The organism is Chitinophaga sp. Ak27, assembly GCF_012726295.1.
Lineage (GTDB): Bacteria > Bacteroidota > Bacteroidia > Chitinophagales > Chitinophagaceae > Chitinophaga.
The window spans coordinates 230,687-288,357 of record NZ_JABAOB010000011.1 but is presented as its reverse complement, the minus strand read 5'-3'; the positions used below and the strand labels follow the sequence as shown (position 1 = coordinate 288,357).

The 57,671-nt window shown below is 46.5% G+C and carries 46 protein-coding genes (2 of these 46 running past the window's edge); 23 read left to right on the top strand and 23 right to left on the bottom strand.

Annotated features, from left to right (window positions below; translation table 11 throughout):
• The 3 genes from HGH90_RS29055 to HGH90_RS29045 all read right to left on the bottom strand — a co-directional run.
• On the bottom strand, positions 1 to 432 hold the 5' portion of the coding sequence (locus HGH90_RS29055) for a helix-turn-helix domain-containing protein (RefSeq protein ID WP_169192539.1). Its footprint begins 402 nt before the window's first position; 432 of the gene's 834 nt are visible here — the first part of the coding sequence; it begins with the start codon at positions 430 to 432; its stop codon lies beyond the left edge, outside the window.
• A gap of 13 nt (positions 433 to 445) precedes the next feature.
• Positions 446 to 1,357 (bottom strand): hypothetical protein, encoded by a 912-nt coding sequence (locus HGH90_RS29050; protein WP_169192538.1) that lies wholly within the window; start codon positions 1,355 to 1,357, stop codon positions 446 to 448.
• A gap of 136 nt (positions 1,358 to 1,493) precedes the next feature.
• Positions 1,494 to 1,964 (bottom strand): LEA type 2 family protein, encoded by a 471-nt coding sequence (locus tag HGH90_RS29045; RefSeq protein ID WP_169192537.1) that lies wholly within the window; start codon positions 1,962 to 1,964, stop codon positions 1,494 to 1,496.
• Positions 1,965 to 2,258: 294 nt separating this feature from the next.
• Between HGH90_RS29045 and HGH90_RS29040 the strand changes: the two genes are divergently transcribed.
• Positions 2,259 to 5,330, top strand: coding sequence for a glycoside hydrolase domain-containing protein (locus tag HGH90_RS29040; protein ID WP_169192536.1), 3,072 nt, complete (start codon positions 2,259 to 2,261; stop codon positions 5,328 to 5,330).
• 91 nt (positions 5,331 to 5,421) lie between these two features.
• Here the strand turns inward: HGH90_RS29040 and HGH90_RS29035 are convergent, their stop codons facing one another.
• The 3 genes from HGH90_RS29035 to galB all read right to left on the bottom strand — a co-directional run bounded on the left by HGH90_RS29035 (position 5,422) and on the right by galB (position 9,769).
• Positions 5,422 to 6,651 carry a glycoside hydrolase family 27 protein gene (locus HGH90_RS29035; protein ID WP_248277087.1) on the bottom strand — a complete coding sequence of 410 codons (1,230 nt, stop codon included), beginning with the start codon at positions 6,649 to 6,651 and terminating at the stop codon, positions 5,422 to 5,424.
• Between the two features lie 44 nt (positions 6,652 to 6,695).
• The gene (locus HGH90_RS29030) at positions 6,696 to 7,082 is read right to left on the bottom strand and encodes a VOC family protein (protein ID WP_168765449.1); all 387 of its coding nucleotides are present in this window, start codon (positions 7,080 to 7,082) and stop codon (positions 6,696 to 6,698) included.
• Between the two features lie 146 nt (positions 7,083 to 7,228).
• Positions 7,229 to 9,769: a beta-galactosidase GalB gene (gene galB, locus HGH90_RS29025; protein ID WP_169192535.1), complete on the bottom strand. Its 2,541-nt coding sequence runs from the start codon at positions 9,767 to 9,769 to the stop codon at positions 7,229 to 7,231.
• A 263-nt stretch (positions 9,770 to 10,032) separates the two neighbouring features.
• On the opposite strand from galB, the gene folE reads away from it, so the two are divergent.
• A complete protein-coding gene (gene folE / locus HGH90_RS29020) occupies positions 10,033 to 10,653 on the top strand; it encodes a GTP cyclohydrolase I FolE (protein WP_169192534.1) in 621 nt (206 codons plus the stop codon).
• Between the two features lie 72 nt (positions 10,654 to 10,725).
• Here folE and HGH90_RS29015 read toward each other — a convergent pair whose 3' ends face one another.
• The 8 genes from HGH90_RS29015 to HGH90_RS28980 all read right to left on the bottom strand — a co-directional run bounded on the left by HGH90_RS29015 (position 10,726) and on the right by HGH90_RS28980 (position 23,010).
• A complete protein-coding gene (locus HGH90_RS29015; RefSeq protein ID WP_169192533.1) occupies positions 10,726 to 11,844 on the bottom strand; it encodes an efflux RND transporter periplasmic adaptor subunit in 1,119 nt (372 codons plus the stop codon).
• Positions 11,828 to 14,974 (bottom strand): efflux RND transporter permease subunit, encoded by a 3,147-nt coding sequence (locus HGH90_RS29010; protein WP_169192532.1) that lies wholly within the window; start codon positions 14,972 to 14,974, stop codon positions 11,828 to 11,830. The genes HGH90_RS29015 and HGH90_RS29010 overlap by 17 nt, the downstream gene beginning before the upstream one ends.
• A 16-nt stretch (positions 14,975 to 14,990) precedes the next feature.
• Positions 14,991 to 16,370 carry a TolC family protein gene (locus HGH90_RS29005; RefSeq protein WP_169192531.1) on the bottom strand — a complete coding sequence of 460 codons (1,380 nt, stop codon included), beginning with the start codon at positions 16,368 to 16,370 and terminating at the stop codon, positions 14,991 to 14,993.
• A gap of 81 nt (positions 16,371 to 16,451) precedes the next feature.
• Positions 16,452 to 16,922: a chromate resistance protein ChrB domain-containing protein gene (locus tag HGH90_RS29000; RefSeq protein WP_248277086.1), complete on the bottom strand. Its 471-nt coding sequence runs from the start codon at positions 16,920 to 16,922 to the stop codon at positions 16,452 to 16,454.
• Positions 16,923 to 17,012: 90 nt separating this feature from the next.
• The gene (locus HGH90_RS28995) at positions 17,013 to 17,975 is read right to left on the bottom strand and encodes a DUF1259 domain-containing protein (RefSeq protein ID WP_168765443.1); all 963 of its coding nucleotides are present in this window, start codon (positions 17,973 to 17,975) and stop codon (positions 17,013 to 17,015) included.
• 107 nt (positions 17,976 to 18,082) lie between these two features.
• Positions 18,083 to 18,925: a chromate resistance protein ChrB domain-containing protein gene (locus tag HGH90_RS28990; protein WP_168765442.1), complete on the bottom strand. Its 843-nt coding sequence runs from the start codon at positions 18,923 to 18,925 to the stop codon at positions 18,083 to 18,085.
• A gap of 140 nt (positions 18,926 to 19,065) precedes the next feature.
• On the bottom strand, positions 19,066 to 21,651 hold the full coding sequence (locus HGH90_RS31695) for a c-type cytochrome (RefSeq protein WP_211172701.1): 2,586 nt from the start codon (positions 21,649 to 21,651) through the stop codon (positions 19,066 to 19,068).
• Between the two features lie 279 nt (positions 21,652 to 21,930).
• A complete protein-coding gene (locus HGH90_RS28980; protein WP_168765441.1) occupies positions 21,931 to 23,010 on the bottom strand; it encodes a hypothetical protein in 1,080 nt (359 codons plus the stop codon).
• A 210-nt stretch (positions 23,011 to 23,220) separates the two neighbouring features.
• On the opposite strand from HGH90_RS28980, the gene HGH90_RS28975 reads away from it, so the two are divergent.
• Positions 23,221 to 24,090, top strand: coding sequence for an ATP cone domain-containing protein (locus HGH90_RS28975; protein WP_169192530.1), 870 nt, complete (start codon positions 23,221 to 23,223; stop codon positions 24,088 to 24,090).
• Between the two features lie 26 nt (positions 24,091 to 24,116).
• The gene (locus tag HGH90_RS28970; RefSeq protein WP_169192529.1) at positions 24,117 to 25,625 is read left to right on the top strand and encodes a DNA polymerase/3'-5' exonuclease PolX; all 1,509 of its coding nucleotides are present in this window, start codon (positions 24,117 to 24,119) and stop codon (positions 25,623 to 25,625) included.
• Between the two features lie 79 nt (positions 25,626 to 25,704).
• Here HGH90_RS28970 and HGH90_RS28965 read toward each other — a convergent pair whose 3' ends face one another.
• Genes HGH90_RS28965 through HGH90_RS28955 form a run of 3 tightly spaced genes read right to left on the bottom strand, consistent with a single transcriptional unit; the run spans position 25,705 to position 27,901 of the window.
• A complete protein-coding gene (locus HGH90_RS28965; protein WP_169192528.1) occupies positions 25,705 to 26,544 on the bottom strand; it encodes a universal stress protein in 840 nt (279 codons plus the stop codon).
• Positions 26,545 to 26,556: 12 nt separating this feature from the next.
• Entirely contained in the window at positions 26,557 to 27,390 is an 834-nt protein-coding gene (locus tag HGH90_RS28960; RefSeq protein ID WP_168765437.1) for a universal stress protein, read from the bottom strand.
• A gap of 58 nt (positions 27,391 to 27,448) precedes the next feature.
• Complete coding sequence (locus HGH90_RS28955; RefSeq protein ID WP_168765436.1) at positions 27,449 to 27,901, bottom strand: Hsp20/alpha crystallin family protein; 453 nt, start codon at positions 27,899 to 27,901, stop codon at positions 27,449 to 27,451.
• A gap of 189 nt (positions 27,902 to 28,090) precedes the next feature.
• Between HGH90_RS28955 and HGH90_RS28950 the strand changes: the two genes are divergently transcribed.
• From HGH90_RS28950 to HGH90_RS28940, 3 genes are read left to right on the top strand one after another with little or no spacing between them, the layout of a single operon-like run.
• Entirely contained in the window at positions 28,091 to 28,900 is an 810-nt protein-coding gene (locus HGH90_RS28950) for a universal stress protein (RefSeq protein WP_168765435.1), read from the top strand.
• Positions 28,901 to 28,923: 23 nt separating this feature from the next.
• On the top strand, positions 28,924 to 29,097 hold the full coding sequence (locus HGH90_RS28945) for a hypothetical protein (protein ID WP_168765434.1): 174 nt from the start codon (positions 28,924 to 28,926) through the stop codon (positions 29,095 to 29,097).
• Between the two features lie 16 nt (positions 29,098 to 29,113).
• Entirely contained in the window at positions 29,114 to 29,572 is a 459-nt protein-coding gene (locus tag HGH90_RS28940) for a pyridoxamine 5'-phosphate oxidase family protein (protein ID WP_168765433.1), read from the top strand.
• 152 nt (positions 29,573 to 29,724) lie between these two features.
• On the opposite strand, the gene HGH90_RS28935 is transcribed toward HGH90_RS28940, so the two are convergent.
• Positions 29,725 to 30,123 carry a hypothetical protein gene (locus HGH90_RS28935; RefSeq protein WP_168765432.1) on the bottom strand — a complete coding sequence of 133 codons (399 nt, stop codon included), beginning with the start codon at positions 30,121 to 30,123 and terminating at the stop codon, positions 29,725 to 29,727.
• Between the two features lie 134 nt (positions 30,124 to 30,257).
• On the opposite strand from HGH90_RS28935, the gene HGH90_RS28930 reads away from it, so the two are divergent.
• From HGH90_RS28930 to HGH90_RS28920, 3 genes are read left to right on the top strand one after another with little or no spacing between them, the layout of a single operon-like run.
• Positions 30,258 to 31,022 (top strand): TIGR00730 family Rossman fold protein, encoded by a 765-nt coding sequence (locus HGH90_RS28930; RefSeq protein WP_168765431.1) that lies wholly within the window; start codon positions 30,258 to 30,260, stop codon positions 31,020 to 31,022.
• 45 nt (positions 31,023 to 31,067) lie between these two features.
• Complete coding sequence (locus HGH90_RS28925) at positions 31,068 to 32,651, top strand: PAS domain-containing sensor histidine kinase (protein WP_247679945.1); 1,584 nt, start codon at positions 31,068 to 31,070, stop codon at positions 32,649 to 32,651.
• A 4-nt stretch (positions 32,652 to 32,655) separates the two neighbouring features.
• On the top strand, positions 32,656 to 33,714 hold the full coding sequence (locus HGH90_RS28920) for a response regulator (protein WP_168765430.1): 1,059 nt from the start codon (positions 32,656 to 32,658) through the stop codon (positions 33,712 to 33,714).
• 2 nt (positions 33,715 to 33,716) lie between these two features.
• Here HGH90_RS28920 and HGH90_RS28915 read toward each other — a convergent pair whose 3' ends face one another.
• On the bottom strand, positions 33,717 to 34,091 hold the full coding sequence (locus HGH90_RS28915) for a hypothetical protein (protein ID WP_168765429.1): 375 nt from the start codon (positions 34,089 to 34,091) through the stop codon (positions 33,717 to 33,719).
• Positions 34,092 to 34,454: 363 nt separating this feature from the next.
• Between HGH90_RS28915 and HGH90_RS28910 the strand changes: the two genes are divergently transcribed.
• Both HGH90_RS28910 and HGH90_RS28905 read left to right on the top strand, forming a co-directional pair.
• Complete coding sequence (locus tag HGH90_RS28910) at positions 34,455 to 34,985, top strand: hypothetical protein (protein WP_169192527.1); 531 nt, start codon at positions 34,455 to 34,457, stop codon at positions 34,983 to 34,985.
• Positions 34,960 to 35,766 (top strand): universal stress protein, encoded by an 807-nt coding sequence (locus HGH90_RS28905; RefSeq protein ID WP_168765427.1) that lies wholly within the window; start codon positions 34,960 to 34,962, stop codon positions 35,764 to 35,766. The genes HGH90_RS28910 and HGH90_RS28905 overlap by 26 nt, the downstream gene beginning before the upstream one ends.
• A gap of 102 nt (positions 35,767 to 35,868) precedes the next feature.
• Here the strand turns inward: HGH90_RS28905 and HGH90_RS28900 are convergent, their stop codons facing one another.
• Positions 35,869 to 36,819, bottom strand: a complete 951-nt coding sequence (locus HGH90_RS28900; protein WP_169192526.1) for a 1-phosphofructokinase family hexose kinase — start codon at positions 36,817 to 36,819, stop codon at positions 35,869 to 35,871.
• Between the two features lie 195 nt (positions 36,820 to 37,014).
• Between HGH90_RS28900 and HGH90_RS28895 the strand changes: the two genes are divergently transcribed.
• Entirely contained in the window at positions 37,015 to 37,737 is a 723-nt protein-coding gene (locus tag HGH90_RS28895; protein ID WP_169192525.1) for a hemerythrin domain-containing protein, read from the top strand.
• Positions 37,738 to 37,779: 42 nt separating this feature from the next.
• Entirely contained in the window at positions 37,780 to 38,265 is a 486-nt protein-coding gene (locus HGH90_RS28890; RefSeq protein WP_248277085.1) for a VOC family protein, read from the top strand.
• Between the two features lie 47 nt (positions 38,266 to 38,312).
• Here the strand turns inward: HGH90_RS28890 and HGH90_RS28885 are convergent, their stop codons facing one another.
• Entirely contained in the window at positions 38,313 to 39,266 is a 954-nt protein-coding gene (locus tag HGH90_RS28885) for an AraC family transcriptional regulator (protein WP_169192524.1), read from the bottom strand.
• Positions 39,267 to 39,529: 263 nt separating this feature from the next.
• On the opposite strand from HGH90_RS28885, the gene HGH90_RS28880 reads away from it, so the two are divergent.
• From HGH90_RS28880 to HGH90_RS28845, 8 genes are all read left to right on the top strand, one after another.
• Positions 39,530 to 40,414, top strand: a complete 885-nt coding sequence (locus HGH90_RS28880; RefSeq protein WP_169192523.1) for a sugar phosphate isomerase/epimerase family protein — start codon at positions 39,530 to 39,532, stop codon at positions 40,412 to 40,414.
• An 8-nt stretch (positions 40,415 to 40,422) separates the two neighbouring features.
• Positions 40,423 to 41,589, top strand: coding sequence for a mandelate racemase/muconate lactonizing enzyme family protein (locus HGH90_RS28875; protein WP_169192522.1), 1,167 nt, complete (start codon positions 40,423 to 40,425; stop codon positions 41,587 to 41,589).
• A 30-nt stretch (positions 41,590 to 41,619) separates the two neighbouring features.
• Positions 41,620 to 42,105, top strand: coding sequence for a VOC family protein (locus tag HGH90_RS28870; RefSeq protein WP_169192521.1), 486 nt, complete (start codon positions 41,620 to 41,622; stop codon positions 42,103 to 42,105).
• A 3-nt stretch (positions 42,106 to 42,108) separates the two neighbouring features.
• Positions 42,109 to 43,056, top strand: coding sequence for an NAD(P)-dependent oxidoreductase (locus tag HGH90_RS28865; protein WP_169192520.1), 948 nt, complete (start codon positions 42,109 to 42,111; stop codon positions 43,054 to 43,056).
• Positions 43,057 to 43,112: 56 nt separating this feature from the next.
• Positions 43,113 to 43,970, top strand: a complete 858-nt coding sequence (locus tag HGH90_RS28860; protein ID WP_169192519.1) for a ThuA domain-containing protein — start codon at positions 43,113 to 43,115, stop codon at positions 43,968 to 43,970.
• Positions 43,971 to 44,009: 39 nt separating this feature from the next.
• The gene (locus HGH90_RS28855) at positions 44,010 to 47,204 is read left to right on the top strand and encodes a PVC-type heme-binding CxxCH protein (protein WP_169192518.1); all 3,195 of its coding nucleotides are present in this window, start codon (positions 44,010 to 44,012) and stop codon (positions 47,202 to 47,204) included.
• A gap of 392 nt (positions 47,205 to 47,596) precedes the next feature.
• Positions 47,597 to 50,710, top strand: coding sequence for a SusC/RagA family TonB-linked outer membrane protein (locus HGH90_RS28850; protein ID WP_169192517.1), 3,114 nt, complete (start codon positions 47,597 to 47,599; stop codon positions 50,708 to 50,710).
• 27 nt (positions 50,711 to 50,737) lie between these two features.
• Entirely contained in the window at positions 50,738 to 52,240 is a 1,503-nt protein-coding gene (locus HGH90_RS28845; RefSeq protein WP_169192516.1) for a RagB/SusD family nutrient uptake outer membrane protein, read from the top strand.
• Positions 52,241 to 52,324: 84 nt separating this feature from the next.
• Here HGH90_RS28845 and HGH90_RS28840 read toward each other — a convergent pair whose 3' ends face one another.
• Together HGH90_RS28840 and HGH90_RS28835 are read right to left on the bottom strand one after the other, a co-directional pair.
• The gene (locus tag HGH90_RS28840) at positions 52,325 to 53,458 is read right to left on the bottom strand and encodes a TlpA family protein disulfide reductase (protein WP_169192515.1); all 1,134 of its coding nucleotides are present in this window, start codon (positions 53,456 to 53,458) and stop codon (positions 52,325 to 52,327) included.
• 161 nt (positions 53,459 to 53,619) lie between these two features.
• On the bottom strand, positions 53,620 to 56,001 hold the full coding sequence (locus HGH90_RS28835; RefSeq protein ID WP_169192514.1) for an ABC transporter permease: 2,382 nt from the start codon (positions 55,999 to 56,001) through the stop codon (positions 53,620 to 53,622).
• Between the two features lie 285 nt (positions 56,002 to 56,286).
• Here HGH90_RS28835 and HGH90_RS28830 point away from each other — a divergent pair, with 285 nt between their 5' ends.
• Positions 56,287 to 57,671, top strand: partial view of an aminopeptidase P family protein gene (locus HGH90_RS28830; protein ID WP_168765407.1) — the 5' portion only. 4 nt of this gene lie beyond the right edge of the window; 1,385 of the gene's 1,389 nt are visible here — the first part of the coding sequence; the start codon lies at positions 56,287 to 56,289; its stop codon lies beyond the right edge, outside the window.

Genomic DNA, 57,671 nt, shown 5'->3' with positions numbered 1-57,671 from the left:
CTGATCGTACAGCTGGTGCAAGCTGCTTCCGAAAATGTCTTCGCCTGCTACCATTCCATTGCTTAACTCCTGCATAGGCATCTTTGTAAATACGCTTAATCCATAAGGCGTAAAACTGACGAAAAATTTATCTGCCAGGGTGGAACGACAGGTAGCAGGACTGAAGCGGATCATCTTTTCCTTCACGCCCAGCAACCCGGTTTTCACAGGCTGTCCATCATAAAAAGTGCCCTGATCAAAATCCAGGAGAAAAGAAGTATTCAGCCGGGAATAGATAGATTTGAATAACGTACCGGCGCCATCCAGTTGAACGAAGTAGTCGACATATGGAGCTAATAGCGGGTGACCTGGTTTGGCAAAGTGGTAGTTAAACATAGCCGGCTTGTTTGAATGGTGATAATCTATCTCTCCTAAAGGTAATAAAAAGTACATAGGGAAGCCAGTCTTACCACTTATAGGTAATACCCAAAGACCAGTAAAACGTGTTACTCAGGGGCTCTACTTTAACCGTTGATGCTTTGGTAGACACCGTTGTTAAGGTAAGCACCGCCGGATGCAATGGAATAGCATAAGTGGGTTCAAAAGAAAAGCTGAGTCGCTTATGAATGGTATAAGATATAGGTAAGCTGAGCTCATCATCCAAAATGGTAAAATTAGATGCGCCGCTCATATCCGCTGTCACCGAAGGTAATTGCCGCTGCTTCTGTTTCTTGCTAACATTTATTACAGGACTGAGGCGGCGGTTGTTATAATAGTTATCATAATAATGTTGTGTTCCCGCATTGGCTGCTACGGCAGGAGTGATGTTCAGGTGATCATTGAACAGGTCGAAACTATGTTCCAATGCCAGCTTTATTAAATAGTCAGTTTTTATCCCGAAATTCATATACCCTTCTGCCGCCACCGCGATAATTCCATTGAAATCATAGGCCAGACTGGCATGCGCATCACCTTTTACTTCCGACCGTACGTTGTCGCTCAGCGTATTATAGAAGAATTTGGAGGCACTGATTTCTCCATCAAAATTACCCCGCGAAAACATATACCCGGCGCTAAATATGCCTGCCTCCACACGAGTACTGTTATTCATTAAAATGGAAAGAGCGCCTTCCGCATATAGCCCGGATTTATGATAATAGCCTAGTGCAGCAGATAAATATGGGATGCGGGCAGGGTCTTTCCTGCCGGTATATACGTTGTCGCTCAGGTATTCCAGGCCTGCACTGAAGCGCGGCTTCCGCTCTTCGTTGCGGATTGGTATCGTTTGTTCGTTACCGGTAGTCGGAAGTGAATCATGTTGCTGCGCAAACATCGTGATTGACGGGAGGAACAGCAGGCATAGTGATAGCGTTTTCATGTGCTTTTGCAGATTATACTGTATAGTGACTATAGACTTTGTTATAATCAAAAAGTTTAATCTGTAAATGCCTGTCGATATTATATGTTGATTAAAATAAGATTAGAAAATAAGCAGGCAGGATATCCTGACGCTGTTAAAAACTTAAATCCAGGAAGTGTTTACCCTGGTATTTAATATCGATTTTTTTTGAGAACCAACCTACTTTGCCCGCCATGGTACCGGAGAATGACACCACCACAGAATCAGCCATATTGATACCACTGTTGCCCAGCTTTGCAAAATCAGGTTCTACTATCACCGGTATGGTGAAGGTAGCATGGGCAGGTATGTTCATCACGGTATCGAGTTTTACGTGTCCCAGGTAAAATGTATCCAGCCGGAGATCCAGCTCCCCGCCGGTAAAGGTAAAGCCATAGTTGTTGGGATTGTAGTATACGCCTGTAACTCGCAGTGCTGCTCTTTGAGGCGTGATGTTGAATACCTTAACAGGAAGCTTTCGCGGCAGCCGTGCTTCGGGTGTTTTGAAAAATGAACAGGAAGATAAGGTAATGGCGGCAATCACTGCCAGGATTGTTGCTCTGGATATTCTCTCGCGGACTTTCATATGCTTGTTAATTTTGGTTGATTAATGATGTAGTAGTATAAAAGGCAAGCATGGAGGGAAAAAGGGTGAAGAGAACGGAAAAAACGCGCTATATAATCTCTCTCGAAAATACCAGTCCGGCAATTATTACAGCCACAATTATCCGGCAGCTGTTAATAAGGAAGAACTGGCTCACAAGAGTATAACTTTCATTTTTTAGCGAATCAATAAAACATAGGCAATTATCAAATTAATGGTAAAAGATCTGAGCGCCGGCTTGTAATTTCATTAATTGATTAGAAAAATATAGAAGGCATGAAACCTGGGAATACATATAGTGTAAGCTATGGCGTAATTATTTTTTACATTTTTTTACTGGAACTTCTTATAACCAGCCAATTACTGATGGCGCAGTTGCCAACTTATGGTACCGGGCAGTGGAACGAGAAGGAGTTAGGCGGCCACCGGGCTGTAATAGAAGTCGGGAAACCCGCTAATGCGGTGAAAGTCCATGTACCGTGGCGGAGAAAGGATGATCCCACAGAAAAAGGGTTGATAGTAGTGGATGCATTTAGCGGAAAGCCGGTGAAAAATGTTTATACTCTCAATGTAAATGCAGAATATGGCGACATTATTTTTGAACCGGTAACAGGGCCTGGAGAGTACTACCTGTATTACATGCCCTACAAATTGAGTGGAAGCTGGTATTTCCCCAGTACGGTATACCTGAAGCCAAATAGTGCTTCTAGTACAGCGTGGCAACAGCAGCTAAATGTAAAAGACTTACCCAACGCAAAAGTGTTACGCTTTGAGGCAATTAATTCTTTTAACAGCTTCTATCCCATGGAGATTGTGGCTACCCGGCAGGAAGTTAAAGACCTGCTGGATAAGAACAGAGAGAAAGACTTTCTGCTGTTTCCTGAAGATAGAAAATTTCCAGTGAGAATGGACGCTGCTATCTGCCAGCGTTGGATAGAGAAGGGGGAAGGAGGCACATTTTACGGAGTGGCATCGCGCAATGAATTTTATGTTTACCAGATCGGGGTATTTGCAGCTTTTCATGAGCTCGAAAAACTACATCTGCAGTTTTCGGATTTGGAAAACGCAGCAGGAGGAAAGATTTCCGCTGAAGCCATCAGGTGTTTTAACCTGGGAGGGAAAGATTGGTTAGGCAAATCATTCAAAAAGGAGGTTTCGATACAAAAAGGTGGGGTACAGTCTTTATGGATAGGAGTGGATATCCCGGGAACGCAACAAGCGGGCGTGTATCATGGACAGGTTAAAGTATCCGCGGAGGGTATTAAAGAAAGAAGCGTTCCTGTACAGATAACGATAAAGGACACGCTCCTGGAAGACAGAGGTTACAAAGAATTACCTACACTCGCGCGACTGAATTGGCTGGATTCTGATATCGGGCTGGATGATAGTGTATACAGGCCGTATACGCCAGTAACATTAGCACATCAGACCATCCATATATTGGGAAGGACGTTGCGATTTGACAAGTATGGTTTTCCCGACAAAATAACCAGCAGTTTTACAGGATCCAACGATGACATTAATGGCCAGCCAAGAGATATCCTCAATGGGCCTGTAAAAATGGCGGTGGTGCGAAATGGAAAAGAATTGGAATGGAAAGGGTCGGCGCCTGTTGTTCGGCAACCATCGACGGGAGCGGTCAGCTGGGAAACGCAATTAGAAGGAGATGGGATTGTGCTGAAGGTTTGGGCAAAAATGGAATGCGACGGTTACATCAATTACCAGCTAACAATTAAGGCGCTGAAAGACTGTACGGTAGACAATATGGAACTGCGGATTCCCTATGCACGGGAAGCCGCCATTTATATGATGGGGCTCGGCTGTAAAGGAGGACTACGGCCGGATCGATGGGACTGGAACTGGGATAAGAAAAACGCCAACAATATGCTATGGATGGGTGATGTGAATGCAGGACTCCAGTGTAAACTGAAAAATGAAACGCCAGACTGGACGCTTTACAATTTTGATAAAACAGGACCTTATAAAGACTGGAGTAATGAGGGAAAAGGAGGATGCCATATATTTGAAGATGCCGGTAAAGTGATGCTGACCGCTTTTACAGGACAACAGCAGCTACGTGCGGGGCAAGTCATCCACCTGAATTTTGGGTTATTGATTACACCTGTAAAGCCGCTTAACCAGGAACATTGGAATGAGCGGTATTTTCAGGCAGACCCACCGCTGGCCAACTGGAGAAGGGAAGCATCAGAGAAAGGGGCTACTGTCATGAATATACACCAGGGCAATATGCTGAATCCCTACATCAATTATCCATTCCTGGCTACTGATACTTTAACGAAATATGTAGCTGCAAACAGGCGTATTGGAATCAGAACCAAATTATATTATACGGTTAGGGAGTTAACAAATTATACCCGGGAGATCTGGGCATTACGTAGCCTGGGTGATGAAATATTTTCACCAGGCAAAGGGTCACAATTGGCAGATCAATTTGCAGATGATGGAATTGGTGGGAATTTATTCTCGACTGGCGGGCCCTGGTTAGTTGAGCACCTGGGAAAGAATTATGATGCAGCCTGGCATACTCCTTTGGAAAACTCGGAATATGATATGTCAATCAGAACCCAGGGCCTTAGCCGCTGGCACAACTATTACCTGGAAGGGCTGAATTGGTTGGTGAAGAATGTAGGAATCAGGGGTATTTACCTGGATGGCGTAGGATATGACCGGGATATTATGAAAAGAGTCCGGAAAGTAATGGATAGAGCAGCCGATAGTTGTTTGATAGATTTTCATTCCGGCAACAATTTCCACCCGAGTTATGGGTTGAACAGCCCGGCTAATCAATATATGGAGCTCTTTCCCTGTCTCAATAGTTTATGGCTGGGAGAGGGCTATAACTACAACGAAAAACCAGATTATTGGTTGGTAGAAGTATCAGGTATCCCTTTTGGACTGTACAGCGAGATGCTGAATAACTGTGGAAATGCTTATCGTGGCATGCTATTCGGAATGACCTCCCGACTGGGCTGGACTGGCTGTGATCCATCGGCACTCTGGCGGTTGTGGGACAAGTTTGATATAAAGAACGCCAGGATGATTGGCTTCTGGGATCCCTCACTCCCCGTAAAATGTAGCGATAGTAGCGTAAAGGTCACGGTTTACCGTCAGCCGAAGAAACTATTGATCGTTTATGCCGGCTGGGCAGCGGGCAATACACACATCAAATTAGACGTTGACTGGAAGTCACTGGGATGGGATCCCAGGCAAGTGAGCATCACCATTCCTGAAGTAGAAGGTTTGCAGGAGAGGCAAGCTGCTGGTAACCTGGCTGATATTGAAGTCGAAAAAGGAAAAGGCGGATTTATAATTGTCGAAGAAAAATAAGGACGAATAGAGTAGTTATCTTAATACTGCAACTAACGAAAAAGGCTTGCAAGCTTAGCTTACAAGCCTTTTTTACGTCAGCACCGCTTATTTAGCTTTTCGTAAAAACGTTAAACGGCATACTCACTCCGTTGATTTTCAGCACAATGATACCGTGTGGCGGTAGCTGGTAAACAGTGTGCTTTTCTGGAGAAAGCCTTACCTCTTCATGCTTCCAAAGATCCCTCACGGTAACAGGTTTATCAGGATTTAAGCCGATGGCTCCTATATTTAGTTCAGCCGTTACCGGTGCATTGGTGGTATTTAACAGTGCTACGGCAACCTGCCCGCTGCTTATGCTGATCAGCGGCTTAGCCCAAAGTTGCACGCCTAATGTATCACGGAATTTCCTGGCCTGGTAACAGAGGGGATCCTGGTTTAAGGCAATGACTTCCCTATTGGTAACGATGGATAAAGTTTGTGGGGAAATCTTCCGGAGGTCGTTGCCGAGCAACAGGGGCGAATTCATGATACACCACATAGAGAAATGGCTTTTGTCTTCATCATAACTCATACCACGACCCACCTGTAGCATGTCCATATCGTTGAAATGCCCCGGGGAACAGTAGGGCCACAGGTCGGCATTAAGTGAAATGATCCGGAGTATGGACGCGAAATTGTTGTCGATATCGCCGGAGATTCTCCAGGAGTCGGCCACCAGTGGGGCCCATTTGCCGGGAAATTGCCAGCGGCAGATGTTGTAAACTACCTCTGGTTTGATAACCTTGATCCAATTGGAGATCTGGGTATAGCGTAGTTGCTCATCGAGGCCCAAATCTTTCCCTCCGCACCAGTCCACTTTCAGAAAGTCGTATCCCCATGTTTTCAGTAACACGGTCAGGTCTTTTTCATCGTGCCCATACAGTCCCGACCCCGACCCGATGGTGTCCTGGTCCCAAATGGATGCGCAGGTATTAACGCCGGCTTCTGCATAGATGCCTGCCTGCAGACCTTTGCTATGTATATAATCCGATAGGCGCTTCATGCCGCCGGGGAATCGCTGGGCATGATATTGCAGTTCTCCTTTTTCATTCCGGCCGCCAAAGAAGCCATCATCAATGTTGATGTACCGGTATCCCGCTGCTTTCAGCCCATTTTGAGCCATGGCATCGGCCTGCTCCCGGATAAGTTTTTCATTGATGTGGACGCGGAAGTTGTTCCAGCTGGCCCAGCCCATGATTGGCGTACGCGGTTTAGCCGGCGTATTTTGCGCAACGGCAACTGATGAACACCACAATAGGCAGATAGCCAGTATAGCCCATTTCATTTTCTTATTTATCATTGTCGACTGTTTATTCTGCGTTGGGTGCTTAATCAGGTATAGCACTACATTTGAAAGATGTTGAACTTATGGCCATCCGGATCAGCAAACACGAAACCATAATACCCCTTTCCAAATTCTTCTGGCCTGGAAACGATTGTTCCTCCCGCTTCCTGTATTTCTTTTTCACAACTATCTACCTCTTCCCGGGTAGCAACAGCTAGCGTAAATATAATTTCATTGCCGGTTGTTGAATCAATAATTGGCCCCATCATGGCGGGTTCAAGTATATCCTTCAAAAAGAAATGAATGATAAAATTTTCTTCGCCAAAGAAGAAGCTGGTCAGTTGATCCGACGCTCCGTTGTGTTTAAACCCAAGTTGTTGGTAAAATTTAGTGGTACGTTCTAAATCCTGAACGCCGAAATTAGCCCAGATCTTTTTTGTTTTCATGCACTTAAGATTTTATGGTTAACAGTTTTTGGTTCGATGTGCCGGAGCGACGTTTTTTATACGTATATGCTCATCAACGCTCTCAAAAATAGCCCATAAAATCATCAGACAAGGGGTTGTTTACGAAATTTTCCGGGGCATTTCCGTCACTTAATACCAACGACCACTACGGCGGGCGACAACCCTTCACTTACCGCTTTTACAACGAGTTTACCTTTGGCGCCCTTCTTGGCTTTCACGATCACCTGCGCCATGCCATTAAATGCCGGTCGGTCGTTGCTTTGAAAGGAAACAAAAGAAGTGGGGTCACCATTGTCGGTGGCAACGATTTCGCCGGGTCCTTCTATCGAAAATTTCACCAGCGGGTGCGAACGCGGCACCATGATACCGTCTTTGTCCTGCACGCGGAGCGTAATATAGCAAAGATCGTCGCCATCATTGACAACACTTTTACTTTCGGGCTGTAGAGAGAGTTTGACTGCGCTGCCGGCTGTTTTTATCACATCCGTAGCCCAGGGCTTACCATCCTTGTAAGCCACTACTTTCAACTCTCCGGGAGTATATTTTACATCATTCCATACCAATCTGAAATCTACCCCTGGTTGTTTTACTTTTCTGCCCAGGCTTTTACCATTTAAGAATAGTTCTGCTTCATCGCCCGATGTATATACATGAACGGGAACGATGGAATCTATCCGCTCCGGCCAGTTCCAATGGGGGAGGAGGTGCGCCATGGGATGATCAGCGCGCCAGTGCGCCTGGTAGCTATAGAAGCGGTCTTTCGGAAACCCACAGAGGTCTACGATGCCAAAATAGCTGCTGCGGGAAGGAGGATTATTTTTCCTGAGTGCGTCCAGCGCTTTTTCAAGTTCTGCCCGCTTGTTAGGGTCATTGCGGAAGTTGAGCAGGTTGGTTTCATCTGAGTTATAGGGAGTGGGTTCGCCCAGGTAATCAAAGCCGGTCCATACAAATTCGCCCAGCAGGTGCGGATATTTGGCGTTGGTGCGGAATTGCTCATCGGGTGTGCATCCCCAGCCGGGTTTAGCATTATCATAGGAAGATACCTGCCAGTTTTTATAATCTCCATCAAAGAAATATTCACCACGTGTGCTCACACAGGAAGAGGTTTCGCTGCCCATGGTGGGCATGTCTTTATACCTTGGATCGGCGTCCCATTTGGCCTGTTCGGAGAAGAAATAATTGACACCCATCAGGCCCAGGGCCATTGCAGCGCCTGACTCACGGCCGCCATCAGGGTCATTATAAGCGTTGGATACGGGGCGTGTGGAGTCTTCTTTACGCACAATATCTGCGAGTTCTTTAGTGATGGCCACATCCCGCTGGTCCATCACTTCATTGCCAATAGACCAGATGATGACGGATGGATGATTGCGATCGCGGTGTACCAGTGCCTGCAGGTCTCTTTCCCGCCAGTCGGGGAAAAGTTTGTTATAGTCGTTCTTTCTTTTTCCATGCTTCCAGGCGTCGAAGGCTTCGTCCCATACCAGGAATCCGAGTTGGTCGGCCAGCTCCAGTAATTCCGGTGCAGGAGGATTATGCGAAGTACGAATGGCATTACACCCCATTGCCCTTAATATCTTTAATTGCCGGGTCAGGGCACTTTTGTTGATAGCCGTACCCAACGCGCCCAGATCATGATGGTTACATACACCTTTGATATCTACCCGCTTTCCATTCAGCTGAAACCCATCCCGGGGAGTAAATGCGATGGTGCGTATGCCGAAGGCAGTATTGTAAGTATCCACCGTTTTGTTGTTGACCGTAACAATTGTTTGTGCGAGGTAGCGATGAGGGGTTTCAATGCTCCAGCGTTTAGGGGCGATAATATTTGCAGTTGCTTGGGCCATGGCATTGTTGCCGGCCGCTATGGTAATGGCTGCGGGCGGCGTAGCTATGATTTTCTTTGAGGGTTTATTATGGATATCCAGTTCGTAGATATCCGTATGCACTAAAGCCTTTACCGGTGAGGCTCCCTGGTTATCTACGGTTACCTTCACCTCAACAGATGCCGCTTTATCCGTTACCATGGGCGTAGTAATAAAGGTGCCCCATTGAGCTACGTGTACCTCGTTTGTTTTTACGAGCCACACATGGCGATAGATTCCCGCGCCGGGGTACCAGCGCGAATCCCAGCTCTCCGTGTCTAATCTTACGGCTATCACATTTTCCTTACCCACATGGAGGTAGGGGGTAATATCCATCCTGAAGGAATTGTAACCATAAGGCCAGGTACCCACGTACTGTCCATTTACCCATATTTTGGCGTAGGCCATGGCTCCATCGAAGTCTACAAAGATACGTTTGCCGGCATCGGCAGCGGGTATGTTGAAATGTTTTCTATACCACCCAATACCCTTCCAGGGCAACTTACCGGAATTGCCGTCCAGCTCTATACGGAAGGGGCCTGTAATGGCCCAGTCATGCGGTAAGCTAAGCTGTTGCCAGTTGCCATCTGCGAGGTGTTCCTCTTCCAGGTGTGCCGGTTCTTCTTTACGGGAACCATCCGCCTGTAATCCAAAGCGGGAGAACAGCCATCCATCGTCAAACAGGTGGGTGTTGGTAGTGCCCATCCTCGAGATGGAGGCTGGTGCCTGGGCGAATGTGCTGATAGTTAACAGATATAACCATCCTGACAATACCAGGCGGAAAGCTATGCGCTTATTCATTGTTCTATAAAAATTAATGTGGTTAAATTGCCTGTATCCTGCAAAGGAAGGAAATATCCGGCGGATGGGGTGTTACAGTTTTAACTTTTTCTGGCGCTATATTGCCTGGTTTCTTTCACTACCATCATAACAATCGGTTACAATGGACCGCTTTAAAAATTTTGGCAAAATCCTGTAACCTTTTATAAGCTCGTCTCTCTAATCTTATACAAACAAAAATCTAATACTACGGTTATCATATAACCATCAAATACCAGGTAAACATGCAGACAGATTTTGCGAAAGAACCGATTGTAGCACACAGTAACATAGCATTGACAAGCGAAGAGAAGATTAAAGTGATCCGGTATCACTTTCGCGAGATTATGCTGGCCCTTGGTCTCGACCTCGAAGACGACAGCCTGAAAGATACCCCGGGCAGAGTAGCCAAAATGTTTGTGAATGAAACTTTTTTGGGGCTGAATCCTGTGAATGAGCCTTCTGTAACGCTGTTTGAAAACAAGTTTAAGTACAATGAAATCGTATTGGAAAAGGATATTCCCTTATACTCTTATTGCGAGCACCATTTTGTTCCCATCATCGGCAAGGTACATATTGCCTATATTTCCAAAGGTATGGTTATTGGTTTGTCCAAGTTGAACCGGATCACAGAATATTTTGCCAAACGGCCGCAAGTCCAGGAACGATTAACTATCCAGATTGCCGAATACCTGAAGCAGGTGATGGCGATGGAAGATGTAGCGGTCATCATCAAAGCGGAGCACTTATGTGTGGCCTCCAGGGGTGTTAATCATACTGGTTGCGCTACCGTGACCCAGAGCCTGCACGGCCAATTTCTTAAGAAGGAACGCAGCAGTGAGCTTTACAGCCTGTTGGCTATTTAATTCGCGATTTAACAGTGAATTTGAATAATACTCCCTGTAGACATGGCATTGTGTGTCTGCAGGGGGCTGGCATTATTTTTTTATCGTCCAAAGGCCGGTGCTGCCTGGTTTTCTTTCGTCTGTTGCCTTTTTCAGTAACGTATCTCCGGCAGTTATGTTACCAAATACTTCCACGCCGGCGTCCACAGTCATTCCCTGGCGAACATCTACCCATTCTGCTTTTCCGTCTTTTACCCGGATAACAAATTTCTTTTCCTGCGTGGTGGCTACCGATGAAAAGGGAACCACAAAGGAAGGTGCATTTCTTTCCAGTGGAATTTTTACATAACAGAAAACACCTGCTTTTAAACGGTGATCGTTGTTCTCTACTTTAAACTCCCATAATTCGGTACGGGTGTTAGGATCTATTGTTTCCGACTTGCGGGCCAGCGCTGCTTTAAAGCGTTCTGTGGGATAGGCGTCTACCCTGAAGTCAATATTCGTAAGGCGCCCGGTAGCTGCAACATATATTTCAGGAACGGCTACACGTAAACGCAGTACGTTGTTGTTTTGCACAGTCAATAACATGGCGTTGGTACCTACCAGTGCCCCGGGATCGGCTTTACGGGCAGTAATGACGCCATCGAAAGGAGCGATGATGTACAGATATCCTGACACAGCTTTATAGGACTGGGCCTGGCGGCCTGCTGCCACAAAGGTGGCGCTGTCGGCCAGCATTTGGTTGCGACTGCGTTCCAGGTCTACCGGGGCAACAATGCCTGGTGTATTGGCTTGTGACGCCCGGTATAATCTTTCGTAATTATCTTTGCTGGAGGCCCATTTTGATTTAGCTGCCTGCAAAGCCGCTTCAGATTCAGCCAGCCGGCTGTTTACTTCCGGCGCTTCAATCACTGCCAGCACCTGGCCTTTCTTCACCCGGTCGCCCATGTCTACCTTTACTTCTTTGACAAAGCCCTGGACTTTGGCAAACAATTCGGCGTTTTCATAAGGTACCAGTTCGGCGGTAAATTCTGCTGTTTTTTTTAAGGTGTCCTGTTTCAGGATAAATACCGGCACGGTATCCGCAGCGGGCGTGTTTGCACCGGTATCCGGTGCCGGCGTGTGTTGGCCACATGCTGAAATAATGAACAGTAAAGAGAACGAAGCGATTATCCGCATATAATTGATTGAGATGTTATGATTGTTTGTCATAGTAAGCACTTTTTTCATCGTCAGGATCCAGAGAAACATGTTGGTACGCTTTTCTTCCTGCCACCCATTGGTAAACATGCGGAAGAAAGAACAGTACGCTGATAGAAGAGAATAATAAGCCTCCTATTACTGCAATGCCCAGGGGCGCGGTTTGATCGCCGCCTTCCGACAGCCCTAAAGCCATAGGGATCATACCGGCAATCATAGCGGCGCTGGTCATGAGGATAGGCCGGAGCCGGTTTTCGGCTGCCTGCAGCTGTGGATGCTCCACGTTGTTTTTGCGGTAATGCTCTGCATTGGTAATAAAAAGCACCGCATTGGCAATAGCTACGCCCACCGCCATAATGGCTCCCATGTAAGATTGTATATTTAGCGAATTACCGGTTAGCAGTAAAAAGAGCAGTGCACCCGCTACCACGGCCGGGATAACAGATAATACGGTGAAGGCTACCCGGAATGATTGGAAGTATACCGCCATTACCAGGAAGATGACCACGATAGCGATCAGCAAGCCAAACTGCAGGCTGGTAAGGGTTTCCTCCAGTAGAACGGGCTGGCCGCGCAAAATTATTTTCGCGCCATTGGGTAATTGTCCCATGCTGGCGATGGCCTGTTTCACCTGTTTGAAAACGGAGCCCAGATCCTGTTTATGGACGTTAGCCGTGATGGTGATGTAGCGTTGCTGATTGAGCCGGTCATACTCTCCTGGCATAGATACCCGCTTCCAGCTTGCCACTTCGCTTAGGTAGTGTGTAGTGCCATTGCCGCCGGAAACAGGTATGGCCTCCAGCTGACTGGTGCTGTTCATTTTAAATTCAGGATACTGTACCTGCACCTGGTAGGCGGTGCCGGTGGCTTTGTCCAGCCAGTAGTTGGGCGTAGTAAAGCGACTGGAAGAAGTAGCGGCCACGGTAGACCGGGCGATTTGCTCGCTGGTTAACCCCAGCTGGCCAGCCTTTATGCGGTCTACTTCCAGCCGGATGGCCGGATAGTCTGTCGGCGTGGCTATCTGAAGATCACGCAGGGAGGTGATGGCCGACAGTTTTTTCTGGAGCTGTTCTGCTGTTTTTTTGCCTTCCGCCAGGTTTTTATTCACCACCGCAATTTCAATGGGGTTGCTGCTGCCCAGGTTTAACACCTGCTCTACGATATCCCCCGGTTCGAACGATAGTTTAGCACCGGGAATAGCCGCTATAGCTGCTGCTCTCAGCTTTTCCCGGAGGGTGGCGATGGGCATAGCGCCCCGGTTGAGTTTTATTTTTAACACCGCTTCATGGGGCCCGCTGGTCCACAGGTGAATATAGTTAACCGGGTAACTGGAAGGCTGGGTGCCTATAAAAGCGGAGGTGATGGCTACGTTTTGTTTTCCTGCAATACTGTCTGTCAGCAATAACAGTTTCCGGGTGGCATCTTCTGTTCTTTCGAAGCGGGTACCTACAGGCAAGCGCAGTCGCACCTGTGTTTGACCGCTGTCGGTTTGTGGAAATAACTCGGTACCGGTGAAGGTGAAAAGGAGAATCACGAGTCCGACAGAAACCAGGAGGAATAACACCGTATCTAACCGGAAGCTGAATTTACGGCGTTCGCCGGCGGCAACGTAACGTTGTTTTAACCGGTCGAAAAATCCGGATGCCTTTTTTTCCTGCGCCGGCAGCGATGTTTTGAACAGCCAGTTGGCCACTACGGGTACAAATGTTTGTGATAGCATAAAGGAGGCGATCATCGCAAAGCCTACGGCCAGCGATAATGGCATGAACATCGCCCGGGGAACGCCATTCATGAACATGGCGGGAACAAAAACGGCGAGGATACTCAACAGGATCAGTAGCTTAGGACCGGCTATTTCCATGCTGGCATCGGCAATGGCGCGGGCTTTTGTTTTCCCCGTTTCCATATGCCGGTGAATATTTTCTATGGTAACGGTAGCTTCATCTACCAGGATACCTACGGATAAGGCAAGGCCACCCAATGTCATAATGTTGATGGTTTGCCCGGTCAGGTACAACAGGATCGCTGAGGAAAGCAATGCCAGCGGGATGGTCATGATCACAATGAGCGCGCTGCGCTTGTCGCCCAGGAAGAGCAGCACCATTAAACCGGTGAGGATAGCGCCCAGTCCACCTTCAAACAGGAGACTTTTCAATGAGTTAATCACATAGCCTGATTGATCAAAAGCGTAAGTCACTTTAATATCTGATGGTATAGCCGCCTGCATGTCGGGCAATGCCGCTTTTACCCGCTGTACTACATCCCAGGTAGAAGCATCGGCCCTTTTGGTAACGGGGATATATACGGAGCGCTTACCGTTTATCAGTGCATAACTGGTAGTTACATCAGCGCCCAGGCTTACGTTGGCAATGTCTTTTACATATACGGTAGGTCCTGCGCCTGGTTGGAGGGGAGTGTTCTGCAGGTCCTGCAATGATTCAATCACACTGTTCTGCGGCGTAATGTAGGTAGAGTCGCCCATGCGCACATTACCAGCGGGAGAGATGGAATTCGATTTTGCAATGGCCTGCACTACTTGGTCGGGCGCCAGGTTGTAACTCCGCAGCTTATCAGGGTCGACTGTGATGAGTACTGTTTTCTGGTTACCACCGAAGGGCGGCGGCGCTGATACGCCGGGTAAGGTAGCGAACATGGGGCGGACGCGGAACAGGGCAAGGTCAGATATTTCACTCAACGAGCGGCTATCAGAACTGAATACCAGCTGGCCTACGGGAACGCCACCGGCATCGAAACGGGTGATAAAAGGCGGCACGGTACCCGGCGGCATGAAGGCCCTGGCCCGGTTTACATATCCCACTACTTCTGCCATAGCCTGGCTCATGTCGGTGCCTTCGTTGAACTCAATCTTGATGAGTGCTGCGCCCTGTATGTTGCGGGAATCGACAGATTTTACGCCGGTGATATACAGGAAGTGATATTCGTAATAAGAGGTAACAAATCCCTCCATTTGTTCGGGTGACAGCCCCCCGTAAGGCTGCGCCACATACACCACCGGTAGTCCCAGGCGGGGGAAAATATCCACCTTTGCCTGACGGATAGAGAGGTAAGAGAAAAACACAATAAACAACACAGCTACCAGGATGGTGACCGGATGTCGTAATGCCGAGCGGATTAGCTTCATAATGCTTGCTTATATGTTATTTCAGGTTGTCTGTAAAGGTGGCCAGCTGGCCATTTGCCACGGCAATATCCAGCAGGGAGTGCCAGGCTTGCAGGAATGCGCCTGCTTCCCCGGTTTCTGCCTTTAGCAGATCATACTGGCCTTGTATTAGGCGGGTAAAATCTACTAATCCACTGGCATAGCTCAATTTCAGCCCTTCAAATGCGAAACGTGCTGCCTGCGATTGCACCACGGCCTGTTTGGTGATCAGGATATTCTGATCGTAGTTGTAGCGGGCAGTTTCTTTCTGCTTTTGCAGGTTGAGTGTAACCTGGTCCAGCTGTGCTTCATCTGCCTTAAGCATAGCGCTGTATTGCTTCTTTTTCAGTTGCACTTCAGAAAACTGGAGGATAGGAAAACTGATCTGGACGCCGGCGCCATAGTTTTTGCGGGAGAGTGACCAGCCATCTGCTTTATCGATGGCGCCATTGGCGTTAACACCGGAGCCTCTCGCATAGGCATTGGCCCATAGGTCGAGCTTTGGCCGCCATATACGAGTTACTTCTTTCAATGATGTTTGCGTTACTTCTTTTTTTACCTGGTAGTATTGATACACTGGGTTGGCGGCCGGGCCGGCAATGGTGTCGGCCATTTGTGGTAACTGGTTGAGTAGCGTAGTGTCGGCCAGCAATACCTGGTCGGGGAGGTCCGGCAGGCCCGTTATCCTGGTGAGTTCTGCCAGTTGGGCGTAGTATTGTCGCTGCACGATCAACAGGTCTGTTTTAGCCTGTGCCAATGCTGATTGAAATTGGGTGGTATCTATACCGGGCCGTAGTCCTTCCCGGGTAAAGACCAGCGATTGCTGTAGTCCTGCATCGGTGCGGTCGATATTAGACTGGTAGGTTTGCATCAGCTTTTGCAGGTACACCGCATTCAGATATACAGATAAGGCGGCATACTGTTGGCGAAACAGTGCATCGTTGTAAGTGCTGTTGGCCAGTTTATATTGCGCAGTAGCTTTTTCGATGGCGGCGCTCCGCTGGCCAAAAGTGAGGGGATTCCATTTTACCATAGCGCCGGCAGCAGTACCGGGCACCGGGTCATAAATATTACCTGCAGAAGGCGGACCGCTGATAGGTAGTATTAGCCCGGGATAGCTCATACCAGTGATATTGTTGTAGGTGGCATAACCGGCCTGGTAGCCGATATTTACATCCGGCAGCAACGTGTTTTTTGCCAGCCTGACGTTATATTGACTGCTTTTTGCCTGTTCTTCATAGGCTTTCATTTGTGGTTGGGAAGATTGCACGAGTGTCAGGATATCCTTTATATGCAGCGGTTTTCTTTGCCCGTAGGCGCTGAGTGAAAATAGGACAGCGCTGCTAAGGATGATCATCCTTTTATAAGAAGCATTCATTCATCAAATATATTTATATAACGGACGATATCATATTAAAAAATCGTATTCGGCCAGAATTCTATGTCATCCACTTCAATGCTACTGTTCATTTTGTGGGCGCGTTTCTGTCCAGGTATGCTGTTCAGATTGTCTGAATTTTGCCCAGCTGTAAAGGGCATCATATATCTTCCGGCCAATTTCCAGCATTTCGGAATCACTGTTATAGTTATACGAAAGCCCGGCAGAAATGGCCCACAAACCCGCCGCCTGTGGGGCGAGATCGAACTGGTTTGTATCTGCAGCACGGACAATTACCGCCAATTGCAGCAGGGCCGGGTCATCCAGCTCATATCTTTTGAGGAAATAGTCAAACGAGCAAAATTCCCCTTCATGGGAATGAGCTACGCCTGGAATGTCGAAAGGAATGGCGTCATATTCCTTTGCTTTTTCCAGTACCTGGTTGGCAGGTGCATAGATGATTTCCGCATCAGGATCGATAAAGCGGCCTATCAGCCAGGGACAGGCAATACGGTCTATTTTAGGACGCTCGCGGGTAATCCATTTCATCATATTGAATTTATACCCGCAAGTTCCTGCTATGAATAACAGGAAAATAGAATGAATAATAAGGTTTAGTCTGTTTTTTACTTTTGACGGAAATTATTTGTGGCCTCCTGCTGTCTGATCCAATGCGGCGCGGAATCCCCTGGCCAGTTTTTCTGCAGGACCTACGCCCCAATAGTGCAGGAAAAAGATGCGGGGTTGTTCATGTACCATGTGATTGTGTACAGCCACTACTTCAATACCGTTTTCTACCAGCGCTTTGATGACAGGTGCTACTTCGTTTTCCAGCATGGTAAAATCGCCCGCTACTGCGGCCTTTTCATCAGTGCCCTGCCAGGCGGCCCAGGTATTGAATCCCATGAAGCTGCTTACCGGGATACCATGTTCCTGCAGTGCTACATCCGGCCGGCCAATGGTGTACTTATATACGCCTTTGGCCATCTCTCCCTTATGCCCGATGATGCTGTCGAGATGGGCAATGTTGATGCTATTCTGCACACTGTCGGCGTTACCTTCTTTAGGATCTTTGCCCCTCACTTCCTTCACTTTGTCGAAGATGGCTTTCACGTTGGCTGCTACCTGCTCAATTTTGCCCCGGCCATCTATATGCATATACATCACATTGGGGTGGTTGCGGACAAAATGATTGTGAATAGCAGTGATGGTAAAGCCCTGGTGTATCACTTCCTGCTGAACGGGCGCCAGGTCGGTTTCTGTAACGATAATGTCGCCCATTACCATTACGCTGTCTGCGCATGGCGTGAATGCTGCCCAGCTTCCCAGCCCCATGGGCGGAATAATTTTAAACCCATCTACCACTACATGCAGGTCATTTTGGGGAACCGTTATTTTGTATTCGCCATTTTTGGCTACACCTTTCATGCCGGTTACCGCCTCAATTTTTTGCACATCCAATTTGCTGCTGCCCGGGGGACATAAGATATTATTACGTTTACTGCTGTCTGCATTGTTAGCAGGCTGAGATGGATTATTACAGGCTACCGCCAGTAATGTGGCCATGGAAGCGGTGACAAGAAGATGCGAAATAACGCGTTTCATAACAGGTGTATTACAGGTTTAATGAGATGACAATCAATGCTCAAAGCTGCAATTTCCAACTCCCGGATGCCAAAAAATAGAACGAAAAATAAGGTTTAGTCTATTTTTTACTTTTTTATCAATTCCTTTTTATAAGCAGAAGGGCTTTTACCAGTAAATTTCTTAAAAATCCTGGTAAAATGACTCTGATCTGAAAATCCCGTCAGGTAGGCGATTTCTGTCAGGGAATGATCTGTGGTACTTAACAGCTGGGTGGCTTTATCGATCCGGAGCTTACGGATATAATCGCCAAAGGATAGATCATCGAAATATTTTGAAAACTCTCTCGACAAATAGGCGGGATGTACCTGGAGCGTTTCTGATAAGCCTTTAAGGCTCAGGTTAAGGTTGGTGTCTATCTGGTCCTGGATGATTTCTTTCAGTTCTTTAGCCCAACTGGGTATTTTCCTGCTTTCTTTCTCCTGTTGAATAAATTGTTTGAAAATATCGATCAGCTGGTTTTCAAATGGCTGCTGGGTATGCTTAACATGCTGGAGATATTTGGCCCAGCTGTAAAGCGCATCATATAGCAACATGCCTTTTTCGAGTAACGCCTGATCATCAGGTTCGTTGTAGGCCAGTCCTGCTGAAATGGCCCACAGGCCAGACGCCTGGGTAGCAAGATTGTGGCGGTCGGTGTCGGCGCCCCGCACAATAGGCGCCATGATGAGAACAGCCGGATCTTCAATGGTATGTTTCTTCAGGATATAATCAAAGGTGCATTGATCCTCATAATGTGTGTACTCCACGCCGGCAATATCAAAAGGAATCGCCTGCTCAGCTTCCGCCCGGGATAATACCTCGCCGGCGGGTACATATATAAACTCCGCGTTCGCATCTACGAAACGTTTAATTAGCCATGGGCAGGCAAGTCGGTCTATTTTAGGGCGTTCACGGGTGATCCACTTCATAACAGCTGGTACTTGATACGGGCTGTAATTTAGTGTTGTTTTAGCAATATAGTATGTCGCCCGTTGGCTGCCTAAACGAGAAGGGACTTATAAGCTGCAGCCTACAGGTCCCTTCTCATTTTTAATGAATGATAGTTTATTTAAAGCGATAAAATATATTTCACAATTTTCCGGGCATCAGCTGTGCTGAGTGCCGGGTGGGCTATCATCGGGGTGGTGCCCCAGTTCCCGCTTCCACCGGCAATGACTTTGCCTGCCAGCTTGTTAACATTGATGTCGCTACGTTTATACTTTTGTGCAATGGCTTTGTAAGATGGACCTACCAGCTTTACATCCGGCCGATGACATGCGCTGCAATCGAGTTTTGCCAGCAGCTTCTTTTCTGTAGCAAATGCAGATAGAGTGCCCGCTGTTTTTTTTGTAGTTTCCTTCTTTGCAAGGGCTGGCGAAGTAGCGGCTGCTGTTACCGGTTTGTCAGCCGGTTGGAAATTTTCGAGTTCAGAGATAGTAAATAATGCCGAGCGACTTTCTGTCAACGCCCTTATCTTTTTGACTTCTTCCGGAGTTATCACCGTAAAATCAGTACCTGATGGCCTGAACCGGTAATGTACATAACTGAGTACATTTGATACCCATTCATCGCTATTGGCGGCGCCGAGAGGGGCCATCACATCGGGGTAGGTTTTACCGCTGATGGGCCCGGATAAACCATGCAGGAGAATGTTGATGAGCATGCTGGGGCTGCCTGTCCGCGGAGAGTTAGCTAATGGCGGTGCGGCTATAGGAGCGCCGCCAATGGAAATGCCTTTCCCATTATCACCATGGCAGGTAGCACAAACCTGTTGAAAGGTTTCTTGTCCTTTAAGAATGACTGCTTTTTCGTTTGTAGGAATACCAGCCAGGTCAAATCCATACATTTTTTGATTCCTGTTCTTTTCTATCAACGACGCAATAGCTACCAGGTTTTTGGTATTGCCACCGGATTGTGCAAAATGCTCTTGCATCTTTTTGGATTCACCAGGCGCATAATAGGAGAGGGTGGCCACCAGCTGTGCCTGTACATCGGCGTCAGACTCGCTGTCCATGCTCGTCAGCAGATTCTTTATGCCTGCATCCTGGAGCTTGAGAAACGGCTCGCTGATGATGACTGCCGCTTTACGGACCTGCGGACTGGCATCTTTCATCGCAATAGCCAGGATAGATGGGTTGGCTGCATGCAAGCCTTCCAATGTCCATAATGCATGCAGGCGGGCCAACTCATTGGTGTGTTTCTCCAGCACGCTGACCAGGGTCGGTAGTACAGACAGATCCTGGCGTACAATCAGCTCCTTTTGTGCATTATCTCTCCACCAGCCATTGGCGTGAGACAGATAAGATACCAGTGTATTTCCATCTTGTGATAACAGGTTGGGCCTGGGGCCTGGCTGGTATCCGTCGTGTACCAGGCGATAAATTCTTCCATGACTGGTATTCTTATCCAATCCGCGTTTCAGTATTTCCGGCCTCAGATAACTTCCTTTGCGGGTCCAGTTGCCTTCCTGTATAATGCCTCTATGCATATCCACGATGTATAAACAGCCATCCGGCCCATTCGCCGTATTTACCGGCCGGAAATTCATATCAGTAGCAGCAATGAACTCTTCCTGCTGATAGGCATTCTGTAAGACCCGGATGCCTTGCTGGTTGGTGACTTTGGCCCGTCTGATCAGCCGGCCCACTGGTTCACAGATGATAAGATCCCCTTTCAGATCGTTGGGGAGTGCATTGCCCCTGAAGATGGATTGCCCGCAGCAACCGGTAAAATGATTCAGCGTGCTGTCGGGACGCAGCCTGGCCGGACCTCCCTGCACATCGGGTGTTGCGATAACAGGCCATACGGCATTGAAGCCATCCGCCAGTTGTTCGGGTACATCGTACCGGCCATAGAAGGGGTTTAGCTGGAAACCATAGGCGGGTACTTCGCCTCCTGCTGCAGAGAAATATAACCTGCCGTAATCGTCGTTGCCAATACCCCATTGTCCATACCCGGTAAACATAGTGTCTGCAATAAGTTTGTCGTTGCTATACCGGTACCGGAGATTTTCATAGGTCACATATATCCTGTTATCGATATTCCAGATAAGGCCGCTTCGCTGGTGTTCCAGGTTACCGCTGTGCGGGGTACTGTTACCGAATACCTGGACTTTCTTATCAGCTTTACCATCCTGGTTCACATCTTCATATGACCAGATGTTATTTGTATAGGTTTCACTCACCAGGAGCTTTTTGCCTACACAGAGGATCATACGCGGTAGTACCAGGCTATCGATATAGACCGAGCTTTTATCCATTACCCCATCGCCATTGGTATCTTCCAACAGCGAAACCCTTGACAGAGGGATATTCTCGTTGGAGCCGTCCACATCCTGCATATAAGTAAGCATTTCAGACACGAACATACGGCCGTTGCCATCCCAGGCAATGGCAACAGGTTCTTTTACCATCGGTTCGCTGGCCACCAACTGTAAATGATAACCATCCGGTACATGAATAGCTGCAAGGCTTTGTTCGGTTGATAAATAAGCGCCGCTGGGATTCGACTGTACAATTATTTTCCCGGACGAGTCCCGCGGTAGCTTTACCGTGGCGGTGCCGAGGGCGGATACCGCGTGTCGGGGAATACTGCAATGATAAATCAGTATCGAAGCGCCGGCAAGTAAAAATGTAACAACAGATCTTTTTTTCATAGTAATAAAAATTACAGCTGTCAACAGGCAGCTGTTTGCTTATATTTTTTATGGAGGTGATGAGCCAGTTTATGCGGGAGGCTAAATTCCTGTTATTCAGGCGATTCTGCTACCGTAAATTTGACTATTATCAATGCTTTTTTTTCTTTACCAGCCGGGGGTTTATAACGTGGTTTTCTCCAATCGGTTGCAACCCCCTAAATATATAGATAAGAGGTGAAAAAGTGTAGAGGATGAATATTTGGGGAATGCTATAACAGACAGGAAAGGCAAAGTTCATTATTGATATTGGATATATACCGGCTGAGGATAAAGGGCCAGTACCTCTGCAGGTTGCATCAGGTGCCCTCCATTTGCGACGTCGTTTTTATAAAACAGCTTAAACCCTGTAAATTGAACTGGTTCTCCCGATATCCAGCACTCGTAGGTGTCTTTCTTCCTGGCTACACTGCCAAATCCATCCATATTCATGACCACCTGTACTTCTGGCATAAGATGGATGTTCCTGTAATTGGTGACCATCCCCTGGGTAAAGCGGTGTACAACCAGTATTTTAGGCGGGAGATGATATTGCTGTACCAGGGCTGTAAGCCAGGAAATGGCATAGTTAATATCGGTTGCATCAAAAGTGCCAATAGATGAACAGGGTGGACGCTGGTTTTTCATGGAATATTCGGGATCTATGCCCAGGTGTACATCGGGGCGTACCAAGTATTTTTCCAATAACGGCAGTTCATCTGTTAAAGTGCTGAGCCCGACCTGCACATCCAGGAATACGATAGCGTGGGCTTTTGCTGCCAGGAGGAGTACTTTATTAATTTCGCTTTCAGGCATACGCAGGCGGTACTTTCCGTCTTTCCCGGGATTACCCTGCGCGGTTACCACGATGTAGTGTAAAGCCGTTATAACGGGGATGGAGGTATCTGCCGCTTTCCATTTGCTGGCTTCTTCGTTTAGTTGCGCTAACATGCTATCGCCTGGTAAGGCCCCTAAAATGCCCATTTGTGTGGAATACAGATTGCCATAAAAAGCCACTACCCGGTGATAAGGTAATAATGCGCCGGGTAAAGGATACCCGGTATTTACCGGCCATTTTGCAGACGGCTTTTGATGTACCAGGTGAAGCAGGAGGTTATGATATTGCGAGGTGTCGGCGATGGGATCATGACTGTTTTCCAGCTCCATAGCCGCCAGGGATGGCGGTATCCTGTCCCGGTGCGGCTTTCCCGTAAGCTTTGCATCTTCCCATCGCTGGAAGGATAACACGTCAACATCTGTAAAGGCGTATAATGCCAATGCAGCCAGCCATAATGCTGCTACCGTAATTAGCAATCCATTCACTAGTTTCTGTAGTACCATATCCGGGTTTTTAATCGGCCAGTATTTCTTATTACCAAATTAGGTGTTTCACCAGCGGGTGGGAATGATCTCTCTCATCGCCCGTGTTGATTATTGTCAGGTTTTCAAAAAGTATTTGGAGATACATGACCACAATCACCCGGAAGGCTAATGAATGTCAGGTATCCGTTGTTGGTATCAGCATAAATTAGCGATTGAAATATATCTGTTATGGAGGTCAAAGAGCCAGACATATTTGTAACGAAGTCCAACGGAGAAGTAGTACCGTTTTCACCGGAGAAAATCAGGCAGTCATTGCGAAAATCGGGCGCTACGTCAGAAATGATTGAAAATATTATAGAAGAACTATACAAACAGGTATATCCCAATATGCCAACACGGATAATTTATAAGATTGCTTATAAATTATTGAAAAAGGCATCCCGTCCGGCTGCAGGGCGGTACCGTTTGAAACAGGCCATTTTTGAGCTGGGGCCTTCCGGTTTCCCGTTTGAGCAGTATATCGCGGCGCTTTTCAGGCAGGCGGGTTATACAGTAACTACCAACACCCTGATGACGGGGCATTGTATTACGCATGAAGTGGATATTTATGCAGTTAAAAACAAAGGGGCATTCATTATCGAATGTAAATACCACCAGTTGCAGGGGACACATTGTGACGTGAAAATTCCTTTATATGTACAATCACGTTTCCGGGACATAGCCTGGAAGATGAAAGAAGGGAATATTGGTAACGGACAGGATTACCGTGGCTGGCTGATTACGAATACGCGTATTACCCCTGATGGGATACAATATGGCGTTTGTATGGGATTAAATATGCTATCGTGGGACTATCCGGCTGGTAAAGGCCTGAAGGATGTAATCGACAGATCCGGCCTTTACCCGGTTACCTGCCTTTCGACATTGAGCCGCCACGAGAAATATATGCTTTTAGAGCAGGGGGTAGTACTATGCCGCAGTCTGCTGGAAAAGCCTGACTTATTATCAGCGGCAAATATAAGGGGAGCCAGGTTAGAGGCGGCGATGATGGAAGTGCAGCACTTGTGTGAACATATTTTGAAAGTAGAGTGGGTTTGATTTTCTTATCAGCAAAAATGAGCTATATGAAAGCGCGTGTAAATACGAGCATAATTCCCGATACACTAGAACGGTTGATGGATGTCAGGGGCATTACGGCAGACAAAGTAAGAGCTATTTGCCAGGAACTCGGGGTGGGCAATTTGCGCGAACTGACTACTGCCGTAACATTGGACCAGCTTGAAAGTATACCTTCATTAACGCCCGAAAACAGGAAAAATATCAGGCGGGCCTTAAAGCTTGAAAAAGATATAGACCATCGTATACAGTTATGGGATGCCATATTGCAGGGAAAGGAAATACTACAATATATCCGGCAGTTTCCTGAGGTGAAAAAAGCTTCTTTTGCAGGCAGTTTGCGGAGGGGTAAAGATACTATTGGCGATATAGATATTGTAGTGGAGGTAGCCGGAGCAGACAGGAAAAGACTGCTGTATAAAATAGACCGCATGCCTTTAACAGAGCATATTATTGCCGCTGGAAGATCCTGGATTTGTGCACTCTTGCATAATCAGGTGCTGGTTTATTTTTATCTCACTGATCAGCAACATTATGGAGCAACGTTATTATACTATACCGGTTCCACGAGCTACAACCTTTCAATAGAAAGCCTTGCAACACAGAAAGGATACAGGTTTGACGCCAATGGTTTATATGACATGGCACAGCGTCAGTATGTAACTGCCGAAAATGAAGAAGAAATATTCCGGCATTTGCTACTCGACTATACGCCACCTGAATTAAGAGAAGGGCAGGAGTTGGTCGTTGCCGCCAACCAACATAAAATACCTTCCCTGGTTACCTTCAACCAGGTAAAGGGTGATATGCAAATACACACTAACTGGAGCGATGGAGAGGAAAGTATCGAGCGTATGGCACATTACGTGTTCAGTGTATTTCCGCATTACCAGTATATTGTAGTTACCGACCATGCGTCCAACGAGCGAACAGGGCACGTATTGCGGCCTGACGATATTTCCCGCCAGGCAGCCGAAATAATAGATATCAATAACGCCATCGGACATAATTATGTTAAGAAGGGGGTAGAAGTAGATATAACGGAAAATGGGGAGCTGTCATTGCCCGATGAGCTGTTGAAAACATTTGATTGGGTGATAGCATCAGTCCATAGCCATTTTACAACGGACAATACTGCCAGGTTGTTGAAGGCTTGTGAAAACCCATATGTACATTGCATTGGCCACCCCAGCGGCCGGCTAATTGGCTCCAGGCATCCTTATCCGGTTGACTGGGACCAGGTATTCGCCAAAGCAGCAGCTACCAGTACAGCGATGGAAATAAATGCACGCCCCAACCGGCTGGATTTAAATGATACATTAGTAAAGAAGGCGATTGCCAATGGCGTAAAATTAGTCATTGATACCGATGCCCATTCGCTAGCGCAATTCGATTTTATGCAATTGGGTATCTGGGTGGCCAGAAGAGCAGGTTGCTGTCATACCGACATTCTGAACACCTTTACCTGGGAAGAGATTGAAAAGTTTAAAAAAAGCAAGCGGAATGCCATTGCTTGATTGTTCCATATTGTTCCCCAAGAGAACGGCGCTACTCATAGCGCCGTTTCTATTTAAACAACAGTAACAAAAGTATCGATTATGGATGTGTAACAAATACGGGGATATTGGTAGTACGTAATATACTATCTGCATCGCTGGGATGGAAAAACCGGGAGATAGCGCTTCTTCCAAAGGCGCCATAGGTAACAATACAATCGTCCCTGCGTATTAACAGGGCAAGGAACTCGGTGGCCGGATTCCCATTGAGGACCACATACTCAACTTTAGAATAGTGTGCATCCAGGTAAGCCTTTAAATCCTTTTTAGACGGTATAGTGGCCTGGTCATTTTCTGTCACATATACCACTTTTACCGGCATATCGCCGTAAGCCGGAAAAAGCAATGTAAATTGCCGGATAGCATATATAGAAGAATAAGTTCCATTATAAGAAAATATTATTTCTTTAATTGGCAAAGACATATCGGGTAATACCATTACGGGGCATTCTGCTTCTACCAGTATATCTTTTATAAACCTGGGCGGATTGCTATCTGAAAGCGCAGCAAAAGAGGTACTGCTACTAACCAATAAAAGGTCTGCAAACCGGCTGGCATTAACAATTTCTGATACCGGGGAGCTGACAGATTCTCTTAAGACAACAGTAATGTCATCTTTATCGCAAAGCTGGTGCAGTTGCTTGATATTTTGATTTATCTGCCATTGGAGCGCTACTCTTGCTTCGACACTAATCTGGCTATACTCAATGACAGGCGGTTCCGGGAATACGCTGGCAGTCACAGAAACTGGGCTTGCAGTGAGACTATCAAGACAAATAATGGTAAGCTGGCTATTGGTTTGCCGGGTAAAATATTTAAACCCCCTTATCTGATCCTCAGAAAAATGGAGAATGTCAATAACGGCTATCACCTTTTTCATAAAATGAGTTGATTAATAGTGTGCAATAAATATCGGCTGATTTACCAGGTCAATTACTGGTTCTGCCGGATTAGGAATTACTATATTGGATAAGAATCCCCGTCCATATGCCCCCATTACGATAAATACCTTTTCTCTGCCAAAAAGATATTCCATTAATGCGCCGCGCACATTATCATCTTCAATCATCATCATTTCCACCTGGTCATAATGAACATGCAGCCATTCATCAAAAAGATCGTTATATCCCTTTACGGGGCGGGCCGCTTCGGTAACCCCCAGTACAGTTATTTTTTTTTCATGTAAGGCAGGAAACAGGTGTGCAAATTGTTTGATAGCAAACATAGCCGACTTACTGCCGTTATAAGCAAATACTATCTCATCAATGCCATCGAATGATGCGGGGGCAATAACGACGGGACATTCAGCATTTTCCAGCACTTCCCTGGTAAAAGCAGTGGGGGTATTTTCTGATTTCCATGAAAAACTGGTAGTGGCATCCATTACCACTAAATCAGCGTACCGGCTTTCCCTTATCACTTCAGCGGCAGGCATGCCCGTATTGGTATGCACTTCGTAAGTGACGCCGCCTGTAGTACAAATATTTTTGAATAAGGAAATATTTTCATCCCTGTATAACTGCTTTTGCACCTCCAGCGGAGCCCCCGGAACAGGAGGACAAACCGCCATTTCCTGTAACGTTTCCCTTGACCGGAGCTCTACTTCCTGGTTTTCCAGGAAAACACCAGTTATTTTTGAACGGGTGAGGTTGCCCAGGTAACAGGAAAAATCAAGACACTGCCTGTTGAGAGCCACCGCATCTGAAATAAAGAGTATCTTTTCCATAAGAAAAATTTTAGTATACAGGTTCTGTGGGCATTGCTCACAGAACCTGTACTACCTGTTATTTAACAGCAATGGCAATGCTTTTCCCATTCTTTTTGCTTTCTTCATTTTTGGGCAGTCTCATTTTCAGCACTCCGTCTTCATAATGTGCCTCTATTTTATCTTTTGAGATACTTTCAGGTACATTGAAACTACGTGTGAAGCTGCTATAATTGTACTCCTGCCTCCGGTATTTTTCATTTTTTTCTTCTTTTTTTTCTTCTTTTTCAGCACTGATAGTCAGCATGCTGCCTTCCAGCTGGATTTTAAAGTCTTCTTTTTTCATGCCGGGCGCCGCCAGCGACAGCTTATAACTATCTTTGTCTTCTGTAACATTTACCGCAGGAACAGTAAAGCCATTGAATGGGTTACCATCATAAAAACTGCCTATCCAGTCTCTCCATGGTTTAGTAAAGTCATCAAAAATTGATGTTTGCAAAGAAGCAGGTTTGCTTACTGATAACGTTGTCATAAGAGTCCTCCTTTTATTTGGTTAAGAATAATAATGCTAAACTAGAACCTTGCGTCTACAGAAAAAATGATTGTTCTCACGGTATTTGCTGATAGAAATCATAAAAGGGTTGCTGCTTGAAATCATATCCATGGCTGACCTGTGTCATACTCCGGTGATGAACGCGAGCTTATCTTTAAGCAAAAAAAGATGGAAAAGATATTGTTAGTAATGTGTGGTGGTATCCCCACAAAGAGTGCATTGGATTTTGCCTGTTATCTGTCCGATATGACGAGGTCGCGATTAACGGGTTTTTTCTATGAAACGGCCATTTACGAGATGGAACCTGAATTGGAGGTGACAGGAAGTAGTAACGGGAAACAGATATCATACCATCCTATTGAATTGAAAAGTTATATATCGGGTTTTGAACAAACATGTGAAAACCGTGGTATCCCTGTGTCCGTAAGATACCTGGAAGGTAATATTGGTGAAAGTATTATAGCGGAAAGCAGATTTGCCGATTTGATCATAGCAGATGCGGCCGTTTCTGTCAATTCAAAAACGCAGGAAAGCCCATCTCCCTTGTTGCAGCACTTGCTGGCAAATGCGCAATGTCCTATTATGATTGCCCCATCTTCTTTTACGCCTATTCAGGAAGTGGTGTATTGTTACGATGGCAGCCCATCGGCTGTATTTGCCATGAAGCAACTTACTTATCTCTTGCCAGAACTGGGCGAAGCCAAAGCGAGTGTAGTACAGATCAATGACGAAGATATACCTGGTGAGGAGAAAAAGCATATGCTCAACTGGTTAAGCCGGCATTTTGAAACTTCGGATATTGTTACTTTAAAAGGTAAATCAGAGCAGGCGCTGTTTGATTTCCTGTTAAAGAAACAACATGCATTAGTGGTAATGGGGGCCTACGGCAGAAACATGGTATCCCGGTTGTTCAGACACAGCCACGCAGATTTGTTGATCAGGACATTGGCCTACCCTCTTTTTATTACCCATTATTAGTGAAGGTTTTAAACTTTTTTGTCATGTTACACGCTTTACAAGACAAGAGAAAACAAGCGATCAGCGATGTGGGAACAGCAGCTTTAGCCTGGATAGTCAGTATCCTGCTGGTGGTGATTGGATTTCCTGCGATAATCGCCTTCTTTAAAGAAGTATGGATGTTATTATATGAAATATTGATACGGTATAATTTTTAATGTAAAAAACAATGTTATGTTAGGTAAATTAAATAATGAAGAAATAGACCAGGTGTTAACAAATAATGTGACCGGTCGCATCGGATGTGCCAATAACGGAAAGGTATATATTGTTCCCATTAGTTATGCTTTCAATAATACTTACATTATTGCACATTCCAGGGAAGGGATGAAGATTGATATGATGCGTAATAATCCCCATGTATGTTTCCAGGTAGATGAGCTGAAAGATCTTAGTAACTGGCGGAGCGTAGTGCTGTGGGGCGAATATGAGGAAGTTACCGATCCTAAAGAGAGATATTATGCCATGAAGTTCCTGGTAAGCCGTTTGGCGCAGTTGCCGGTAAGTGAAACTGCAGGCATTGACCAAATGCATGAGGAAATGAAAATGCAGCAGGAGACGCTTCATTTTCTCAGACCAGTAGTGTACAGGATTCGCATTAAAGAAAAAACCGGCAGATTTGAAAAGGAATAATCAATCCGCCGGCAAATGGTTAATTTGGGTTAATGCGTCAATGACAAGTAATGCCATTATTAATTATTAAGTGTATTAATTCAGGTGGATGTACTGCCGTTTGAAATAACGTTCTTTTTATTAGAGGGGCCGATCATTTTGGCCTCTTTGTATTATTCATCTATTGGGTCTTCCGGTAAATTGAAAGTGGGGCTTTTTGCAGCCCGTCCGGCATTATTCAATTCTTCCAGTGTCCAGCTATCTGTTCCGGTAGTTTCCAACCATAAGTTTCCGGATTTCCGGAGAACCTGGGCGCTTAGTCCGTAAGTATAGCTCAAATCATGCTCCAGGGCTGCAGCTGTTCTATAATAACTGATATCCAACCAGCCGAAACTGTGAAGCATTCTTATTTTTTCAATGGGTGTATCGGGAGATATTCTATCACTTTTGGGCGAACCTTCTCCCTTAACATGAGGTTTCTTGAAGAACTCCAGTTTCAGATAAGGGTATATTGCCTGAAACCTGTCTTGTATGTCTCTCACCACGGCTTCTTCACTAATATAGATATGCATAAAAAAAAATTAAATCAATACAAGTATACAGTCATTCTCTTCGCAGGAAAATGAGTATAATCAGGCCCTTATATGACAGTAATCATAAACCTGAAAAAAAGATAGTTGGAAATTGATTTTCTAATATTTCAGGTATGTCAACCACTAATGTAAACACACAAATAGCCTCCACTGCGCAGGATTTATCCGGTCATGAAGAAAAATATTTCCTGGAAGGGCCCCGGTCCAGGACAAACGAGTTTATTTTTTCCTTGAAAGTATTGATAGAATTTATCCGGGGATTCCGGGTTTTGCATTTCGCTGGTCCTTGCATAGCCATATTTGGGTCGGCACGGGTAAAGCCAGGTTCAGATTATTACGAAATGGGCCGGAAAGCCGGGGCCGGAATTGCCAGTTTAGGCTTCACCGTGATGACCGGTGGAGGCCCTGGTATGATGGAAGCAGCCAACCGGGGGGCCAAAGAGGCAGGAGGGAAGTCTGTTGGATGCAATATCAGCTTACCTCATGAGCAGATAGCCAATAGTTACCTGGATATGCAGTTTGATTGTAAATATTTCTTTGTGCGTAAAGTGTTGATGTTCAAATATTCTTACGGATTTATGATCTTGCCAGGAGGTATTGGAACCCTGGATGAGTTTTCTGAAGCGCTTACCTTGATACAAACCCATAAAATTCTTAACTTTCCCCTGGTATTAATGAACCGGGATTATTGGGAACCATTGATGCCATTGTTTCACAAAATGATTGAACATAATACTATAGCGCCGGAAGACCTGAAATATATGCTGTTGACCGATTCTATCGAGGAAGCGATGGCGCATTTTCGGAAATATGCGGTTGAAAAGTACCGTATACAACGGAAAAAGGTATTCCGTCGCCTGGTTTTTTTGGGAGAATAACAAATCTCATTATTTCATTATAATTATATTACTCTGACTGATATTATGAGTCTATCTATTGGTGACCTGGACATAGATTTTCAACTGAGCATATTTGCAGCGATATTAGAAAGCGTTCCCGGGCTTGTTGCTGTGAGGGAATTGGAGAGCGGCAAGCTGATTTATATAAATAATACGGGTATTAAAATGCTGGGAACCGATGATTATCCATCATTGGAACTTATCATGGATCAAAATCAGATGGGCGTGGGACCGGCAATGGGGCAACACGCTGCCGATAGCCTGGCGGCAAAGGAGCGGGAACTGAAAAATATTACAGGCGAAATCTTTAAAGGCGTTTACGAGGAAATTCTGTTGAAGCACCAACATAAAGATTATTGTTTTTTTCGGGTTACCGATATGTTGTCTGACCGGCATTATAAACAACAGCTTAGTAAGGAACTGGCGCGATTTGGTGCGCTGTTCGATTATGCCAGCATTGGAATCCTGGTGGCGGGTCAGCAGGGAGAAATTGTACTTGTCAATGATTTTGCATTACACCAATTTGGTTATGAGCGCGAAATGTTATTAGGCAAAAAAGTGGAAGTCCTGATTCCGCATCATGTGCGCAACCGGCATGTAGGTCATAGGGAGAAATACAATGCCAACCCGCAAAGCCGGCCAATGGGCATTGGCCTGGATTTGTATGCTGTACATAGGGATGGGACTGAATTCCCGGTAGAAATCAGCTTAAGTCATTATTCCAATGAAGAAGGGAATTTTGTTATTGCCTATATCAGCAATATTACGGAAAGAAAAAAGGCGGAAGAACGGTTGGAGAGAGTATACAGTGAGCTGGAGAAAATGGTGGAAGACCGTACCACACAGTTACGAAGGGCATTGGAGGAGCTCGAAATTTCCAAAGAAGAATTAACTACCGCATTGGGAAAGGAAAAAGAGCTGGGAGACCTTAAATCACGATTCGTTTCCATGGCTTCCCACGAATTCCGTACCCCCTTGAGTACTATTCTTTCTTCCGCATTCCTGGTAAAACACTACGATGCAGATAAGGATCAGCCTATCCGCAATAAGCATATTCAGCGGATTATTAATAATGTTAGCCTATTGACCGACACCCTTAACGACTTCCTTTCTGTAGGCAAAATTGAAGAAGGTAAAATACAGGTGAGGAACATTGAATTTGATATTGAAGAACATTTCAATACCATTATCCAGGAAATGCAGGGTATTATGAAAGAAAACCAGGTCATTGATTACATACACATTGGTGAGAAGAACCTGGTACTGGATCCCTCGCTGATAAAGCATATTGCAATGAATTTATTAGGTAATGCCATTAAATTTTCTCCTTCCGGGAGCTTGATCGTTATCGAAACGGTAAAATCTCCTGAAGCATTCAAACTGATAGTGAAAGATAATGGAATAGGTATGTCAGAGGAAGATCAATTGCATCTTTTTGAACGATTTTACAGGGGCAGCAATGTCAGTAACATACAGGGAACCGGCCTCGGGTTGCATATCGTACAACGATATACGGAGATGATGAAAGGAAGCATTCAATGTGAAAGTGAATTAAATAAAGGCACTACCTTTACCATTATTTTCCCGGATAACCACGATAATCCCTGATAGCATGAAAAGAATATTGCTTATTGAAGACAATGACGAATTACGAGAGAACACCGTAGATATCCTGGCTATTGCCGGGTATAGCGTATTAACTGCGAATAATGGTAAAACTGGGGTGGAAATGATCTTGCAACATCACCCCGATTTAATCATATGCGATATTATGATGCCGGTACTGGATGGTTTTGGCGTTTTACACCTCATGCAGCAGCACGAAGAAGTAAAAGATACGCCATTCATTTTCCTGACGGCAAAAACCGAGCGGGCAGATTTCAGGAAAGGTATGGGAATGGGGGCAGACGATTATATTACCAAACCATTTACGGGAACAGAGCTATGGGATGCTGTAGCCAACAGGCTTAGAAAAGCGGCAATCCGGAATCAGCAATTCTCTCCAAATCTTCAGGGCCTTAACAAGTTAATGTACGAGGCAACCGGCAAGGATTCCTTGAAAGCGCTGGCTGAAGGCCGGAATATTGATAAATACAAGAAAAAACAAGTCATCTATACCGAAGGCAATCATCCCTCCAAGCTATTTTTTGTTCAGAAAGGTAAAGTCAAAACCTGCAAAACCAATGATCTGGGTAAAGAGTTGGTCACTGAAATTTATGGTGACGGCGACTTTTTGGGATATACGGCCTTACTGGAAGGATCGGTTTACAAAGATACCGCCGTGGCTATGGAGGAAACCGAGATTGCAGTTATTCCTTTGAAGGACTTTGAAGAATTACTCCATAATAACTATGAAGTAGCCCTGCAATTTATCCGCATGCTGGCGAAGAATATAGCTTCCAGGGAACAGCAATTACTGGGACTGGCATATAACTCCCTCCGGAAAAAGGTTGCAGAGGCCATCATTAATCTTCACAGGAAATACAACCCTAAGAACGAACCTCCTTTTATCGTGAAAATAAGCCGGGAGAACCTGGCCAATATCGCAGGTACTGCTACAGAATCATTGATACGTACTTTAAGCGATTTCCGTGATGAGCAGCTGATAGATATTAAGGAAGGCTCCGTCATTATCCTGGATGAAAAGAAACTGGTCAATTTGCTGTATTAAGCCTAAGTAAATGATTGATGCAGGTAACTGCTGAAATCTGATGCCAGTTCGTTAAAGCTTTGTTGCAGGCGCTCTATTTTTAGCGCTACCCCCTGTTGCTGCGTGATAATGCTTGCCGGCAGGGGAGTGGCTACAGCCTGCTGTTGTATAATTTCCTGTAATTCTCGTACTTCGTGCCGAAGCAGCACAACCTGTTCATCCATCATTAGAAACCGGTGCTGGAAAATTTCCAGATCGTTCAGGTGGCTTTTTTCCAGGTCATTAGCGAGCACCCTGGACAGCTTGGTTTTGAAAAAAATGGTTTCGTCTTCTACCACCCTTAAAATATACTTCCAGGATTCCTGCTGTAAAAAATGGCCATTCAGATTATCATGCATTTGTCTGATATTTAACATTAAAGGGCTAAGGTATTGCCAAACAAAGCCATCGTATATGACCGAAATCAGTATTCTTACTGTTTATGGTCATAACTTCCAATAGTTTCTGCGACAATATTTCTGTTGACAGCTTATGCCTGAGCTGATTATCTATCCCCAGGTAATTTTTTAATTCAAAAGTAGTGCTGTGCCAAGAAACGATATATGACCCTCATTAGCGTCCTACCTGATTATCGTCATCACGGGGACAGTGACAGGAATCAAGCGCAGATATGACCGCCATCATTTGTCCGGAACAGTTACCAGCTTAGTTTTAGATTCAGAAAATAATTACTTCTTCCACACCTTTAAATACCTGATACGATGCATGCCAATATCTTTTCTTTTGCTTACATGCTATCCAATACGGTTGGTTTAATCATGTTGATCGCCGCTATTTTTGCGCCGCTGCTGGCCCGTTTCCTGATGGTGCTGATCTTTGTTGGAGCTGCTGTTTTTAATGCTTTTATGGCCATCCGCTCGCCGGAGCTTTTTATGGTATATGGTGCTATGACCGTTTCGCCGGTGTATGAACAGTTCATTTACGGTGCCTTTCGCAATAATATTACTGTTATTGTCGTGTCTATTTCGGTGTGCCAGTTGGCAACGGGGATTTTCATTGCAGGTAAAGGTGCATTGCTGAGGCTGGGTCTGGCTGCCGCTACCATTTTCCTGGTGGCGATAGCCCCTCTGGGGGCAGGATCAGCTTTCCCATCTACACTTGTGCTGGCCACTGCTGCAATCATATTGTTGTTCAAAGAAAAACGCCTCTCCGCCCATCCGGTATGGCACGACATCAACTATCACCACCACCCAAAAATTTCTATTCATGAAAAAGGTACTTCTCGCCATTGACGGAGATAATTTCCCGGAAGGCGCTTTTGAGTTCGCCAGGAAGATGAATGAACAGGAGCCGATATTACTCACTGGTGTTTTCCTGCCAGAGCTGGACCTGAGCAGGAACATCACTTTTGCCGTTGCCTATATGCCATTGATAGATACCTATGCCGCGGCATCTATCGAAAAGAGCATTGCAACTTTTAAACAACAGTGCTTGAGATATGGAATTGAACACCGGATCCATAACAACCAGGCTGACTTTGGTCTGCCCGAGCTAAAACTGGAAACAAGGTTTGCCGATCTGCTATTATTGGGACACGAGAAATTTTACGGAGATCTTAGTATTTATGGCACTAATGAATTTTTAGGAGGCACGTTGCATGCTGCAGAATGCCCCGTGATAGCTATTCCTGAGCAATTTACCTTCCCCGAAAGCGTCATTCTATCATACGATGGTAGCCCGTCAGCGGCACATGCTATTAAAAGTTTCACTTATCTTTTCCCGCAGTTGTGCAACCGGAAAGCCATACTGGTATATGGTACTACAGGAGGCCGGCCGCTACCGGAAACCGAGAAAATACAGGAACTGGCCAGTCATCACTTTAGTAATCTTGAATTCCAGGTACTGGAAGCCGATCCCAGGAAATATTTTGGCACCTGGCTGGACGACATTAAACACCCCATTGTGGTATGTGGGGCCTACAACAGGCCGGGATTGTCGAGGTTCTTTAAGCATAGTTTTATACATAAAATTATGGAGGAACATAAGGTACCTGTGTATGTCGATCATCTTTAAAAAAGGCGACAATTGCCTGATTCCCATAACAAGATGGCCAGTAAAATGCTTTACTGGCCATCACTATTTATCGTCGCCTGGTTTAATTTCCTATGCGGGAAATCAGGCATTCAACATAAATGATTGTTGCTGGCATACCTCTCCAAAAAGCACTTGTGCGTCTTCTTTCTTACATAAGGCAGTGCCGGGATTTAAGGTAGCAGCTGTGCCGCAGGCAACGCCAAACTGCACTGCTTCAAGAATGTCTGTACCGGCAGACAGACTATAAACAATGCCGGCCAGCATGCTATCGCCGGCTCCTACGGTACTTACACGGGTTACGCCCGGCGCCGGTATTTTTATTGAAAGTTCGGCAGTTATCAGCATCGCGCCTGTTTCGCCCATGGATACTACAACCACTTCGCAACGGTGTTTGCTGATAATTTCCTTCGCCACATCTATAATCCCCGTTTGACTAAGGGTTTCCACACCGGCAAAGCCGGCCAGCTCCCGGACATTGGGCTTTACCAGGTAAGCACCCTCCCGCAATGATTGTTTTAATGCTTCCCCGGACGTATCCACAATAAAGCGGGCGCCTTTAATAGCAGCAATAGCACTGAAGGAAGCAAATATATCAGCAGGTACCCCGGGAGCCAGGCTGCCACTGGCTACTATGTAATTAACATCATCTATTTCCCGGATCTTTTCCAGCAAATGTTGCCATTCAACAGGATTTACCCAAGGTCCCGGCATGTCCAAACGGTATTGCGCATGATTGCCCATATCAGTTACAATAAGGTTCTCTCTCGTATGTCCTGCAATGGGAACAGATATCGCGGAAACGCCCTCGGCCTGTAAAAGTGAATCGTAGAATTTGCCGGTATGACCTCCCGCCAGATAAATAGCTTTAGCGTTTCCGCCTAATTTCTGAATGGCCCGGGCCACATTAACGCCGCCTCCCCCAGGTTCGAAAGTGGGCGCTGTACATGCCAGCTTTCGTTCGGGCACCAACTTCTGTACAGTCGTGCTCTTATCGATAGCTGGATTTAATGTAATGGTGATAATTCCAGGCATATATTGTTATTTTAATATTTTATATTGCTTGTTCAAAGGTACCTGTTACCTTTCCCGGTCACAATGACGAATGTTAGCTGTAATATTGATTTTCGTCAGAAACAGGCTGGCTCTTACAAATGATTGGTAGTATGAAATTTGTGGGATAGATAGCATCTTTCAGGATCTATTATTGTTCACATAAATGAAGATGTTATGAAAACTCCAATTAAAGGTGAGCGTGATCTTGCGGCCCAGCACAGCCGGCGAAATTTTATTGAAAACAGTCTGAAAGCAACGGTGGCTGGTGGCATCATCGGAATGGGACTATTAACAGGTTGTGGGAATAAAGAAGAGGAGATAGGTCCTCCGGAGGATCTGATGCGTGAACATGGCATCCTGAACCGGGTATTACTGGTGTACGATCATTTTTTACAAATGCTGTCCGCTCATGAAAGTATCAATCCCCAAATGATTACCGGCGCAGCTGGCATTATCCGTACTTTTATAGAGGAATATCATGAGAAACAGGAAGAAGATTTCTTATTTCCCCGTTTTGAAAAAGCCCATCAGCTGACGGATCTGGTTCAGGTGCTCAAAGCCCAGCATCAACAGGGTCGCCTGATTACCGACCGGCTGCTGCATTTGGGCAAACAACCGCAGCTAACGGCAGATACCGATAAACAAACCCTTCATAACTTGCTGACTGACTTTATACGTATGTACCGGCCACATGAAGCACGGGAGGATACGGTATTATTTCCGGCATTGAGGGGAATCATCAGTAAACATGAGTTTGACAGCCTGGGGGAAGATTTTGAAAAGCGGGAGCACCAGCTATTCGGAGAAAATGGGTTTGAATTATTTGTAGATAAAGTGGCAATCATTGAAAAGCAATTGGGTATTTACGATCTGGCCCGGTTTACGCCTGAATTATAACAAGAAAAGAACATTATTTATTATTATTGTTAATATTTACCTATGGTAAAAGGAACAGTCATTGTGCTGGCATTAGGCGCTTCTTTCAGCGCCGGCTTTGCGTTCAATGCCGTTTTGACTAAGTCACCCGGAAAACAGGAAAAAATGAAACGAGTAACAGGTATCGGAGGCATTTTTTTCAAATGCAACGACCCCGAAAAAATTAAGGAATGGTATAAAACCCACCTCGGTTTTAACATGGACGCGTACGGCGCAAAGTTTGAATGGAGACAGGCAGATGACTCCACCCAAAAAGGATCTACGCTATGGAGCCCCTTCCCCGATAAGACGAAATATTTTGAGCCTTCGTCAAAGGACTTTATGATCAATTACCGGGTAGATGACCTCGAAGCCCTGGTAGCAGCGCTGAAAGAAGAAGGTGTAACGGTGCTGGACAATATAGAAACATACGATTACGGTAAGTTCGTTCACATCCTGGATGTAGAAGGCAACAAGATCGAATTATGGGAGCCTCTTGAAAAAAAGTAATCATTTTGGCAGCAGTTTGCAGCAAAATAATGTGCTGGTCCATCATATCATTCTCCGGTGGAACGGAAACTCGGTGCACTCGCATTACTTTCCTCAAATGCCTTACGGTATTCCCGGGGTGACTGGCCCTGGTAAATTTTGAATTGCCGGTTGAAATACGAAATATTATCAAATCCGCATGCATAGCAGATATCCGCGATACCATGATCGGTGCCGATCAGCAATTTGGTAGCGTGGCTAATCCTTGTTTCATTCACAAATTGAGAAAAGGTTTTGTTAGTCCTTCTCTTGAAATAACGACAAAACGCGGCTTCACTCATACAGGCCAGCGATGCGGCAGACTTACTGTCTACCTGTTGATGGTAGTTTTCCAATACATACTTAAATATGGCAGTCAGCTTTTTCGAATCCACATCTTTATAATGTATTTTCTTCGGATCCTCTGTTAATAATGCCACGTGCTCACGGCCCTGGTGCGACAGCTCGTCCAGCAAATGTAACAGTATAATAAGGTTTTTCATTTGTTGGTTAGCCTGGAACTGGAAAAACAGGTTGCTGAAAGAAGCAGGTATTTTCCTGAACTGCAGCCCATGCTCAGAGAGCTGCATCAACTCTTTTATCTTCTTCAACTCCAGCTTATCAAAAAATTCTTTGCCGAGGAAATCTTCTGTAAACTGTACGATAATGGCATGGGCCAGCGCTTCGCCGCCGTCAGCAGGAGTGTTGTCGTTGCAAAAACAATGCACCAGGCCCGGACCAAACATATAAATTTCTCCCTCGCTAAAGTTCATCACTTTGTTGCCCGCATATACTTTCCCCGAACTTTTTACAATGAGGATCAACTCATACCCATGATGAAAGTGAAAGGTGTTGGTGAACCGCGGCTGGCAAAATTCCTTGATTACAAAGCTGGCATCTTCAGGGGTTGAGATGTGCCGGTAAGCCACTTTCATAGCTGTACTTTTCTCCGGAGTAGAGATATGTCGGTAGGCAACTTTCATAACGTTGATTTTGGTACACTATTTATTTTATAACGGTGGAAATTGGAATTATGGTAAATATAGTATCAATATTCTGCAAATGAAGTACTTTTATTTCAACGGTAGTCTGAATAAGTTTGTGGAACAACAGTGAGTTATAAAAATTTCCGTTATGAATCCAACCAGATAGCGCTGTACTGTCAGCTGTTCTTCCCGGAGAATGGTCATTCAACAGCCGTATTACCTGCATACATTCTAAAATCACCTTATAAACCTGACACGTGATGGAATTAGCGATACACAATTGGATGAGGTCCGAAACGATTGAAACAACTATACAGCGAGTAGCCGGCATTGGATATACCCGGTTGGAAATTGCAGGCAATCCTGAGCAGTATGATACCCAAAACATCAGAAAATTGATGAAAAATCATGGCCTGTCCTGTTGGGGATCTGTAACACTGATGCTGGGCGAGCGCAACCTGCTGGCCAGGGAGGAAGCCCAGCGCGCCCGGTCTATACAGTATGTAAAAGACGTAGTCAGGATGGTAAAGGAGCTCGATGGTCACATGGTGTCTGTGGTACCCGGTACCGTTGGCAAAATTGTGCCTGACGGAAGACCGGAAGAAGAATGGAAATGGGCGGTAGAAGCACTGAAAGAAGTTTACAGCTATAGCGAAGCTGCTGGCGTATTGTTAGGCATTGAGCCGATCAACCGGTTTGAAACCTATTTCATCAACAGGGCGGAACAGGCGTTGGCCCTGGCAGCAGCTGTGGGGCCGAACTGTGGCGTTTGCCTTGATACTTTCCACATGAACATGGAGGAAGAAGATATGTTTGCCTCCATCAGGAAAGCCAAAGGGAAACTGGTAGGCTTTCATGTGGCGGACAACAACCGGATGGCGCCGGGAATGGGGCATCTCAACTGGGAAAAGATTGTAACAACGTTGAGGGAGATTGGTTACGACGATGTGCTTTCTGTAGAATTCTGTGCTCCACTGGATCGTACACCGGCTAATCCTTACCCTGATGCAGTAGATGAAAATCCTGAAAACCTTTCCCCGGAGCAGGCGAAATTCCTGGTGGATCATGGCAGCAGTTCCGTTACAGATGCATTTTACACTATGCTGACGGCCCGGTCATTTAATACATTATCAAAACTTATTTAAAAGAACAGATGAAAATAGCTAATGTAGAGGCATTTTGGTTACGCTGTCCCGTTCCAAAGGAAAAACAACATACGTCAGACTATGGCTTACTGGCAAATTTTGATATGACATTGGTAGTGATCACCACAGAAGATGGGCTCCAGGGATTTGGAGAAGCCAAAGCGGCGGTGGGATCTTCAGGGGTATGTGCTTCTATTGTCAATTGCATAGAAAACGAATTGAAGCCTTCTTTAATAGGCAAACGTGTGAAAGATATTACCCGTCTCTGGGAAGAAATGTATAATGGTACACGCGATCATTATGCCTTGTCGAGAGGCCGCAAATTCCCGGTGCTGGGCAGGAGAGGATTAACCGTATCTGCCATGAGCGGCATTGATACTGCCTTGTGGGATCTGAAAGGGAAAATGCTGAATGTACCGGTAATGGATTTGCTGGGCGGCGCCTGCCGGGACGCTATGCCGGCCTATGCCAGCGGTGGCTGGGCGGATGCAAACAATATCGGCGCACAATTAAAAGGATATGTAGAGAAAGGTTTTGGAGGCGTTAAAATGCGTGTAGGCGTAATGGATAACACCGTACAAAATAGCATAGACAGGGTAAAAGCAGCAAGAGCGGCCCTGGGACCAGACATTAAGCTGATGGCGGATGCACACGGTACTTTCAGTGTGCCGGAAGCAAAACAATTTTGCTACGGCGTGCAGGACTGCAACCTTTATTGGTTTGAAGAACCCATCAGCCCCGATAACCGTACAGGCACGGCAGAAGTGAGGGCGTCGACCCATATCCCTATCGCTGCAGGTGAAAGTGAATACACCAGTTTCGATATCAAGGAACTGTTGGATATAAGAGCCATCGACGTGATACAGCCGGATGCAGCTATCATTGGCGGTATTTCAGAGGCTGCACGGGTAGCACACCTGGCCAGCGTGCATCAACTAGAGCTGGCGCCGCACTGCTGGGGATCGGGATTTTCATTTATGGCAGGGCTGAATGTAGCATTTGCCTCACCTTCGGCTACTATTATTGAGTTTTCTCTGGGTGGAAACCCGATGATGTATGAATTGGTGAATGAGCAAATTACAGTGACCAATGGCCTGATCGCAGCACCCACAACGCCTGGATTAGGCGTATCACCCAACTGGGACTTTGTACGGGAGTTTACACAGAAAGTTTAGATTAGAAGAGGTACCTGAAAATAACGATGTATGGCTAAAGCACTTAAAATTAACCACGTAACACTGATCGTCGACAACCTGGAAAAAGCAGGAGCGTTCTATCAGCATGAATTAGGCTTAACGCCGCTGGCTGCCTTTAGATTTGATTACCCGGTGATGTTTTTCAAATTTAATGAAGAGCAGCAACTGCATATTTCCGAATGGGAAGACAAGACCTCCTTCCGCGGACATATCTGCGTACAGGTAGATGATTTCAACAGTATTTTCTTTCGTATGAAGGAATTGAATGCGATTGATATTCATCCCTGGGGGAAGGTGAGAAAACTGCCTGATGGCGCTATGCAAATGTTTGTACGTGATCCTGCAGGCAACCTGGTGGAAATTTCTTCCAAACCCGGCGACGATATCGATCCCCGGATATTGGCAGACGAGCTGTATGAAGAAGGACTGTATGTTTCCAACAGGAACGATTTTAGGGGATACAGATCCGATGACGCTACTTTATATCATAAATAACAGATGAGAAAAAACGTATTGCTGCTGGAAACAGTTGCGGAGGAAGCCTTGATGGCGCTTCAGGCAGCTGTAAATGTATTCACTGGTTACGATGAGGCAAGCCTGAAAGCAGCGCTGGAAAGCGACGACATCCACGCGATCATCACGCGGGGAAAAGGCTTGATCAACAAACCCCTGATGGATGCCTGCCCTCAATTGCAGGTGGTAGCCAGGTGCGGCGTTGGGCTGGATAATGTAGATGTGGCTGCCGCCACGGCACGGAAAGTTTTAGTGATCAATGCGCCGGGCAGTAATGCGGCCACCATGGCAGAACACACGCTGAGCCTGATGTTGATGGGCATGCGTAATATGTATGAATCTGTAGCCCAGGTAAAGCAAAACAACTGGAACTGGCGCAATCAATATGCCGGGGATGAACTGAACGGCAAAACCCTTGGCATCCTGGGAATGGGCAATATTGGGCAGCGCGTTGCCCGGCTTGGGGTAGCCTTTGGAATGGAAGTAGTATACTGGAGCCGATCTGCACATGACCTGCCCTACCAACGGGTTGAGGTAGCCGAACTGTTGCAGCGCTCAGACGTCGTGAGTCTCCATTTGCCATTCAATAACGACACCAATGGGATCATCGGTGCGCAGCAACTGGGCCTGATGAAACCTAATGCCTGGTTGATCAATACGGCAAGGGGAGCCCTCGTAGATCATATCGCTTTATTACAAGTATTGCAGACGCAAAAAATTGGTGGGTATGCAGCCGACGTATTGCCGGAAGAACCGCCCCAGCAGTCGCTCCCGGTGGTACAACATCCAAGGGCCATCGTTACGCCGCATGCCGGTAGTCTTACTATCGCCACCTATAAAAAAATCTGCCAGCTCACAATCAGTAATGTAGTGGCTGCACTCACGGGAAAAAGTCCCGATCCCAATAGCATCTATAATCGCCACGCGTTGTAACCAACAACACGGGGTGACCATCGTATCAAAAAACTATAGCCAATAAACGCTGTATAATGAGAAAAACTTGCCTTTGTTTATTGTTGATCATCACTACCACCGGTTTGCTATTTGCACAGTATTCGCCGAAGAAGCAGCCGCTGGTGGTTTTCGTTACCGGTGATCATGAGTACAGTAGTGAGGAAACGCTGCCGCTGATAGCTGCCGCGCTGGAAAAAGATTATGGCATGAAAACCATCGTACTCAAAGCATCTCCGGATTATAACAGTGAAGAAAATATTCCTGGCCTGGAAGCCCTGGCCCAAGCAGACCTGGCCGTCTTCTTTTTACGTTGGCGAAGATTGCCGCCGGAGCAGCTGGCCCATATTGAGGCTTACCTGAAAAGCGGAAAGCCGGTGATGGGCTTCCGTACTAGCACCCATGCGTTCCACTTTCCGGAGGGACATACCAGTGAGAAATGGAATGCCTTTGGAGAATTTGCCTTAAACGCTCCTCCGGGTTGGGGAGGCGCCGCTAAACATACGCACTACGGACATGAGAGCAGCACCGATGTAAGTATCATCCCCCAACAGGCTCATAACCCGATATTGACAGGCGTAGCTAAAAATTTTCACGTGCGTTCCTGGCTATACCGCGTGTTACCAGACTACCCCACAAAAGGTTCCACCTGGTTGCTAATGGGAAAGGCCGTGAACCCGGATAAAGCCGCCATCGAAAACCCCGTGGCATGGACAGGTACCAATAGCTTCGGCGGCCGCGTGTTTATGACCACTATGGGCCATCCGGAAGACTTCAGGCAAGAGCCCTTCCAGCGATTGGTGATCAATGCGATTCACTATGAACTGGGATTGAAAGTACCACGAAAATGGAAAGGAAAAATCGATATACAGGTGCCTTACCGAGTGGCGAAATAAGCAGATAACGTTTCCTGATTCCCGTAAAAATTATTTAAGATGCCCAGCGTATTTAAAATCGGTGCACGCGTACCGTTGATGCCCATCCTATTGGTGATAATCATACTGGATGCCTGTAAGTCCAAAGCACCTGCGCCACTTCAGGTGTCCGAAGGAACACATATCTCCCTGATCGGAGGCAACCTGGGATCGCGAATGACGTACTACGATAATTTTGAAACGGAGCTGTATGTGCGTTATCCCGACTACCATCTGCTCATCCGCAACATGTGCGATGGGGGAGAAACGCCTGGCTTCCGGCCACATGCCGGCAGGAATACGCCATGGGCATTTCCCGGGGCGGAAAAATTTCGCCCTGAACTGGCAAAGGAAGTCGCAGCTATGGATAACCCCAGCCAGGGCCGTTTTGAAATGCCTGATCAATGGTTAACCCGGCTTAAAACCGATATTATTGTCGCCTTTTTCGGCTATAGCGAATCATTTGAAGGGAAAGAGGGACTGGACAACTACAAAGCAGAATTGGATGCGTTTATAAAATGGACGCTCAAACAAAAATATAATGGCGCCTCGGCCCCGCAACTGGTCCTGGTGTCACCCATTGCATTCGAAGATCTCTCCGGTAAATATGATCTCCCCGACGGCGGCAAGGAAAACGAAAACCTGGCGTTGTATACGGATGCCATGAAGAAAGTAGCTGCAGCCAACCAGGTTTTGTTTGTCGATGCTTTTACGCCTACGCAGCAATGGTACAAAGAAACGAAGGAACCTTTAACCATCGATGGCTCCCAGCTGAACGAAGCGGGCTATAAAAAACTCGGACTTCTTTTAGTGGACCAGATTTTTGGCAAAGCAGCACCCAAAGCGGAAAGTAATCGGATGCTGGTGCATGATGCCGTAAAAGAAAAGAACTGGATGTGGCTCAATGACTACAAGATACCCAATGGCGTACATGTATTTGGCCGCCGGTATGATCCCTATGGTCCCGATAACTATCCCGCTGAAATAGAAAAGATCCGGGAAATGACTGCTGTCAGGGATACTGCCGTATGGCTGGCCGCTTCCAAAGGAACGAAAATGGATATCACAGCTGCCGACAAAAACACCAAAGTATTGCCGCCTGTTAAAACCAACTACAACCCGGCGAATACCAAAAATGGGAGCCTCCGGTATCTCACTGGGGCGGAAGCGGTCCATAAACTGAAAGTACCGCCTGGCTACAAGGTGGAACTGTTTGCCTCAGAAGAACAATTTCCTGCCCTCGCCAAGCCAATGCAGATGTCGTTCGATAACAAAGGCAGATTATGGGTAGCTGTAATGCCAAGCTACCCGCATTATAAACCAGGTGATGCCAAGCCCAATGATAAAATTATTATCCTGGAAGATACCGACAACGACGGAAAGGCGGATAAAGAAACGATTTTCGCCCAGGGCCTGCACTTGCCTATTGGCTTTGAAATTGCGCCGGAAGGTGTGTATGTGGCGCAGGGAACCAACCTTAAATTGTTGGTGGATACCGATGGCGACGATAAAGCAGATAAGGAAGAAATCCTGCTGAGCGGATTTGATGATCATGATACCCACCATAGCAGCCACGCTTTTACTGCCGATCCATCCGGCGCCATCTATTCGGGTGAAGGCGTTTTCCTGCATACACATGTGGAAACTTCTTACGGCACTATCCGGGGATCTAACGGCGGTTTTTACCGGTTTGATCCCCGGCGGCGGAAGCTGGAGCGCACGGCGCAACTGCAGATCCCCAACCCATGGGGCATTGCCTTCGATGATTGGGGACAGCCATTTTTTGCCGAAACATCCAGTCCCGATATGCGTTGGATGCTTCCGGGAACAGTGCTGCCCAAATATGGCCAGCATACCCACAAATCGATACAACTGATTGAAGAAAAACATAAAGTACGGCCCACCTCCGGGCTGGAGTTCGTGTCGAGCCGCCATTTTCCAGACTCGCTGCAAGGCGACTTTCTCATCAATAATACCATCGGCTTCCTCGGAACGAAAGAGCATACGCTCCAGGACGATGGCACCGGCTATAAAAGTCATCACCGCATGGATCTGCTGGTAAGTGAAGATCCCAATTTCCGGCCGGTAGACCTGGAGTTTGCACCCGATGGCTCTTTATACGTGATCGACTGGCATAACATCTTGATCGGGCACATGCAACATAATGCCCGCGACCCGCTGAGAGACCACTCGCATGGAAGAATATACCGCATTACTTATCCGGTAAGACCACTGGTAAAACCAGCACATATCGCCGGCGCCAGTATAGACGAACTGTTGGACAATCTTAAACTACCTGAATACAGAACCCGGTACAGAACCCGGCGGGAGCTGAGAGGACGCAATGTTACTGACGTATTGGCTAAACTGAAAACCTGGGTGGCTAACCTGGACAAAAATGATCCCAGGTATGAGCACCACCTGCTCGAAGGCCTTTGGGTGAGCTGGGGACTGGATAAGGTAGACCAGGATCTTTTAAAACAAGTACTGAATGCCAAAGACTATCACGCCAGGGCCGCAGCCGTGGAAGTAGTACGCTACACCGGGCACCAGGTAAAAGACCAGGCAGATTTACTGATGAAGGCAGCACAGGACGAAAATAGCCGTGTACGCCTGATGGCCATTGTAGCCGCTTCATGGATAGGCCGGGAAAAAGGTCTTCCTATCTTAGCCGCCGCCAAAAAAATGCCGTTAGACGAGTGGATGATCCACGCATATGAAACCGCCGAAGCACATTTAAAAGGGGAGAATGTAAAAGATGAAAAAGAAGAAGGCGCCAATACCAAACTGAAAGGCACTGAACTGGCATTGTTTAACCAGGGACAAAAGATCTACTCCATTGAAGGATATTGTAGGACCTGTCATCAACCAGATGGTAAAGGGCTTCCCGATTCCGGATTTCCACCCCTTGCCGGCTCCGGATGGGTAACCGGAAGCGATGAACGATTGATTAAGCTGGTGATGAAAGGCATTATGGGACCGATAACAGTCAACAACAAAACATATCCGGGACAAGTGCCCATGACACCCTTCGGCAGCTTGTTGAAGGATGAAGAAATTGCCGCCGTACTTACCTACGTGAGGAATTCATTCGGAAATACCGCCACCGCTATTTCTCCTGAGAAAGTAAAACAAGTGAGAAAAGCCATAGAACATAAGAAGGATTTTTATTCTCCCGGAGAGCTGTTGAAAGAGCATCCCATGGAGAAGAAGTAACAAACGCCCCGGTCACTGATATAATAAAGCAGGTAACCAGGCCCGGGGTAAATTACTATTTTATTTGGCGAAAATATTATAAGGAAATATTAGTAAGGATATTTAATATTGTTAGGATATCTAATTATTGAAACACTGGTACGTAGTCGTCAACCAAAAAAAACTTTATTTAACTTTTTATACAATGGATAGGCGGCCCCTGGGGGATGTAAGTATCCGCTGTAGCAGTTCCTGGCCTTTTACGAATAGGCAGGGCAATCATCTTCCTTTATTTTTTACTAACACGTGTTATTGTTCAGCGGCGTAGCAACCGTTGCGTGCCCTTTTTGTCCTTAGCAACCGCTTCTTAATCATGTATCCGGAATAAAATTTCACCTGTTAATTTTTTTATTATGAGACAGTTTTCCACGGTAACTTTCAAGATCATGGCGCTACGCCAGAAAATTATTTACACCGCCCTGGCGCTGCTGTTGGGAATAGCCAGCCAGCTGCATGCGAAAGCGCCCTTGCTCATAGACGTGCATGGCAAAGTGTTGGAAGAGAACGGCGTAGGCGTGCCGGGGGTGAGCATTAAAGTAAAGAACGTTGAAAAAGCCACCACAACAGACGGCGACGGGCACTTCGCCATTAAAGGGCTTCCCGACGATGCGGTGTTGATCGTTTCTTATATAGGCTATGTCACGCAGGAAGTGAAGGTAACGGCTGCAGATATGGTCATCAGGTTGGTACCGCAAGTGAAAAAAATTGATGAAGTAGTGGTAGTGGGATATGGTACCACTAAAAAATCAGACCTCACCGGCGCCGTTGGCACGGTGAAGGCAGAAACATTGCAGGAGCGCCCGGCATCTTCCCTGAACCAAAGCTTATCCGGCCGCGTTACGGGCGTGAACGTATCATCCAATTCCGGACGTCCGGGTGGTAGAACCAATATACGTATCCGTGGATCCAGCTCACTCAGCGTGTCCAATAACCCGCTGTATGTAATAGATGGTGTGATCCTGAACCCGGTGGATTTACGAAATGGGAGCACGCCTATCGACTATATCAATCCTAACGACATTGCTTCTATCGAAGTATTGAAAGATGCCTCATCTACTGCTATTTACGGTGCTCGCGGCGCGAACGGCGTTATCCTTGTTACCACCAAAAGAGGCACGTCGAATGGCGGGAGAATTACCTATGATCCGGATTTCAGCATCGGCGTATTACCAAGGAAACTAGAACTGCTCAATGCAAAAGAGTTTTTGGCGGTAGAAGACCTGGCCTATGCCAATGCCCAGAAGTATGATCCTGTGGGATGGGCAACAGGCACCAAGTATACCGATCCCAGGAAAAAACGCACCAATCCAAAATTATTTGATGCGCAGGGAAACCCGCTGTACGACACAGACTGGCAGGACGAAACCTTCCGCAAGGCCTTTACCCAAAACCATCAGCTGGGATTTACCGACGGAGATGAGAAAAGAAGTATAGGCGCGTTTTTAAATTATCGCACGCAGGATGGATTGGCCAGGGGGTCCTGGCAAGACCGGTATGCCGGCCGCGTAGTATTTGATAGTAAAATCAAGGAATGGCTAAAGATTGGTGGCACACTGAGCTATACGGACCAGCGGGAGAAGCAGGTAGACCAACTGGATGGCGGCGGTATCACCATGATGCGGCAGGTATTGGAAGCACTGCCTATTATCCCGGTAAAGTATGCCGACGGCAGCTGGGCCAGCAATCGTGATTACCCCGGTATGGAAGGAGGAGATAACCCTTTAAGGGTGGCAGCCGACAGGATCTCTATCCTGCATACGCAAACCCTCCTGGGTAATATGTTTGCCAACGTGCACCTGGCGCCCGGGTTGGAATTGAAATCTACCGTAGGCGTTAATATCATTAACCAACGGGAGGATTATTTTGCTGCCAGAGGCATGCAATATATTTCTGATAATGGAAATGCCTCCGTGAATAATAACCGCTATAATTCCTGGCAGTTTGAAAACTACCTGACCTACACCCGCGAGTTTGCAAAAGTACATTCGCTCAATGCCATGGCAGGAGTGTCTTGGCAGCATATTGATCGTTTTGAAAACCAGGCCAGCACGGAAGGATTTACCGATTCTTACTATAAGTACTATAACCTCGGAGCCGGATCCAGTCCTCAGCCGCCGTCGTCTGTTGGCACTGCCAATGGACTCAACTCTTACTTTGGCCGTATCAACTATGGATTCCGCAACCGGTATTTAGTCACCTTTACCGGCCGTATGGATGGTTCTTCAAAGTTTGGCCGGGATAACCAGTTTGCTTTCTTCCCCTCTGCTGCACTCGCCTGGAGAGTAACGGAAGAAAACTTTATGAAAGGGATTGCCGCTATTTCAAATTTGAAACTGCGTGCCAGCTACGGCGCCACCGGTAACTCCGAAATTCCTGCCTACCGCGCATTGGCTGGCCTGGGCAACTATAGCGTCATCTTTAATGGCGCACGTAATTCCGGCGTAGGTATCGATCGTATCGCCAATCCCGGCCTCCAGTGGGAGAAAACAAAACAGATAGATTTCGGAATGGAGCTGGGCTTATTTTCCAACAGGCTAAACCTGGAGCTCGATCTATACCGCAGGAGAGTAGATGGTATGCTGCTGGATGCGCCACTACCATATACCACGGGGCGCGACAAAATTTTCTCCAACGTAGGAAGTATGGAAAACAAGGGTATTGAGTTTGGCATCAACTCCACCAATATTCAAACCGACCATTTCTCCTGGAGTACCACCTTCAATATTTCTGTCAATAGAAATAAAGTGCTGGCGCTGGCCAATGGCGACATACTCATGGGCAACGGGGTGATACGTGTAGGAGAACCTGTAGGCTCTTTCTTTGGAAGAGTTACCCTCGGAACATGGGGCTCTAAAGAGGCAGACGAAGCAAAGAAATACAACATGCTGCCCGGCGACATCAAATATAAAGACATCAACAGCGATGGCATCATCAACGACCTCGACAGGGTGATCATCGGGAAAGGTATTCCCGATGGATATGGCACCTTCCTGAATACCTTCCAGTACAAGGCCTGGTCGCTTACTGTAGACCTGCAGTTTATGTATGGGAATGATGTACTAGACCGGAGCATACACTCCGCTGAAGACCGGCAGGGTATCGCCAATAGCTATAAGACCGTGCTGAATGCGTGGACAGAAACGAATCAGAATACACAGATAGCACAGATACGCCCTATCAACGCTTATTATACTACCAACAACGACAGCCACAAAGTAACCGACGGTTCGTTTATCCGCGGCCGTAACCTGCTGTTGGCATATGTGTTCCCATCAAAAACGGTATCTGCACTAAAACTTAGCCGCCTGAGGGTATATGCTTCCGTGCAAAACTTTTTCCTGGTCACCAAATTTAAAGGCTACGACCCGGAAGTATCCAACTCCAGCTCACCGTTCGATCAGGGCCTTACCCTGTACGACTATCCCAAGCCAAGGGTATTTATGCTGGGACTGAATGTGGGATTATAATATTATGCAATCATTTAATCGAAAATTATGAAATCAATCATCATAAAATATGGACTGCTGGTAGTCGCAACCGGGGCATTATGCCTGGCTGGTTGCCGCAAATTTCTGGATGAAACAGATCCCAGCAATTATACAGAGGATACTTATTTCACGAAGCCGGAGCATGCCCGAAGTTCTATCAACGCCATCTATGCCAGCCTGCGGGACCCTATGAGCGGCGATTTCAACGGCGCCGCCTGGACGATGACGGAATTTGCCACCGGGCAGGCAGCTACCGATCTCGGACAGGCGGTGAACAGTTACTACATAAAAGACCTGCATAACACAGCTGATAATGCCTACGGCGAAAATTACTGGAGAAATTACTATAAGGGTATCACCAATGCAAACCTCTCCATTGCCAAAATACCTGGCATTAATATGGACCAGGCAGAAGCCAAACGGCTATTGGGAGAGGCTTATTTCCTGCGGGCCTGGTACTATTTCAACCTGGTACAGATGTTTGGCAACATTCCTTTAATTACACAGCCTGTTGACCTGAAGTCCGACCAGCTAAGACCCAAACAAGCCACGCCGGAGGAAGTATACAAATTGATTGTAGACGATCTGACCGCCGCTGAAAATGCGGGATTACCCTGGATGGATGTCAGTGGCAAAGCCTCTTTGGGAGCCGTGAAATCACTGTTGTCGAAAGTGTATCTCACCATGGCCGGATACCCGCTGCAAAAGGGAACGTCTTACTTCGACCTGGCCGCCAGGAAAGCGGGAGAAGTGCTGGCTTCCAAACAATTTAAATTGTTTGACACTTACAGTGACCTGCATAACCCGGCAAAGAAGAATATAGAAGAGAATATTTTCATGATTCAGTATAAGACACAGGTGATACCTGGCAGCTGGCAATCGCTCATCATTCCGTATAACAAAAATATTTCCGCCTATTCTGCCGAAACGGGCGGCATCTACGCTACCGCCGATTTCGTAAAGTCATACGATCCGGCAGATTTACGTGCCAAAGAAGGCCAGTTCTTTTTTACCGAATTCACTAACCAGGATAACAGGAATCAAAAGGTAGACCTGGGCGGATATTTCCTGTATAAGCTTTTCGACGTAACAGCACAAACCACTACTGCCAACAGTGATCTTAACTGGTCGTTGATCCGTTATGCGGACATCCTACTGGTATATGCAGAAGCAACGAATGAGGTGAGTGGTCCTGGTGCAGCTGCCTATGATGCCGTAAACCAGGTAAGGAGAAGAGCCAAGCTACCTGACCTTGCAGGGCTTACCCAGGTGCAGCTGAGAGAAGCCATATGGCGCGAACGCTGGTATGAGTTGTGTTTTGAGAACGTTACCTGGTTTGATATGGTACGGCTACGCAAAGCATTTAACGTAAGTACAAAGGGATTTGATAGCTATGTAGGACATAAATTTTCCTATGGCCCGGTGTTAACAGAAAGAGAGTTGTTGTTCCCGATACCCAGCAGAGAGCTGAGAAACAATCCTAACCTGGTTCCCACGAAAGGATATTAGCAGATGTGATAATTGCCGGAACAAGCGTATGTTTTTCCCGCGGAGGCGGGAAAAACATACGCGCTGGTACAATGATTTCACAGCTTATTTTCCCAGCCGCTCTTCCAGTATATTTTTTAGCAGCGTCATGTCGTTATCCCTTATTGAGGAGGTGTTGTAAATAGGGCGCCCGGATTTATCAAGCAGGTAAAGTTGAGGAATAGGCCAATAAGCCATTGCTTCATATAAGCGCTGATCGCCAAATACCTGTGGCCAGTCCATTTCATACTTTTCAACCGCACGTCGGAAAGCGGTACTATCCTTATCAATGCTAAACGAAACCAGTTCAAAGTTTTTGGTTTTGTATTTGTCGTAATATGCTTTTAAGTTAGGCAGTTCTTCTCTGCAGGGTGCGCACCACGAGGCCCAGAATTGAATCAGTACATATTTTCCCCGCAGCTTTGAAGATTCGATTTTATTGTTTTTAGTGTCTGTAACAACAAAATCAGGAAACGCAGTATGGGAAGTAATATCGATTTTATTTTGGATGATGGAAGCCACATACAAACCCGCCGGCGTACTTTTATATTTACCGGGTAATAGCTCGTAAAGCTCCATCGTTTTTGTGGGAGGCAGGAGGGTTGTTCTGACAGACCTACTGAGGAAAGTCCAAAATGATATATAGGAATCCGGGAATTGCCGGATGAAGTCCATTTCCCTATAGGAGAGGGTATCTCCGAGCCGGAAGGCTTTTTGTAGGGCTGCGGTATCGGTTCCAAATCGGTGCTTGTTTTCACGATAGTATTGAATGAATATATCAAAGCGCTCTTTTATAAAGGCGTCGAATTCGGCGCCCCCTGATTTATCATAAGGAATAATATGAGGAGATGCTTTTTCATCTATGGTAAAATATTTTACAGTATCAGCCACGGGTATAACGTGAATGGGGACTTCTCCCTTGTCGAAGAATACCTTGCTTTGCAGATAGGTAGTGTCGCTGTTTTTATAACTGACCAAGATAAATCCATAGGGTGCATTGAGTATGCCGGACCAGTAAGGATGATGCACTACATCGATGGTATGTTCGTTCATACCGTCATGCAAAGTCACGGTAAATTTATCGCTGCTCAGCGGCGGCGAAAAGTCGAATCGGATGTAGGTAGAATCAGTTGCTGAAGCGGAGATGCCAGCCATCAGCAGTAGGAGCAGCGTAAGGTTAGTTCCGCGGTTAAACTTCATGTGGCAGTAAAATTTGTGCATGAATGTATTCACAAAAAATCACGTGATTGCTGTAGTAATTGTTAAAATGATATCACGATAATAATAACTGCCACAGATGCAAACTGCCACCGGTAATCCCCGGTGGCAGTGCTTTATATCTGCTTTGTCGGAGTGCTTGCCTACTCCGATTTCAGGCTGCCCACAGGATTCACCAGGGCGGCTTTAATTGACTGAAAACTCACGGTAATGAGTGTAATAACAATAGCGGCCAGCGCTGCCAGGATAAATACGTCTGGCCCAAGTGTAATGCGGTAATCGTATTGCAGCAACCAGCGTTGCAGAAAATAAAAGGCCAGTGGCGCTGCCAGCAGGCAACTGATCACTACCAGTATGATGAAGTCCCTGGATAGCATTATCCATATTTGTGATACGGAAGCCCCCAGTACTTTACGTACGCCTATCTCCTTGGTGCGCTGCTGTGCCGTAAAGGCCGCGAGCCCGAATAAACCGAGGCAGGAAATGAGAATAGCCAGTACGGCAAATATGCCGGAAAGTTTGCTGGTGCGCACTTCCTGCTGGAACTTCTGGCCGTATACCTGGTCTGCGAAAAGATAGTCGAATGGAAAAGCAGGATTATATCGCTCAAAAACTTTTGCAATCAGGGGAATGGTAGTATGCAGATCGGCGCCGGGCGCGAAGCGGCACATCATGAATCCCCGGGTGCTGGGAAGAGAATGTCCGAATGTAATGGGTTCCATGGCGGCAAAAGGAGATTCCAGCAGTGCATTTTTTACCACGCCGATGATATTGACCTTCTGGCTGTCGATCGTCAGCAATTCATTCAGGGGATCTTTGAGCCGGAGCCGCTTTACGGCTGCTTCGTTCAGGATTACATTGGCGGTATCACTATCTGGGTTAGTCGAAAAATTGCGGCCGCTGACCAGTTGCAATCCCATGGTTTTGAAGTAATCGTTATCGGCCAGGATAATGCCCATTTCTACGGTTTCACCCGGCAGCTTGCCAGGCCAATAGTCGAGGTCGCGGTGCCAGCCAATAGCCGTAGCCGGACTGGTAGAAAGGGTGACGGATTGCGCCAGTCCACTTTGCAGTAATTCATTTTTTAATGCAGGATAATTGCGTATCATCTCCTCATTCAACCTGGTCATAATAAGGTTGTTGGGATCATAGCCGGTAGGCCGGTTCCGGGCATGCTGCATTTGCCTGTAAATCACCAGCGTGCTGATGATCAGGGCTACGGAACAACTGAATTGCATTACTACCAGCGCCTTGCGTGAAAACGCAGCCGATTTCCCGGATTGCAACGTGCCTTTTAGCGTTTTTACCGGGTTGAAGGACGAGATAAAAAAGGCAGGCTTGCTACCGGCTAATACACCGGTAAGGAAGGTGCCCGCGCCTGCAAGCAGCCAGAAGATCCAGCTGCCGAACGGAATATGCAACGTCTTGCCAGCGATGGCATTGAACGCCGGTAGCGAAAGCTGTACCAGCAACAGCGCAAATAATAATGCAATAAACGCAGTTAATAACGACTCCGTCAGGAACTGAATAACCAATTGACGGCGCTGTGAACCAATTGCTTTACGGATACCCACTTCCCGGGCCCGCTTTTCAGAACGGGCGGTACTGAGGTTAACAAAATTAATTCCCGCAATGACCAGTACCAATAAGCCTATAATGCCAAACATCCTGACATAGTCGATAGCGCCGCTGGTATCTTTCCCATTTTCATAGCGGCTGTACAAGTGCCAGCGATCCAATGGTTGCAGTACCACGGCGGAATTCCGGGAGTTGACATTATCTTTCTCCGTTAACTCAATATCACGGATCTTGGCAGCTACTTTGGAATAATCAGTTCCCGCCTTCAACTTCGCAAATATCTGGTAGGCATTACTAGAGAACGAGGCTTTCCGGTTGTTTCGCACCGCTTCCTCGGTTTGTTCAAAGTAGCTGAATGGAATCAGGTATTTAAAGCTGAAAGAACTGTTGGAAGGCAGGTCTTTTAAAACGCCGGCAACCCGCACATCATGGCGACTGTCCAGTCTAAGGGTTTTACCCACTGCGCTGCCTTTGCCAAACAGGCTTTCAGCGAGCGATTGGGTCAGTATAATAGAATACGTATCATCCAATGCGTGAGCGGCACTGCCCTCTACCAGGGGAAAAGGAAAGATGCGGAGAAAGTCACGCTGCACCATCATCCCATCTGCCAGCAACTTCCGGTCGCCTACCATCAATCCATGTGAATTCATCCAGGAGGCCTCCGACACATACTGCATTTCCGGAATTTCACTCCGTAAAGCGTCTGCCAGCTTCAGCGAACAGGTCGTAAAGTTAAGCGTATCCCCGTTGCTGTTAAAATTCCGTCTTACCTGGTAGGCCCGTTCGTGGCCGGGTAAAAATTTATCATAGGAATATTCATGCACCGCCCACAACACAATAATCATCGCCACCGCCATGCCCATCGCTAATCCCAGGATATTAATAGCGCTGTAAACTTTGTTGTTCATCAGGTTACGCCAGGCAACCTTCAGGTAATTTCTTATCATACAATATGGATGTTGCCAGTACAACCTAATAAAAATGCCAGAATGAAGAGGGATTATTTATCAGTAGCAAATAGATATTTAAAATATTTATGTGTTCGGTTTTGACACAGCCCTTTGTTCGTTTATGATGTACATACCTGAGGCTATCTACCAATTGTGTCCCGGGAGTATAGTTCGCAATATTTAACCACCTATCGGCTCATTTTAACCTGACAACGCTTTATTGACGTTTGTTGCCTAAATTTAACCAGTCATTTTTTAATCATCCATAAAACCATTTTGACGGTGTTTTCACAGGAAACTTATATCAACAGGAGAAACCGGCTGCAAGCCGATATAGGCAGTGGCGTTATTTTACTGCCAGGAAACGACGACAGTGGCATGAACTATAAGGATAACATCTATCCCTTCCGGCAGGACAGCTGCTTTTTGTATTTCACGGGCATCGACCAGCCGGGACTCACATTTGTTATGGATATAGATAACAACCGGGAGATCTTATTCGGCGATGAGCTAACCATGGAAGCAATTATGTGGACGGGGCCGGTGGAAACAATTGCCTCCCTGGCAGCTAAGGTGGGCATTAAAGATGTACGGCCCACTTCTGCTTTACCCGACTTCCTGGCCCGCGCCCGCAGCAGCAAACAACCCATACATTTTGTGCCTCCCTACCGCGGCGATACTACGGTTAAACTGAGCGAGTGGCTGGATATCCCGGTGGCTGCGATCCCACAACAGGTATCGGTGGCACTCATAAAAGCGATTGTACGCCAGCGTGCTATCAAAACAGCCGAAGAAGTACGCGAAATAGAAATGGCCGTAAACACTACCATCGACATGCAGCTGAAAGCCATGGAGCTGTCGACGGCAGGCGTTACCGAAATAGCGGTTGCTGGTGGCATCCAGGCGGTAGCTATCGCCGGCGGAGGAAATATTTCTTTCCCGGTAATTCTCACCGTTAACGGGCAAATCCTGCATAATCATCCACATAACACGCCCCTGCAGAATGGGCAACTGGTATTGTGCGACTGTGGTGCGGAAAATGCCATGCGCTATGCAGGAGACCTGACACGTACGCATCCGGTGAATAAGAAATTTACCACCGCCCAAAAAGAAATCTACGACATTGTACATCATGCCTATCAATCGGCCGCCGATGCAGTGAAGCCAGGCGTACGCTTTAAAGATGTGCATCTGCTAGCCTGCGAAAAGTTGGCGGAAGGCCTCATCGCTTTGGGGCTGATGAAAGGCAATGCAGCGGAAGCGGTAGCCGCCGGCGCACACACGCTGTTCTTCCCCTGTGGCCTGGGGCATATGCTGGGACTCGATATTCATGATATGGAAAACCTGGGAGAGGAATATGTAGGTTATACCGATACCCTGCATAAAAGCAAGGAGTTTGGCCTCAAATCATTGCGCCTGGGAAGGGAGCTGGAAGAAGGCTTTGTACTGACTATTGAGCCAGGCATTTACATTAACCCGATGCTCAACGACGCATGGCAGGCAGCCGGTAAGCATACCGCCTTTATCAACTACGAAAAACTGGCGGCCTATAAAGATTTTGGCGGCGTGCGCGTAGAAGATAATTTCCTGATTACTGCCAACGGCGGTCGCAAACTGGGCCGGCCTTTTGCCAGTACCGCCAATGAAATAGAACAACTGATTGCCGG

Bases quoted from the DNA above. Each gene is read 5' to 3' on its own strand.
- HGH90_RS28930 (WP_168765431.1), top strand. From the start codon at position 30,258: ATGTCAACCACTAATGTAAACACACAAATAGCCTCCACTGCGCAGGAT.
- HGH90_RS28900 (WP_169192526.1), bottom strand. From the start codon at position 36,819: ATGCCTGGAATTATCACCATTACATTAAATCCAGCTATCGATAAGAGC.
- HGH90_RS28950 (WP_168765435.1), top strand. From the start codon at position 28,091: ATGGAAAAGATATTGTTAGTAATGTGTGGTGGTATCCCCACAAAGAGT.
- HGH90_RS29010 (WP_169192532.1), bottom strand. From the start codon at position 14,974: ATGAAGCTAATCCGCTCGGCATTACGACATCCGGTCACCATCCTGGTA.
- HGH90_RS29050 (WP_169192538.1), bottom strand. From the start codon at position 1,357: ATGAAAACGCTATCACTATGCCTGCTGTTCCTCCCGTCAATCACGATG.
- HGH90_RS28935 (WP_168765432.1), bottom strand. From the start codon at position 30,123: ATGCATATCTATATTAGTGAAGAAGCCGTGGTGAGAGACATACAAGAC.
- HGH90_RS28980 (WP_168765441.1), bottom strand. From the start codon at position 23,010: ATGGTACTACAGAAACTAGTGAATGGATTGCTAATTACGGTAGCAGCA.
- HGH90_RS31695 (WP_211172701.1), bottom strand. From the start codon at position 21,651: ATGAAAAAAAGATCTGTTGTTACATTTTTACTTGCCGGCGCTTCGATA.
- HGH90_RS28850 (WP_169192517.1), top strand. From the start codon at position 47,597: ATGAGACAGTTTTCCACGGTAACTTTCAAGATCATGGCGCTACGCCAG.
- HGH90_RS28890 (WP_248277085.1), top strand. From the start codon at position 37,780: ATGGTAAAAGGAACAGTCATTGTGCTGGCATTAGGCGCTTCTTTCAGC.
- HGH90_RS29000 (WP_248277086.1), bottom strand. From the start codon at position 16,922: ATGATGAAATGGATTACCCGCGAGCGTCCTAAAATAGACCGTATTGCC.
- HGH90_RS28960 (WP_168765437.1), bottom strand. From the start codon at position 27,390: ATGGAAAAGATACTCTTTATTTCAGATGCGGTGGCTCTCAACAGGCAG.
- HGH90_RS28975 (WP_169192530.1), top strand. From the start codon at position 23,221: ATGGAGGTCAAAGAGCCAGACATATTTGTAACGAAGTCCAACGGAGAA.
- HGH90_RS28880 (WP_169192523.1), top strand. From the start codon at position 39,530: ATGGAATTAGCGATACACAATTGGATGAGGTCCGAAACGATTGAAACA.
- HGH90_RS28940 (WP_168765433.1), top strand. From the start codon at position 29,114: ATGTTAGGTAAATTAAATAATGAAGAAATAGACCAGGTGTTAACAAAT.
- HGH90_RS28945 (WP_168765434.1), top strand. From the start codon at position 28,924: ATGTTACACGCTTTACAAGACAAGAGAAAACAAGCGATCAGCGATGTG.
- HGH90_RS28955 (WP_168765436.1), bottom strand. From the start codon at position 27,901: ATGACAACGTTATCAGTAAGCAAACCTGCTTCTTTGCAAACATCAATT.
- HGH90_RS28865 (WP_169192520.1), top strand. From the start codon at position 42,109: ATGAGAAAAAACGTATTGCTGCTGGAAACAGTTGCGGAGGAAGCCTTG.
- HGH90_RS28885 (WP_169192524.1), bottom strand. From the start codon at position 39,266: ATGAAAGTTGCCTACCGACATATCTCTACTCCGGAGAAAAGTACAGCT.
- HGH90_RS28995 (WP_168765443.1), bottom strand. From the start codon at position 17,975: ATGAAACGCGTTATTTCGCATCTTCTTGTCACCGCTTCCATGGCCACA.
- HGH90_RS28920 (WP_168765430.1), top strand. From the start codon at position 32,656: ATGAAAAGAATATTGCTTATTGAAGACAATGACGAATTACGAGAGAAC.
- HGH90_RS28855 (WP_169192518.1), top strand. From the start codon at position 44,010: ATGCCCAGCGTATTTAAAATCGGTGCACGCGTACCGTTGATGCCCATC.
- HGH90_RS28840 (WP_169192515.1), bottom strand. From the start codon at position 53,458: ATGAAGTTTAACCGCGGAACTAACCTTACGCTGCTCCTACTGCTGATG.
- HGH90_RS29035 (WP_248277087.1), bottom strand. From the start codon at position 6,651: ATGATAAATAAGAAAATGAAATGGGCTATACTGGCTATCTGCCTATTG.
- HGH90_RS28835 (WP_169192514.1), bottom strand. From the start codon at position 56,001: ATGATAAGAAATTACCTGAAGGTTGCCTGGCGTAACCTGATGAACAAC.
- HGH90_RS28875 (WP_169192522.1), top strand. From the start codon at position 40,423: ATGAAAATAGCTAATGTAGAGGCATTTTGGTTACGCTGTCCCGTTCCA.
- folE (WP_169192534.1), top strand. From the start codon at position 10,033: ATGCAGACAGATTTTGCGAAAGAACCGATTGTAGCACACAGTAACATA.
- HGH90_RS28905 (WP_168765427.1), top strand. From the start codon at position 34,960: ATGAAAAAGGTACTTCTCGCCATTGACGGAGATAATTTCCCGGAAGGC.
- HGH90_RS28915 (WP_168765429.1), bottom strand. From the start codon at position 34,091: ATGCATGATAATCTGAATGGCCATTTTTTACAGCAGGAATCCTGGAAG.
- HGH90_RS29040 (WP_169192536.1), top strand. From the start codon at position 2,259: ATGAAACCTGGGAATACATATAGTGTAAGCTATGGCGTAATTATTTTT.
- HGH90_RS28895 (WP_169192525.1), top strand. From the start codon at position 37,015: ATGAAAACTCCAATTAAAGGTGAGCGTGATCTTGCGGCCCAGCACAGC.
- galB (WP_169192535.1), bottom strand. From the start codon at position 9,769: ATGAATAAGCGCATAGCTTTCCGCCTGGTATTGTCAGGATGGTTATAT.
- HGH90_RS28860 (WP_169192519.1), top strand. From the start codon at position 43,113: ATGAGAAAAACTTGCCTTTGTTTATTGTTGATCATCACTACCACCGGT.
- HGH90_RS29015 (WP_169192533.1), bottom strand. From the start codon at position 11,844: ATGACAAACAATCATAACATCTCAATCAATTATATGCGGATAATCGCT.
- HGH90_RS28990 (WP_168765442.1), bottom strand. From the start codon at position 18,925: ATGAAGTGGATCACCCGTGAACGCCCTAAAATAGACCGACTTGCCTGC.
- HGH90_RS28870 (WP_169192521.1), top strand. From the start codon at position 41,620: ATGGCTAAAGCACTTAAAATTAACCACGTAACACTGATCGTCGACAAC.
- HGH90_RS28925 (WP_247679945.1), top strand. From the start codon at position 31,068: ATGAGTCTATCTATTGGTGACCTGGACATAGATTTTCAACTGAGCATA.
- HGH90_RS29005 (WP_169192531.1), bottom strand. From the start codon at position 16,370: ATGAATGCTTCTTATAAAAGGATGATCATCCTTAGCAGCGCTGTCCTA.
- HGH90_RS28845 (WP_169192516.1), top strand. From the start codon at position 50,738: ATGAAATCAATCATCATAAAATATGGACTGCTGGTAGTCGCAACCGGG.
- HGH90_RS28910 (WP_169192527.1), top strand. From the start codon at position 34,455: ATGCATGCCAATATCTTTTCTTTTGCTTACATGCTATCCAATACGGTT.
- HGH90_RS29030 (WP_168765449.1), bottom strand. From the start codon at position 7,082: ATGAAAACAAAAAAGATCTGGGCTAATTTCGGCGTTCAGGATTTAGAA.
- HGH90_RS29045 (WP_169192537.1), bottom strand. From the start codon at position 1,964: ATGAAAGTCCGCGAGAGAATATCCAGAGCAACAATCCTGGCAGTGATT.
- HGH90_RS28965 (WP_169192528.1), bottom strand. From the start codon at position 26,544: ATGAAAAAGGTGATAGCCGTTATTGACATTCTCCATTTTTCTGAGGAT.
- HGH90_RS28970 (WP_169192529.1), top strand. From the start codon at position 24,117: ATGAAAGCGCGTGTAAATACGAGCATAATTCCCGATACACTAGAACGG.